Here is a 55,037-nt window from a genome sequence, read left to right on the forward strand (position 1 = left end):
TCGAAGTAGATCATCACGTTGCGGCAGAACAGTGCGACGATGTCGTGGCCGACCTCGTAGCGCGGCTGCAGCAGGTTGAGCGGCCGGAACTCCAGCAGCGCCTGCAGTTGCGGACGGATCCGGCAATGGCCGGCGCGCGGCCCGGTGCCGCGGAGGAAGTATTTGCGCACCAGGGCCGGATCGAGGCCGGCGATGCGCTCGAGCCGGTAGACCCCCGCCGCGGCCGTCGCCAGCACCTGGGTGTCGATGTCGGTGGCGACGATGCGCACCGGCGGCGCCAGGGTGCCGAAGGCCTCGCAGGCGGCGATGGCCATGGAATAGGGCTCTTCGCCGGTCGATGCCGCGCACGACCAGAGGCGCAGGGGCTTCCGGTCGTCGGCGCGCGCGACAAGGTCTTCCTTGAGCCGCTCGAAATGGTGGGGCTCGCGGAAGAACGAGGTGAGATTGGTGGTGAGCGCGTTGACGAAGGACTGCAGCTCGTCGCGCTCGTTGTCCGCGAGGTGGTCGAGATAGGCGCGGAAGCTGTCGATGCGCAGCGCGCGGAGGCGGCGGGACAGGCGGCCGTACACCATGTCGCGCTTCCCCGGCCCCAGGGAGATGCCGGCGTGCCGGTGGATCAGTTCGCAGATCCGCCGGAAGTCGCGTTCGCTGAAGGGAAACTCACGCTCGGTGTCCGGATGCGGGAGCGTGCCGGGCATGTCCATGGCCTTGCCGCACACCGCCCCCGGCGCATTCCGCGCCGGGAGAGATGGCTGGCTCAGAACTCCTGCCAGTCGTCACCGGCGAGCGCCGGTTCGTTGCGCTTCGGCTGCGCGGGGGCACCCCGGCGGGCCGCCGGGGCCGCGGCGGGCGCCTGGGCGCGTGCACGGGAGGCGGAAGCCGCGGCTGGCGCCGGCGTCGCCGCGGCGTTGGAGAGTCCGGGGGTGTCATCGGACAGCCGGAACGCCGATACCGCGTCCGACAGCTGGCCGGCCTGTTCCTCCATGCTGCGCGCGGCGGCGGACGCTTCCTCGACCAGGGCCGCGTTCTGCTGGGTGGTCTCGTCCATCTGCGCGATGGTCTGGTTGACCTGCTCGATGCCCGAGGCCTGCTCCTGCGAGGCCGCCGAGATCTCGGCCATGATCTCGGTCACCCGCTGCACCGAAGCGACCATCTCGCCCATGGTCCGGCCGGCCTGTTCGGCGAGCGTGGAGCCGTTGGACACCTTCTCGACCGAATCGTCGATCAGCGCCTTGATCTCCTTGGCGGCGGTGGCCGAACGCTGGGCCAGCGAGCGCACCTCGGAGGCGACCACGGCGAAGCCGCGGCCCTGTTCGCCGGCGCGCGCGGCCTCGACCGCGGCGTTGAGCGCGAGGATGTTGGTCTGGAACGCGATGCCGTCGATGACCGAGATGATCTCGGCGATCCGGCGCGAGGAGCGCTGGATCTCGTGCATGGTGTCCACGACCTCGCCGACCACCTGGCCGCCACGGGTGGCGACGTCGGCGGCACCGATGACCAGCTGGTTGGCCTGGTGGGCGTGCTCGGCGTTCTGCTTGACCGTCGAGGTGAGCTCCTCCATGGAGGCGGCGGTCTCCTCGAGGTTGGCGGCCTGCTGCTCGGTGCGGCGCGACAGGTCGCTGTTGCCCGAGACGATCTCGCCCGAGGCGGTGTTGATGGCACGGGACGCGCCCTGGATGCTGCCGACGAGCGCGGTCAGCTGTCCCGTGGTGCGGTTGGCGTCGTCGCGCATGCGCGCGAACACGCCCTGGTAGTCGCCGTCCATGCGCACGGTCAGGTCGCCGGCGGCCAGCGCCTGGAGCACGTCCAGCACGCCCTGGAGGCTGGTGGCGTTGACGTCGAGCAGGCTGTTGAGCTGGTCGGCGATCTGCCGGTAGAAGCCCTTCTTGCCTTCCAGGCCGATGCGGCGCGAGAGGTCGCCGGCCACGGCGGCGTCGATGACCTGGGCCAGTTCGGCCTCGACATGCACCTGCGGAGTGCGGTCGCGCCACTCGGCGACGTAGCCGAGCGGACGTCCGGATTCATCGTCGACCCGGGCGACGGTCAGCACGAAGTGCGCGTCGCCCATCCTGATCTCGCCCAGGTGGGTGCCCTGCAGGTTGGCCAGGATGCCGGCCACCATCGTCGGGTTGGCATGGAACATGTCGATGTTCGAGCCGACCAGGCCGTCGAAGTCGAAGTCCGGGCGGTGCCTGCGGATCTCGGGCTCGTACTGCCGCAGCATGTCCGTGACGGCGTCGTTCGCGTAGGTGATCGTGCGCTCGGTGTCCGTGATCATCACGCCCGTCCCCGAGCTGTCCAGCGCGGTGCGGATGCGGTAGTTCTCGCCGGCGATCCGCCGGTCGTGCTCGATGCGCTCGCGCAGGTCGTGCTGCATGCGCTGCAGCGCATGCAGCAGGTCGCCGATCTCGTCCTCGCCGTCGGCAGCGATCTCGTTGTCGAGGGTGCCGGCGGCGACGGCGTTGGCGACTTCCACCGCGCGGTGCAGGCTGCGGGTCAGGAGCGCGGCCACGAACCACGCGATCGCCATGCCGCCGAGCACGCCGGCGACCAGCATGATGAGCACGAGGGTGTTGGAGGCGGTGTTGGTGCTGCGCACGCTGGCCTTGGCGGCATCGGCGGCGGCCCTGTCGTGCGCGGCCAGCGTGCCGACGGCGTCGGTGGTGGCCGCGTGCAGCTGGTGGGTCTCGCCCAGGAAGGTGTCGACGGCGTCGTCGGGCAGGTCGAGGTCGATCATCTCGTTGACGTCGGCGTACGACTGCCGCGCCTTCTGCCAGTTGGCCACCGTCGCCTCGTACAGCGCGCGCCGTTCGGCATCATCGGCCGCAAGCAGGCCCTCGTACTCGGCGAAGGTCGCCTCGATGCGGCCTCCCAGCTCGTCGGCCCGCTCGCGTGCCTGCTGCTTCACCGCGTCGCTGGCCCGGATCAGGCCGCGGTAGGAGGTGTCGCGGTACTCGCCGAGCAGGACCTCGGCCTCGGTGGCGATGGCCAGCGAGCGCATCGTGCCTTCGACCAGGCGGTCGGTCTCGCGCGCGATCGAGGACATCCCGACCCAGGAGACGATGCCCTGGACAAGCATCAGCACCAGCACGAGGCCGAATGCCAGCGAGAGCTTGTGGGCGAGGCGGAGGTTCTTGAGGCGCTGCATCATGGCCTTTCCAGAGTCGAGGGGCAGGAGCGCCGCCCGTGGCGGCGCGGAACGCTCAGCGGATGTTGGCGAGCTTGATGTCGGAGGCGGAATTCACCGCGATCTCGGCACGGGAGGCGTCGCGCTCGATGCTGCCGATGACGCAGATGTCGCGGCCCTGGAGCTCTTCCGGCGAGGGTCGGAAGCTGTCGCGGATGTTGCCCGGAATGCGCGCCGAGAAAGTATGGCGCGGGAAGCTGCCACCCATGTAGAGGAAGGTGGGCTCGCCTTCGGTGTTCTGCGCATGGCGGGTGCGCTCGACCTTGCCGCAGACCATGCCGCTCTTGCCGACGTGGCGTACGGCCTGTTCGGCGGGAATGGCTTCCTGCGCGAAAGCGGTCGAGGTGAGCAGGAGGCAGGCGCCGAGGCTGATGGCTGCCAGGAGGCGGCTGGTGTTCATCTGGAACTCCGGGAACGTGGGTTGGTGAGCTGTGGCCGCAATTGGACTGGCGTGTCCGGCGGCTTTCGGGCTCTCTATCGGCGGCGGCCGGCGGAACTTGAGCCCCGACTCAGGCGGCGTCCTCCGCGGCCTCGCCGATGTCGGCCCAGTCGATCAGGGACTTGATGTCGAGCAGGATCACCATCCGCTCGTCGGTGGCGCCGATGGCGGAGATGAAGCGCGTGTCCACGGCCGCCCCGAGTTCGGGGGTGGCCCGGATCTGGTCGGCCCCGAGGAGCACGACGTCGGACACCGCATCGACCACGATGCCCGCGGAGCGACCGTCGAGATTGAGGACGATCATCACCGTGAACGGGTCGTAGCGGGCCTCCCTGAGGCCGAGCTTCATGCGCAGGTCGAGCACCGGCACGATCGCGCCCCGCAGGTTGACCACGCCGCGGATGTAGTCGGGGGTGTCCGGGATGCGGGTGACCCCGTCATAGCCCCGGATCTCCTGCACCTTGAGGATGTTGAGCGCGTAGTGCTCGTCGGCGAGCGCGAAGCTCAGGTACTCGCCCGGATCGGGGAGGGTGACGGAGGTGTTCAAGTGCCGCTCCTGCATCGGTCGCGGGCGCGCAAGCGCCCTGTGCAGGGAAGATCGGCCGCGGGGCCGGGAACTTGAGGGAGGCGGAGTGCGCGGACCCCAACGAAGCCGCACCGGCCACACTCGAGAGGCCTCAGGCGGCCGTGTGCACCAGGCGCGTGCGTGCCAGTCCGCCGACGTCGACGATCAGCGCCACGCTGCCGTCGCCGAGGATGGTGGCGCCGGAGATGCCGTCCACGCGGCGGTAGTTGTGTTCCAGGCTCTTGACCACGATCTGCTGCTGACCGAGCAGGGCGTCGACCTCGACGGCCAGGCGCTGGTCGTCGCTTTCCACCACCACCGCCACCGGCGCCTCGCCCCCGCCCTCGCCGGCGCCGGCGCCGGCGCCGTAACCGTAGGCGTCGCCGAGCGAGAGCAGGGGAAGGTATTCGTCGCGCACCTTCAGCAGCCGGCCGCGGCCTTTCACCGTGCTGATGTCGGCGGGCGCCGGTCGCAGCGCCTCGCGGACGTTCGCGAGCGGCAGCACCAGCGTCTCGCGGCCGGCGGACACCGTCATGCCGTCCAGGATCGCAAGCGTCAGCGGCAGCCGGATCACCACCCGGGTGCCCTGGCCGGTGCGCGATTCGAGCTGAACGCTGCCCCCGAGCTTGCGGATGTTGCTGCGCACCACGTCCATGCCGACGCCGCGGCCCGAGAGATCGGTGACGGCGCCGGCGGTGGAGAAGCCGGGATGGAAGATGAAATCCCAGACCTGCGCATCGCTCGGCTCGTCCGGGACCGGCAGGCCGCGCTCGCGGGCCTTGGCAAGGATGCGGTCGCGGTCCAGGCCGCGGCCGTCGTCGGAGACCTCGATCACGATGTGGCCGTCCTGGTGGGAGGCGGCGAGGCTGATCGTGCCGGTCGGCTCCTTGCCCGCCGCGGCGCGCGCCGCCGGTTCCTCCAGGCCATGGTCGATGGCGTTGCGGACCAGGTGCACCAGCGGGTCTGCGATCTTCTCGATCAGGCCCTTGTCGAGCTCCGTGGCTTCGCCGCGCACCTGCAGCCGCACCAGTTTTCCGAGCTTCCCGGACAGGTCGCGGACCAGGCGCGGGAAGCGGCGGAAGACCGCGTCCACCGGCAGCAGCCGGATGCCGATGACCGCGTCCTGCAGGTCGCGCGTGTTGCGCTCCAGCTGCTCGAGGGCGGTCGCCATGCGTTCGGCGAGGGCGGCATCCACCCCCTTGCCCAGCTCCTGCAGCATCGAGCGGGTCACCACCAGCTCGCCGACGAGGTTGATCAGCGCGTCGACCTTGTCCACGCCGACGCGGATCGAGCTCTCGGCGCTGTCGCGCGTGCCCGCCGATGCAGCGGCGGCGGTGGCGCCGGCCGTGCCGGTGGCTTTCTGTTCCTGCCGGTGGAGCGGAACCAGCTCCAGGCGGCAGACGTCCTCCACCCAGGCGAACACGCCTTCGACCGCCGCCCGGGAGGCGGGGGCGCCCAGCTCCAGCGTCCAGCCGAGGAACGATTCCAGCGGATCGAGCGCGTCGAAGGCGGGCAGGGCGTCGAACCGCGCCTCGACCTTCAGCGGGCCGAGCTCCTCCAGCTCGCGCAGGATCCGCAGCGGATCGTTGCCGCTCATGAACAGCCCGGGCTCGGGCCGGAAATCGATCTTCCAGCCGATCAGCTCGCCGGCGCCGGGCGCGGCGCGGGCGGCAGCGGCCGGAGCGGCGCCGGCATCCTCGCCGAGCAGCGCCTGCAGGCGACTCTGGACCGCTTGCATCCGCGCGGGGTCGGCGGGCTGCCCGTGCTCGGCTTCGGCAAGCAGGGCGCGCAGCGCGTCCCCCGACTCCAGCATGGCGTCGATCGCTTCGGGCTCGATCCCGCGCTGCCCGGCGCGGATGCGGTCGAGCAGGGTCTCCAGGACGTGGGTCAGCTCCGCCATCGCGGAGAAGCCGAAGGTGGCTGCGCCGCCCTTGATCGAGTGCGCGGCGCGGAAGATGGAGTTGATGAGTTCGTCGCCGCGCTCGCCCGCCTCGAGCGCGAGCAGGCCCGCCTCCATCGCGTCGAGGCCTTCGCGGCTCTCTTCGAAATAGGTGGCGTGGAAGCGCTGCAGATCGATGCTCAAGGAGGGGTTCCTGCCGAACGGCGGCTCAGCTGACCACGCGCCGCACGGTGGCGACGAGCTGGTCGGGGTCGAACGGCTTCACCATCCATCCGGTGGCGCCGGCGGCCCGGCCATCGGCCTTGCGGTCGTTCCCTGATTCGGTAGTCAGCATCAGCAGGGGCGTGAACTTGTAGTCCGGCAGCTGGCGCAGCTCGCGGATCAGGGCGATGCCGTCCATGTTGGGCATGTTGACGTCGGTGATGACGGCGCTGAAGCGGGCGCCGCGCGCGCGTTCGAGCGCGATGCTGCCGTCTTCGGCCTCCTCCACCTCGTATCCCGCGGACGTCAGTGCGAACGAGACCATCTGGCGCATCGAGGTCGAATCGTCCACTACGAGGATGCGTGCGCTCATGTGTGCTCCACGGTGTTGCGTTGTTGCCCGGGTGCCGGGCCGATGCCCAGCGCGTTGTCCAGTCCGAGGGTGCCGGCGGCGGCGCGCAGCGTGTCGCTGCAGGCCGACCAGCCCGTATCCAGCCCGGCCGCTTCCCGCTGCCGCCACCAGGCGGCCAGCAGTTGCAGGGCGGCGGTGTGCACCCGCTCCACGGCAGCGCCGTCCACTTCACGGGGGGACTCCCCCGCGTGGGCGGCCAGCGCTTCCTTCAGTGCGGCGCAACGCTCGATCCCGAGATCGTTGTCCAGTGTCACGACGCCCATGGGGCCTCCGGAGGGGGACGGTTCATGGGCAGTAGCGGCCGCGCCGGCGCGAACTTTAGCGCAAGGTCGCGCCGTCAGTGCAGGGGGTGGCGAGCAGCCGGCTGGCGTCGAGCAGCAGCATGACCCGGCCCCCGAACCGGGCGATGCCGCGGATGCGCTCGTCGCCCACGGGCGCGAGCTGCGAGGCGCGCGCGTTCTCGACCCTGGTCTCGTCGATGAGGACGATATCCTCCACCGCCGAGACCTGCAGGCCCAGGATTTCGTTGCGCTCCTCCAGGACCACGATGCGGGTCGCCGGCGTGACCTCCACCGGGGTGGCGCTGAAGTGCAGGCCCAGATCGATCACCGGAACCACCTGGCCGCGCAGGTTCATGACACCGCGCACCGCCGCGGCCACGCCGCGCAGCGGCAGCAGCGGGGCGGGCAGCACCACTTCGCGGATCTTCAGCAGTTCCAGGGCATAGGTCTGGTCGCCGCAGCGCAGGCGCAGCCAGCGCGCCAGGTGCTCGACCCGCGCCTCCGGCGGCTCGGCGATCGGAGCGCGACCGGAGCGCGCCGGCGCCCTGGCTGCGGCGTGCGGCGGGGATGCGGCGGGAACCGGGGGGGGGGGAGGCGGGGGGTGCGGCGGGGGCGGCGGTGCCGCGGGGACCATCGCCGGTGCCGGCGACAGCAGGAGGTCGACGTAGTCGTCGATGGCGTGCACTGCGTTCATCAGGCTGCCCGCTCCAGCGCGCGCTCGCTGTCGAGCAGCCAGTCCAGCGCGCGGCCGTAGGCGGGCAGGGCCCGGCCCGGCAGGCCGTTCGCGAAGGACTGGCCTGCCACCAGTTCGGCGTTGCTGATCAGGGTGTCGATCGGAATGGCGTCGTCCCAGACCTCTCCGCGGTACTCCTCGCCCAGCAGCGCCAGGGTGTCGCGCCCGGCGCGGGTACGGCGGTCGAACAGGGTCGGCAGGATGGCGGTCGGCAGCGGACGCTTGCGCGAGCGTTCGATCATGGCGCCGGTGCGGCGCATCCCCGCCAGCCCGTGCAGCGCCAGCGGCTCGCACTGGGTGGGGATGACCAGGCGGTCGGCGGCGGCCAGCGCGTTGACCACCAGCAGGCCCAGCATCGGCGGGCAGTCGAGCAGGATGTAGTCGTGCCCGGCATGGCGCGACAGCGCCTGCGAGAGCGCCAGCCCCAGGCCCGGCTGGCTGACGCTGCGGCGTTCCAGCGTCGCCAGGGAGGTCTGGGCGCAGACGAAGTCCATGCCCTCCACCGCCGAGGGACGCATCAGAGCCGCCAGGCTCTGCGGCGGCGCGGCGAACAGCTCCGCGACGCCGGCGGGCGGCGGCTCTGCGGCCACGCCGAAGGCGCGGGTCAGCGACGCATGCGGATCGAGGTCGACCAGCAGCACGCGCAGGCCGCGCTCGGCCAGGATGCGGCCGAGCGCGAGCGTGGTGGTGGTCTTGCCCACGCCGCCCTTCTGGTTCGCGATCGCCCAGACGCGCATCAGCCGTTCCCCTGCTGCAGGGCGCCCGGTCCGGGGCGGCGGATGGCGGTGGCCGCCGGCGCGTGGCGAGCGCCGGCCGGCGATTCCAGCACGTCGGCAGGACGGGCACCGGGCGTGTCCGGTGCGGCGAGCACCATCAGCACGACCCGGCGGTTGGCGTTGCGCGCGGCCTCGGTGGTGCCGCCGGCCTTGGGCCTGTATTCGCCGTAGCCGACCATCACCAGGCGCTCCGGCGCCACGGCTTCGCGGACGAAGAGGTGGACCACGCTGGCCGCGCGCGCCGCCGACAGTTCCCAGTTGGACGGGAAGCGCCAGCTGTTGATCGGGCGGTCGTCGGTGTGGCCTTCGACACGCACGGGATTGGGCTGGTCGCGCAGCAGGGCGGCCAGCCGCGCCAGCAGCGCCTGGGCGCCGGCCTCGAGGGTGTCGGACGCGGTGGCGAACAGGATGTCGCTGTTGATCTCCACCTCGAGCCACAGGTCGGTGCGCTGGATGGTGACGGTGCGGGTGCGGATCTGGTCGGCCATGGCATCCTCCAGCTGCAGCGCGATCTGCTCCAGCTGGTGGCGCGATTCGGCCAGGCTGGCCTCGTCGAGGCCCTCGCCGGTGCGGTCGGCGCGCATCTTGGCGTCGAGCATCGGGCGCAGCGGCGAATCGACCAGGACCGAGGAGTTCTCCATGCCCATGCGTGGCGGCGCCTGGATCGGCAGGGGCTGCTGCAGGCTGACGTCGTTGCGGCGGCTCTCGCCCACCTCCACCGGCACCATCGTGCGCGGCGTCCCGCTGAAGGCGCTGGTCAACGAATCCGCGAGCACGCGGTACTTGCCCTCGTTGAGGGAGGAGATCGCGTACATGACCACGAAGAACGCCAGCAGCAGCGTCATCAGGTCGGCGTAGGGGATCGCCCAGGCCTCGTGGTTGATGTGGTCCTCGTGGCGTTTGCGTCGTGCCATGGGCGCGCCTCAGTGCAGGAAGCCGGCAAGCCGGGCTTCGATGTTGCGCGGGTTCTCGCCCTGGGCGATCGCGATCAGGCCCTCGATGGCCAGTTCGCGCGCGCCGCTGCGGCTCGCGATCACGCTCTTGAGCTTGGCCGACATCGGCAGGAACACCAGGTTGGCCGAGGCGATCCCGTAGATGGTGGCGGTGAACGCAGCGGCGATGCCCGGGCCGAGCTTGCTGGGATCGGCCAGGTTCTGCATCACCGCCATCAGACCCAGCACCGCGCCGACGATGCCGAGCGTGGGGGCATAGATGCCCAGGGCCTCGAACACCTTGGTCGCGGCCAGGTCCTGGGTTTCCTCGCCATGCAGCTCGATCTCCAGCATGTGGCGGATCACCTCGGGCTCGAGGCCGTCGACCAGCATCTGCAGGCCCTTTCGGATGAAGGGGTCGGGCTGCGCCTCCACCTGGTTCTCAAGCCACAGCAGGCCCTGGCGGCGGGAGGCGTTGCTCCACTCCAGCATCTGCGCGACCAGGGCGTGGCGGTCGGCCGCCGGCGGCTGGAAGGTCCAGCGGGCGATGTGCAGCGCACGCTTGAAGGTGGCCAGCGGCGTCTGCAGCAGCACCGAGGCGAGGGTGCCGACGATCACGATCATGAAGGCCGCGGGCGACCACAGCGCTGCGATCCCCGAACCCTTGAGGATGCTGCCGCCGAGGATCGACACCAGGCCGAGCACGATCCCGATGGCGCTGAGGATATCCATGCCCCGGGTATCGGCGCGCGGCGCGCGGACTTGAGTGCCCTCGGCAGGTGACGGGACCGCCGACATGGCCGCGTCCGTCAACCTTCGCGCAACGCGTCGACGTCGAGGATCAGCGCCAGCCGGCCGTCGCCGATCAAGGTCGCGCCGGCATAGCCGGGCAGGCCGCGCAGCGCCTGCGGCAGCGCCTTGATCACCACTTCCTCGCGTCCGCGCACCTCGTCCACGATCAGCCCGAAGCGGCTGTCGCCGCGCTGCAGGACCACGATGGTGAACAGGGCCGGGTTCTGCGCCGGCGCGCCGAGCCACTCGCGCATGTCGAGCAGTGGCAGAGTGTGCGAACGCCGGTCGAGCGTGGCCCGACCGTCGATCCAGGCGAGCGAGGCGGCCGGTGCGTGCAGCACTTCCTGCACCCGCGCCAGGGGCAGGGCGTAGGCATCGCCGGCCGCATGCACCAGCAGCGTCGGCAGGATCGCCAGGGTCAGCGGCAGGCGCAGAGAAAAGCGGCTGCCGCGCCCGAGCTCGGAATGGACCTGGATCTGGCCGCCGAGCTCGCGGATCCGCGACTGCACGACGTCCATGCCGACGCCGCGGCCGGAAATGTCGCTGACTTCGCTGCGGGTCGACAGGCCGGGCAGGAAGATCAGGTTGAGGCACTCCTCCGGGCTGAGGCGCGCGGCGGACTCGACGTCGATCAGGCCCTTCTCGCGGGCCTTGGAGCGCAGCCGCTCGGGGTCGATGCCGGCGCCGTCGTCGCGCACTTCGATGCCGACGTAGTCGCCCTGCTGCTGCGCCACCAGGCTGACACGACCCGCGCGCGGCTTGCGCGCGGCGGCGCGCATGGCGGGGGCCTCGATGCCGTGGTCGATGGCGTTGCGCACCAGGTGCACCAGGGGATCGGCGAGCGCCTCGACGAGGGTGCGGTCGAGTTCGGTGTCGGCACCCTCGACGTCGAGCTCGACTTCCTTTTCCAGAGCGCGGGCGACGTCGCGGGCGACCTTGGGGAAGCGCGAGAACACCTGGCCGACCGGCTGCATGCGGGTCCGCATCACCGCGCCCTGCAGGCGCGCGGTGGCGTTGTCGAGCGTGCTGACCGCGCGGTCCAGCTCTTCGTCGCGCAGGCGCGCACGCAGGGTCTTGAGGCGGTTGCGCGCCAGCACCAGTTCGCCCACCAGGTCGACGATGGTGTCCAGGCGGCGGGTGTTCACGCGGATGTTCTGCTCGCGTTCGGGCGCGCCTGCCGGGCCGGCGCCGTGCGAGGGCGGAGCGGGCGGCGCAGCGGCCGAGCGCGGCGGTGGCGGCGCCGGCGCGGGGGCGGGAACAGGAGGCGACGCCGGCGCTGGCGCGGCCGTCGCCGGCGTGCCCGGCGCGGCGCCACCGTGCAGCTGGTCGAGCAGGGCCTCGAACTCGTCGTCGCTGATCATGTCGCCGGCCGCGGGATCCGCGGCGGTGATCGGAGCCGCCGCCGCCACCACCGGCGCGGATCCCGCGTCTGCCGGATCGACCGCGAACGCGGCGATCAGTTCGGCCGGTGCGTCGGGCAGCGGCCTGCTCTGCTCGACGGCGTCGACCATCGCCTGCAGCCAGTCCAGAGAACGCTGCGCCGCGTCGAAATGGCGTGGGACCAGCTGCGCTGAACCGTTGCGTACGGCGCCCAGCGCTTCTTCGGCGGCATGGCAGAGTTCGACCAGCGGCGTGGCGCCGAGGAATCCGGCCCCGCCCTTGATGGTATGGAAGGCGCGGAACACCGCGTTCAGCAGCTCGCGGTCGCCCGGCGCCTGTTCCAGGTCCACGAGCTGTCCGCCCAACTGGTCGAGCAGTTCGCGGGCCTCCAGGGCGAAGTCGACGGCGATTTCCGGCGAGCAGGATTGCATCGGCTCAGAGCCCCAGGTGCGAGAGGAGGTCGTCGGCGTCGCTCTGGCCGACGCGGTCGCGGTCCAGCCCCGATACACCCGGCCCCTCGCCGGCGGTGGCCGGCGCGGCGGCACGGGTGGAGGGGAGGTCCAGCGCGCCGAGATGCTCGTGCACCTGGCGGACGATGCCCGCCACCCGGCGGATGATCTGGCCGCCCAGATCCTGGTGGCTCTGGGCCAGGGCCATTTCCTTGAGCTGTTCGCGCAGCGCGTCGGCGATCGCGGCCTGCGCAGGCGGCAGACCGCTTTCCTGGAGACGTGCGATCAGCGCGCGGCTGTCCTCGATCAGGTCGAGCGTGCGGTGGGTGGCCTGTTCGGTCATCTCCACCACGTGGTCGAGCCGCGCGCAGGCGTCGTCGAGGCCGCCCCCGACCGGCGTAGGCGGCAGTTCGACCAGCGCCTCCTCGAGTTCCCGCGCCAGGCGCCCGAGGCGCTTGACCATGCTGCGGGTCCGCGAGTCGGACAGCGCCTCGATGTGCTCCCGCCACGCGGGCTCGTCGCCGCGCTCCATCGCCTTGAGCGCTTCGTTCAGCAGCCGGGCGAGACGTTTGCGGTCGCCGGCCTCGGTGTTCATGCGCCGGCCCCGAGGCGTTCGAAGATCTTGCCCAGCTTCTCTTCCAGGGTCTGCGCGGTGAACGGCTTGATGATGTAGCCGTTCACCCCGGTTTGCGCCGCCTCGATGATCTGCTCGCGCTTGGCCTCGGCGGTGACCATCAGCACCGGCAGCGGGCGCAGCTGGGGATCGGCGCGGATCGCACGCAGCAGCTCGATGCCGCTCATTCCCGGCATGTTCCAGTCGGTGACCACCAGCTCGATCGTCTCCCGGCGCAGTACGGCAAGCGCGCTGTGTCCGTCCTCGGCCTCGACGCTGTTGTTGAAGCCCAGGTCGGACAGGAGGTTCTTGATGATCCGGCGCATCGTCGAAAAATCGTCGACGATCAGCACGCGCATGTTCTTGTTCACTGCAAAAGACTCCAGGGGGTAGCGACGTCAATCGTCGTTGGCGATGCCGGTATCGGCGAGTTCGAAAGCGGTCAGGCGGCCGCGCAGCCGCACCACCGCCTGGCCGTGCAACTGGCAGACCCGGGATTCGCTGACCCCGAGCACGGCACCGATCTCCTTCAGGTTCAGCTCCTGCTCGTAGTACAGCGAGAGCACGAGCTTCTCGCGTTCGGGCAGATGGCCGATGGCCGCGCCCAGCTCGCGCCCGAACTCGCCGCGGACCGCGACCTCGTGCGGGGTGGCGAACCCGCTCTCCATCGCGGGTTCGGCCTCGCCGTGGTCCTCCACGTGCGAATCCAGGCTGAGCACGTATCCGCGCGAGGCGTCCTCCAGCAGGCGCATGTAGTCGGCCAGCGGCATCTCGAGGCGCGCGGCCACCTCCTGCGCCGACGCGGCACGGCCGGTGGCCTGCTCGATCTCGCGGATGGCGGCGGCGGCCTCGCGCGCGCGCCGGTGCACCGAGCGCGGCACCCAGTCGCCGCGGCGGATCTCGTCGATCATCGCCCCGCGGATGCGGATGGAGGCATAGGTCTCGAAGGAAGCGCCCTGTTCGGCGTCGTAGCTGCGGGAGGCCTCGATCAGGCCGATCATGCCGGCCTGGATCAGGTCGTCCACCTCCACGCTGGCCGGCAGGCGCGCCGCGAGGTGATGGGCGATGCGGCGCACCAGCTCGGCATGCTGCAGCACCGGATCGGGCGCCGTGGCCCGCTGCACGGCCTGGTACTCGCGGGCCGCCAGGCTCACGCCGGCGCTCCCTGGCGGATCATCCGCTCGACGAAGAACTCGACGTGCCCGCGCGGCGCAGCGGGCGACTGCCAGCGCCCGACCCGCTGCGCGATCTCGACCAGGGCGCGCGCCGACGGGCTGCCGGGAAAGGCCTGCACCACCGCCTGCTGGCGCTGCACAGCGGCGCGCAGCCATTCGCAGTGGGGCACGGCGCCGAGGTAGTTGAGCGAGACGTCGCCGATGAAGCGTTCGCAGACCCGCGACAGCTTGTCGTACAGCGCACGGCCCTCGTGCGCGCTGCGCACCATGTTGGCGATGATCTGCACCCGGTCCACGCCGCGCTCGCGCGCCAGGACCTTGATCAGCGCGTAGGCATCCGTGATCGAGGCCGGCTCGTCGCAGACCACCACCGCCGCGTCCTGCGCGGCCTGGCAGAAGGTCAGGACCGAGTCGGTGATGCCGGCGGCGGTGTCCACCAGCAGCATGTCGAGGTCGTGTTCGAACTCGCTGAAGACGTTGACCAGGCCGGTGTGCTCGGCCGGCTGCAGCTCCGCCATGTGGCGGCGGCCGGAGGCGGCGGGAACGATCAGCAGCCCCGCAGGCCCTTCGATCACCACGTCCGGGAAGCCGCAGCGGCCGGCGACCAGGTCGGCGAGGGTGTGCAGCGGCGACAGGCCCAGGAGCACGTCGGCATTGGCCAGGCCGAGGTCGGCATCGAACAGCATGGTGCGCTTGCCGAGTCCGGCGAGGGCGACGCCGAGGTTGACCGAGACGTTGGTCTTGCCGATGCCACCCTTGCCACCGGTCACCGCCAGGGTCCGTACGGACCCGGGGCGCGGCGCGGCTGGAATGGGGTTGGGCTCAGGCAGTTGCATGCTGGTACTCCGGGACAGACGGCTTATCGGCATCGCGGCGGAGATCTTCAAGGCGAAGCACGAGATGGGCGGCGTTGGCGCGGCGCAGGTCATCGGGAATGCGCTGGCCGTCGGTCACCCAGGTCAGCGGAAGCTGGTGGTCGGAGACCACCGACAGGGCGCTGCCGAGGCGGCCGGTCTCGTCCAGCTTGGTCAGCACGGCGCCCTGCGGACGGGCGCCCTGGAAGCGGCGCACCACCTCGTCCAGGTCGGCGAAGTGGGTGCTGGCCGGGAGGACCAGCAGGGTCCGCACCTGGCGCGCGGCGCGCAGCCAGTGCAGCTGGCTGGCCAGGGCATGGTCGCGGTGGCTGAGGCCGGCGGTGTCGATCAGTACCAGGCGGTAGTCCTCCAGGCGCTGCAGCAGGTGGAACAGGCCCGCTTCGCTGTCCGCCTCGTGCACGGCGATGCCGAGCTGGCGACCATAGCCGTGCAGCTGCTCGCGGCCGCCGATGCGCGTGGTGTCGGTGGTGACCAGGGCCACGTCGCGCGCCTGGTGCTGGGACGCGTACAGCGCGGCCAGCTTGGCGATGGTCGTGGTCTTGCCGGCGCCGGTCGGCCCGACCAGGGCGATCACCCCGGCTTCGTGCAGCGGATCGACGGGGCAGATCGGCAGGCGCTTGGAGATCAGCCCCAGCATCAGGCCGCGGGCCCGGTGTTCCGGGGTGTCGGGCGGGATCTGCAGCACGACGTCGCGGGTGATGCCGGCGTCGAAACCGTAGTCCTCCATCAGGTGCATGGCCTGGGCCCGGACCGGCGAGCCACGCAGGCGCTCGTCGGTGAGGCGGGCCATCTCCCGCTCGATCATCTGCCGCATCTGCGCCAGCTCGTCGCGCATCCGCGCCAGTTCCCCGTCGCTGGCCGGCACCGGCGGGGCCGGAACCGGGCCCGGCACGGGGGCCGGCGCCGGAGTTCCGTCGCGCGGCGTGGCCGCCGGAGCGGGGTCGCGCGCCACTGGGCCGGCGAACGCGGGGCGGACCGGCTCGAAGGGCGCGTGCGCCGGCCTCGCCGGTGCGGAGACGGGCGACGGCACCAGTGCGGCCTTCACCGGCACAGGTTCCACGGCCATGCGCTGGGCCTCGATGGCGCGCTGGACGAAGGCTTCGTCGTAGTTGCTGGCGGCGACGATCTCCACGCCCTCGTCGATGCGGCGGTTGGAGAGGATGACGGCGTCGGGGCCATGCGCCTCGCGCACCAGCTGCATGGCACCGCGCATGTCGGCGGCGACGAAACGGCGGACTTTCATGGGAGGTGCTCGGAAAGGGGGGAGGAGGGAAACGGAAATCAGGGCGGGAGCATCGCCTGCCCCGATCGCGTGGAGTGTCCGTCGTGCTGTGGTCGTACTGCGCATCGTTCTTCTCCGTTCCGGCGTACCACGGCCGTGATTCCCCATTCCCGATTCCCTGTTCCCGGATCCCGGCTCCATCAGCTGATGGTTCCCAGCAGCTTCAGCCGCATGTCTTCGGGGACTTCCGTGTAGGCCAGCACCGACAGGCTGGGGACGCTGTGCCGGACCAGCCGCGCCAGCGCCGCGCGGACCGCGGCCGGCACCAGCACCACGGCGGGTTCGTTCCTGGCGTCCTGGCGGCCGGCGCACTCGGCGAGGCTCTGCTGCAGGCGTTCCGCCAGGCCCGGCTCCAGCGCGGCGGCGGTCCCTTGCGCGGACTCCTGCAAGACGCGTTCCAGCTCCGGCGCCAGCGTGTACACCGGCAGTTCCGGCGCGGAACCGGCGATCTCCTGGACGATGAAGCGGCCGAGCGTCGTGCGGACCGCGGCCGTCAGCTGGCCGGGATCCTGGGTGTGGGCGGCGTGCTCCACCAGGGCCTCGGCGATCCGTCGCAGCTGGCGGATCGGGATGCGCTCCACCAGCAGGTTCTGCAGCACTCGCGCCACCACCGGGAGCGGCAGCGACTTCGGCGTCAGCTCCTCGGCCAGCTTCGGCGCGCTGCGCGCCAGCGTCGACAGCAGTTGCTGCACTTCCTCGTGGCCGAGCAGTTCGGGCGCCTGCTCGCGGAGCAGGTGCGAAAGATGGGTCGCGATGACCGTGGCCGGATCGACCACGGTGTAGCCGGACGCCTCGGCCTGGACCCGCTGCGAGGGCAGGATCCACACCGCGTCCAGGCCGAAAGCCGGGTCCTTGCCGGGCAGGCCGTCGACCTGGCCGAGCGCGCCGCCGGGGTCGAGGGCGAGCAGGCGGTCGGGATGGACCTCGGCCCGGGCCACCGGAACGCCGTGCACCAGCACCGTGTACGCCGTCGGCGGCAGCTCGAGGTTGTCGCGGATGTGCACCGGCGGGATCAGGAAACCGATGCCCTGGGTGAGCTTGCGGCGGACGGCCTTGATCCGCGCCATCAGCTCGCCGCCCTGGTCCTTGTCGACCAGCGGGATCAGACGGTAGCCGACCTCCAGGCCGAGCGGGTCGATCGGGTCCAGCGCATCCCAGCCCAATTCCGCCATCGGCCCCTGCTCGGGCGGCGCCAGCGCGGCCTGCGGTCGCTCGCCGGCCTCTTCGCGCAGCGCGCGCCGGCGGACCGCCCAGGCGGTGTATCCGGTGATCCCGCCCAGGCTCAGGAAGGCGAGGTTCGGCATTCCCGGCACCAGGCCGACCATCAGCAGGATGCTGGCGGCGATCGACAGCGCGCGGTAATGGCCGAACACCTGGCCGGCCACGGCCTGGCCCATGTCCTGCGAGCGCGATGCGCGGGTGATGAGCAGCGCCACCGCCGACGAGATCAGCAGGCCCGGGATCTGCGACACCAGGCCGTCGCCGATGGCGAGCAGCACGTAGGTGGAACCGGCGTCGGACATCGACATGTCGTGCTGCAGGATGCCGATCGCCAGGCCACCGACCAGGGTCACCAGCAGGATCAGGATGCCGGCGATGGCGTCGCCGCGGATGAACTTGCTGGCGCCGTCCATCGCGCCGTAGAAGTCGGCCTCCTGGCGGACCTCGTCGCGACGGGCCTTGGCCTCGTCGCGGGTCAGCAGGCCGGCGTTGAGGTCGGCGTCGATCGCCATCTGCTTGCCGGGCATGGCGTCGAGGATGAAGCGGGCGGTCACCTCGGACACCCGGCCTGCGCCCTTGGTGATGACCACGAAGTTGATGATGGTGAGGATCGCGAACGCGACGATGCCGACCGCGAAGTTGCCGCCGACGACGAACTCGCCGAAGGCCTCGATCACCTGGCCGGCGGCACCGGGGCCGTCCTGGCCGCGCAGCAGGATCACGCGGGTGGAGGCCACGTTGAGCGCCAGGCGCAGCATCGTGGTCATCAGCAGCACGATCGGGAAGATGCTGAAGTCGAGCGGGCGCCTGACCTGGATCACCGCCAGCAGCACCACCAGCGAGAGCGCGATGTTGAAGCTGAAAAGCACGTCCAGCATCAGCGGCGGCAAGGGCACCACCACCATCGCCAGCAGCGCCAGCACGATCAGCGGAGCGCCGAGGCCGTTGCGCAGGGTCTCGAGGATGCGCGGAGCGCCCGCCCGGGGAACCGCACTCACGGCTGTTCACCGGCGGCGGGGGCGTCGCCCTCGTCCACATCCACCCCGGCCAGCCGCGGCTGCGGCGTGCCGGGGCGCCAGCTGCGCAACTGGTAGACGTAGGACAGCACCTGGGCGACAGCGGAATACAGCTTCACGGGGATTTCCTGGCCGATCTCGCCTTCCCGATACAAGACGCGTGCCAGTGGCGGCGCCGAGACCACGGCCAGGCGGTGGGCCTCGCCCACCTCGCGGATGCGCAGGGCCAGTTCGTCCACGCCCTTGGCCACCACCTTCGGGGCGCGCATGCTGCTGTCGTACTTGAGGGCGACGGCGTAGTGGGTCGGGTTGACGACGATCACGTCGGCGCCGGGCACGTCCTCCATCATCCGGCGCTGGGACATCTGCTGCTGCAGTTGCCGGATCCGGCCCTTGACCTCGGGCTTGCCCTCGCTCTCCTTCATTTCCTCGCGCAGTTCCTGGCGGGTCATCTTCAGCTTCCGGCGCCAGTTCCACTTCTGGTACGGCGCGTCCATCAGGGCCAGCAGCCACAGGGCGGCGGCGGTGGCCATCAGCAGCCAGAGCGCGAACTGCAGACCGTTGCGCGCGGCCAGCTCCAGCGGCTGGTTGGGCATGGCGCGCAGGCGGTGCATGCCCGGCACGAGGAACAGGGCCGCCGCGCTCCCGACCAGCACCACCCGCAGCAGGGACTTGAGCAGTTCGGCCAGGCCCTCGGGGCCGTAGATGCGCTTGAGCCCGGCCATCGGATCCAGCCGCTTCGGATCCGGCACCAGGCCCTTTCCGGCGAAGTTCAGCCCGCCCATCAGCGCCGGGGCCACGAAGCAGGCGAGCAGAGTGACCAGCACGAAAGGGGCCAGGATCACCATGAAGCCCAGCACCAGCTCACCGACGTGCCCGAACAGCCGGTCCGGCGATTCGAGCAGGGCGCGGTCCAGGCTCAGCGCGCCGCGCATCCAGTCCAGTGCGCGCGCCGCCAGGCCGCCCCCGAAGGAGAGCAGGGCGGCCACGCCGCCCCCGAACACGGCCGCGGTGGACAGCTCGCGCGAGCGCGGCACATTGCCCTTCTCGCGCGCTTCGCGGATCCGTTTGTCGCTTGGCTGTTCGGTCTTTTCCTGACCGTTCTCGTTCTCCGCCATCGACTGCCGCGCTGCCTACAGGTGCCTGCGGCCTTCCATGCAAGCCGCGTACCGCAGCCGTGTGAACGGCGTACGGTCGCGCGTGGCAGTCCGGGTCAGCGTCCGAGCGGGACCCGCGCGGAGGCGTCGAAGGCGGCGTCGAACAGCCGCTGCACCGGTGGGCCGAGCTCGCCGGACAGGACCGCGATCAGGAACAGGCCCAGCAGCACCGAGACCGGCAGGCCGAGCTGGATCGGGTTGAGCGCCGGCGCCGCCCGCGACAGCACGCCGAAGGCCAGGTTCACCGCGAGCATGGCCACCATCACCGGCAGCGCCAGCGTGACCGCGCCGCGCAGCACCATCCCGAAGAAGGCGTGCGCGACCGACAGCGTGCCCTGCAGGTCCGGCAGCGAGGTGCCGATCGGCAGCGCGTGGTAGCTGTGCACCAGCAGCGCCGCCATCGCCAGGTGGCCGTTCGCGGCGAAGAACAGCAGCCCGAAGACCAGGTAGAACCACTGCGCGACCACGCCCGAGTTCACACCCCGCAAGGGATCGCTCATCTGCGCGAAGGACAGGCCGGTGCCCTGCGAGATCAGTTCGCCGGCCAGCGAGCCGGCCTCGAACACCAGGCGCAGCATGAAGCCCATCGCTGCGCCGACCGCCAGCTCGCGCGCCACCGACAGCACCGTCGCCGCGTCCAGGCCCTGCCACGGCGGCGGCGGAGGCAGCAGCGGCGCCAGCGCCAGGCTCAGCGCCAGGGCGGCCATGACCCGGATGCGCGCGGGAATCGCGCGGGTGCCGATCAACGGCATCGCCATCAGCAGCGCGCCCACGCGCAGTGCGACCCAGAGCAGGGCCGAGATCATGCCGAAGGCCTGCTGGCCATCGATGACCACCCGGGTCGCTGTGTCCATCAGCGTCGGTGCATGGCGGGCCGCATCCTCAGCCGATCAGGTGCGGGATGCGGTGGAACAGCGTGGTCGTGTATTCGACCAGATAGCCCAGCAGGAAGGCGCCCAGGGCGAACAGCGCAGCGGTCAGAGCCGCCGCCTTGGCGACGAAGGCGATGGTGGGTTCGTTGATCTGGGTGGCGGCCTGCAGCACGCCGACCACCACGCCGACCACGAGCACGGTCACCAGCAGCGGGCCGCCGACCCACAGCGCGACCTCGAGGCCGCGGCGCAGTTCGGTCAGGGCGAGTTCGGGAGTCATTCGAGAGCCGGGATCGTCGTGTTCACGAGGCGTTGAAGCTCGCCGCCAGGGTACCGACCGCGAGCACCCAGCCGTCGACCAGCACGAACAGCAGGATCTTGAACGGCGCCGACACCAGCATCGGCGACAGCATCATCATGCCCATCGACATCAGCACGCTGGCCACGACCAGGTCGATGATGATGAAGGGGATGAAGATCAGGAAGCCGATCTCGAACGCGGTCTTGAGTTCGCTGGTGATGAAGGAGGCCACCAGGACCTGGAACGGCACCTCGTCGGGGCTGGCATAGGCGCCGTGTCCGGCGAGCCCGGCGAACGTCATCAGGTCGGTCTCGCGGACCTGCGCCAGCATGAAGCCGCGCAGCGGCGCCGTGCCCAGGTCCCAGGCGCTGCGGAAGTCCAGTTCACCGCTGAGCCACGGGCCGAAGCCGGCGCTCCACGCGGCCTCCCAGACCGGCGTCATCACCAGCGCGGTCAGGAACAGCGCCAGCCCGACCAGCACCTGGTTGGACGGCGTCTGTCCCGTGCCCAGCGCCTGCCGAAGCAGGGCCAGGACCACGATGATACGGGTGAAGGCGGTCAGCACCAGCAGCATCGACGGGATCAGGGTGATCGCCGTCATCAGCAGCAGGGTCTGCAGCGGCAGACTGACCGGCGCATCGCCGATCCGGCCCACCGTGACGTCGGGCAACGACGGCAGCTGCGGCTGCTGGGCGGCCGCCAGGGCCGGCATCAGCAGCAGGAAGACGGCCAGCAGGAGGGCCGGCAGGAGGACGATGCGGCTGCGCATTTCAGGAAGCCTTGCGCAGCCGCTGCGCGAGCAGTTGCCGGAAATCGGGCAGGCGCGGCTGCAGGGAGGTCGTGCCCGCCTGTGGCAGGGGCTCCGGCAGGCGGTGGAGGGTGCGCACGCCGCCGGCGCCGATGCCGAGCAGCAGCTGTTCATTGCCGACCTGGACCACCGCGGCACGCTCCCTCGTGCCCAACGGGATGCTGGCGACCACGCGCAGACCGTCGGCCTGGCGCAGGCCGGCGCCGGGCAGGCGCTTGAGCAGCCAGGCCATGCCCAGGATCAGGCCCAGCACCAGCAGCAAGGCCACGAACGCACCGCCCAGCCCCGGGGTGGTGGGCGCATGCGCGCCGACCTGCACGGCGTCGGCCGTGACGTTCGCCGCCACGGCGGAAGCCTGCATGGCCGCGGGCACGGCTGCGCTGGCGGCGACCGGGATCAACGCAGTCTCCGGATCCGCTCGCTGGGGCTGACCACGTCGGTGAGGCGTACGCCGAAGCGGTCGTTGATCACCACCACCTCGCCGTGCGCGATCAGGGTGCCGTTGACGTAGACGTCCAAGGGCTCGCCGGCGCCGCGCTCGAGCTCGATCACCGAGCCGCGGTTGAGCTGCAGCAGGTTGCGGATCGGCATGCGCGTGCGTCCGACCTCGAGCGAGAGCGAGACCGGCACGTCGAGGATGACGTCGAGGTTGAGGTCGGTGCCGTCGCCGCCGAGCTCGGGCTGCAGCTGGTCGAACTGCGCCGGAGTCGGTTCGGTGGCCGCGGCGGCCTGGGGATCCTGGGTGTTCATGCGGGCGCGTCCTGGGGATCGGGTTGTCGGAGCGGAGGGCTTCCGGGGGGGTGGGTGGCGGTGATCTTCACCACGTTGCCGCCGTTGGCGGTGCCGAAGCGGCCGGTGAAGACCGGGATGCCTTCGATGCAGACCGGGATTTCGGGCGGCAGGTCGATGGGCAGCACGTCGCCGACCTTGAGCCGGGTGAGCTGTCGCAGGTCGATGCTGCGCTTCGCCAGCACGCTCGACACCGTCACCTCGGCGGACATCAGCTGCTCGCGCATCAGCACCTGCCAGCTCTCGTCGCGGTCGATGCGGTCGCTCTGGATGCCGGCGTCGAGCAGCTCGCGGATCGGCTCGAGCATCGAGTAGGGCAGGGTCACGTGGATCTCGCCGCCGCCGCCCTCGAGCTCGACGTGGAAGCGGCTGACCACCACGTACTCGCGCGGCGTGACGATGTTTGCGAAGTGCGGGTTGATCTCGGAGTTCAGGTATTCGCAGTCGATGTCGAGCACCGGCGCCCAGGCCTCGGCGAGGTCGGCGAAGGTCTGCTTCAGCATCAGCTGGATCACCCGCATCTCGGTGGCGGTGAACTCGCGGCCTTCGATGCGCGTGGGATAGCGGCCGTCGCCGCCGAAGAAGTTGTCCACCACCGAGAACACCAGCCTGGGCTCGAACACGATCAGGCCGGTGCCGCGCAGGGGCTTGAAGCGGATCAGGTTCAGATTGGTGGGGACATACAGCGAATGCATGTACTCGCTGAACTTCACCAGTTCGATGCCGCGCACCGAGAGATCGGCCGAACGCCGGATCAGGTTGAACAGGCCGATCCGCCAGAGCCGGATGAAACGTTCGTTGACCATCTCGAGGGTGGGCATGCGCCCGCGGATGATCCGGTCCTGGCTGGCGAGGTCATAGCTGCGCGCCTCGTCCGGGGACGCCAGCGGCTCGGTGTCCACGGCGCCGGAATCGACGCCGTGGAGCAGGGCGTCGATCTCGTCCTGGGAAAGCAGGTCGCTGCCGCTCATCGGGGCTGTCTCACTGGGTCACGAAGCTGGTGAACAACAGCGCGTCGGCCTGCGGCTGCCCGGTTTCGGCGACCATCAGGGCGCGCACTTCCTCCAGGGCCCGCGCCTGCAGCGCCTCCTTGCCTTCGCGGCTGGAGAGGGCCTCGCGGGTCTGCTGCGCGAACAGCATCAACAGGCGTGCGCGCAGGGCCGGGGCATGATGCTGCAGCTGTGCGGTGGCCGCGGGGTCGCGGGTGACCAGCTGCACCTCGACCTGCAGGTAGCGCGGGCCGCCTGACGACTCCTCGAGGTTCACCACGAACGCTGGTGACAGGGCCAGGTAGTCGGCCTTCGGCGGCAGCGACTCCGCCGGGTCCTGCTGGCCCGTGAACATGTACCAGGCCAGGCCACCGCCGCCGACGATGACGAGGGCGAGGACGGCGGCGAGGACGAGGCGGCCGATCTTGCGTTTGCGGGGACGTTCTTCAGCGGGGGCCACATTGCTTACCGGTTGGGATCCTGTCCCCTTCATGCAACCCTCGTGCCGTTCGCGCGCCGGAAATCCGGCGCGGTCAGGCGTAGGCGTCGAGGAGTCCGCGCGAAACCCACACGGGTGCCGCGTCGTGCGCGGATACCGGCGCGATGGAGGCATCGGCGGCGTCGCCGAAGGCATCGCCGCCGGGGCGCCCGGTGTGCTCCTGCGACGCCGGGGCGTCGCCGCCGACGCCGGCGTGCGCCAGCTGGAAGCCGTGCTCGCCCAGCAGGTCGCGCAGGCGCGGCAGGCCCTGCTCCAGCGCCTGCCGGGTTTCGGCGTGGCCACTGATGAAGTCCGCCGAGATGCGGTCGCCGTCCAGGCGCAGGAGCACTTCCACCGGACCGAGTTCCTGCGGCGAGACCCGGATCCGGGCGTGGCCGATGTTCTGGTCCGCCATCCACTGCAGCTGCGCGCCGAACCGCTCGCTGAAGTCCTGTGAGCGCACCTCCGGCGTGGGCCCCGGCGCCGCCAGCAGCGAGGCGGCTTCGCGCAGCGCCGCCGGCGCGGGCAGGGGCGGCAGGCTGAAGGCCGGGGGGCGTGCTCGATGCCGTCCGCGGCCGTGGACGTATCGCCACCGCTGGCGGACGCCAGCGCCTCGGCCGCGGCCATGGCGGGCGGGACAGCGGACTCCGGGGAGACGCCGCCGGAAACGCTGGCGCCAGTGGCAGATACAGACGGCATCCCTGCGGATACGACAGGGGACGGGACCGGCACCGCGCCGCGCGGGCGCAGGGCGGCCGCTGTCGCCTGGCCGTCGTCCACAGGTGGCGCGTGGATGTCGCCGGCGGCGGCGGGCGCGAACAGGCCGGCGAGTCCCGTCGGCGGCCACGGGGCCTCGTCGGCTTCGGAGGTTGCGGCCTCGGCGTCCTTCACGTTGGCGGCGCCGGACGAACCCTGCCCTGCGGCCAGCGCAGCGGCTTCGGCGGACGGAAGGGCGTGCATGTCCTCGAGGGATTCCAGGATTCCGGCGCCCGGCCAGGCAGCGGGCTCCGTGCCGACCCCGGAACCCGGGGCCGGGTCCCCGGCCACGCGCGCGACCTCGCCGAGCGCGAGGGCGAATCCACCGCCTTCGGTCGCATGCGGAGCTCCGCCGGCGCCCGGCGCCGCAGCGTCGGGAGCGCGCGCGGGCAGGGCGCCCGTGAGCGGCGCCATGTTCACAGCTCACCCGCCGCGAGCGCGGCGAGGCGGACGCGGCGCGCGCCCAGGTCGTCCATCTCGCGCTGCGAACGGCGCTCGTCGATCGTGCGCTCCTGGGCCCGGTAGCTGGCGGCCAGCTGCTCCAGCACCTGCTTGTCGCGGCTGGCCAGGAGCAGGCGGCCGCGCTCGATCTCGACCGTCTGGCGGTTGCTGTCGACGGTGCGGCTCTGCTGCTCGACCGCGCTCTGCAGGCGCTCGAGGAAAGCGCGCCGGTTGGCGAGTTGGGCGGGGCTGGTGGCGGCGAGCTGGCTGCCGGCGTACTCCTCGGCGTAGCGCCGCAGTTCGGCCAGCCGGGATTCGTGCTGCTCGAGGGCGCGCTGGCGCTGGGCGAGTTCGCGCGCGGCCTGATCCTCGCGGTCCTGCGCTCGGCTGAGCAAGGGGTCGATGCGGCGGGACTGGTTCATGCGGTGACCTCTTCGGTGTTCAGCAGGCGCAACAGGGCCTGGCGGCTGTGGTCCAGGTCGGCGGCATCGGCGACGTCCTGCCCCAGGAAGGCGACGATCTCCGGCCAGCGCGCCAGGGCCTCGTCCACCACGGCGTCGCTGCCCCGCTGGTAGGCGCCGATGGCGATCAGGTCGCGATTGGCGTTGTAGGCCGAGACCAGGCGCTTGAGCGCGCGGATGCGCGCGCGCCAGTCGGCGTCGGCGATTTCGGTGACCACGCGGCTGACCGAGGATTCGACGTCGATCGCGGGATACAGGCCGGCGTCGGCGATCCGGCGCGAGAGCAGGATGTGGCCGTCCAGGATCGCGCGCGCCGCGTCGGCGATCGGATCCTGCGGGTCGTCGCCCTCGGTCAGCACGGTGTAGAAGGCGGTGATCGAACCGCGGCCGGCGGCGCCGTTGCCGGCGCGCTCGACCAGGGCCGGCAGGCGTGCGAACACCGATGGTGGATAGCCGCGGGTGGTGGGCGGCTCGCCCACCGACAGGCCGATCTCGCGCTGGGCCTGGGCGAAGCGGGTCAGCGAGTCCATCAGCAGCAGCACGTTCAGGCCCTGGTCGCGGAACCACTCGGCGATGGCGGTGGCGCGGTAGGCGCCCTGCAGGCGCGCCAGCGGCGGCCGGTCGGCCGGCGCGGCCACCACCACCGCGCGCCGCAGGCCCTCCTTGCCCAGGGTGCTCTCGACGAAATCGCGCACTTCGCGGCCGCGCTCGCCGATCAGTCCGACCACGATCACGTCGGCCGCGGTGAAGCGGGTCATCATCCCCAGCAGGGTCGACTTGCCGACGCCGGAACCCGCGAACAGGCCGACGCGCTGGCCGCGGCCGATGGGCAGGAGTGCGTTGATCGCGCGCACGCCGACGTCCAGCGGACGGGTGATCGGTTCTCGCGCGAGCGGGTTGATCGAGGCACCAGCCATGCCGACGCTGCCCTCGGCGCGGATCGGACCCTTGCCGTCGAGCGGCACGCCGTCGCTGTCGATCACGCGGCCGAGCAGGCCTTCGCCGACCTCGACCCGGCCGCGCCGGCGCAGCGGCACCACCCGCGCGTTCGGCAGCAGACCGTGCAGTTCGGCGCTGGGCATCAGGTAGGTGCGCTCGCCGGCGAAGCCGACGACTTCGGCGTCCACCCAGCCGCCATCGGCGACCTCGACCTTGCAGGTCGCGCCCAGCGGCGCTTCGCAGCCCACGGCCTCAAGGGTCAGGCCGACCGCGCGCCGCAGCACGCCCTCGCGGATGAGGCCGCGGCCGACGCCCTCGTGCGGGGCGGCGTGACCCAGGCGCGCAGCCAGGCGCAGGTTGCGCGCGGCCAGCCAGTCCGCCGGGTCGGCGCTGCCGGAGGTCGCGGGCCGGGCCGTCGAGGCGCTCACGTCCGGTCTCCGATGCGCTGCAGCAGGCCTTCGAAGGCGCCGCGCAGGCGCGCATCCAGGCTGCCGTCGATGCGTACGGCCTCGGCGTGTACGCGCAGGTCGCCGCGCGCCAGCGCCGGATCGGCCGTCAGCCGGGTCACCGGCATCAGCGACAGCAGCGGGGTGAGTGCGGCGATGTCGTCGGGGTGCAGGCGCACCTCGACGTCGCGGCCCGCACCACCGACCGCGTCCACCGCTTCGGCCACGAGGTCGGCGAGCAGGGTGGGGTCGGCCTGGTAGGCACGTCCGACCAGTCCGCCCGCCACGCGGACGGCCAGGTCGGCCAGCGCCTCCACGACCTCGCTTTCCAGCCGTGCCAGCGGCTGCGAGAAGTTGTCGAGGATGCCCTCGATCTGCGCCACCAGCCGGCGGACTTCGCTCTGGCCGTGGGCGAAGCCCTCGGCGTGGCCTTCGGCCCAGCCTTCGCGCCGGGCCGCGTCGCGGATCTGCTGGATCTCCTCCAGCGAGGGCGGGCGCGGCAAGGTTCCGGCCTCGACGCCGGGGCGTTCCCCGTCCATGTCGAGCGGCGGAGCCTGCCAGCGCACGGCGACGCTCATACCAGCTCCTCGCTGCCGGAGCCCTTGAGGGCGATGCTGCCCTCATCGGCCAGCCTGCGCACGATGGCCAGGATCTCCTTCTGCGCCGCCTCGACGTCGGACAGACGGACCGGGCCGCGGGCCTCCATGTCCTCCACCAGCATTTCGGCCGCGCGCTGCGACATGTTGCGGGTGATCTTCTCGCGCACCCGCGGGTCGGCGCCGCGCAGGGCGACGCCGAGACGATCGTTCGACACCTCGCGCAGCAGCGTCTGCATCTCGCGGTCGTCGAGGTCGATCAGGTCGTCGAAGACGAACATCAGCTCCTGGATGCGCTGGCCGAGCTGGTCGTCGACGCTGCGGATGGCACCGATCAGGCTCTGGTCCTGCCCGGAGTCCATGAAGTTCAGGATGTTCGCGGCCACCTTGACCCCGCCGATCGCGGAGGACTTGAGGTTCTGGTTGCCGGCGAACTGCCGCTCCATGATCTCGTTGAGCTCGTTGAGCGCGTTGGGCGGGATGCCGTCGAGGGTCGCGATCCGCAGCAGGACGTCGGCGCGGGTGCGCTCGGGAAGCAGCTTCAGGGTCTCGGCGGCATGGTCGGAATCGAGGTGGGACAGCACGATGGCGATGATCTGCGGGTGCTCGTTGCGGACCAGGTCGGCGATCGCGCGCGGATCCATCCACTTCAGCGTGTCCAGGCCGCTGGTGTTGCGGCCCAGCAGGATGCGGTCGATCAGGCTGCCGGCCTTGTCCGCGCCCAGCGCCTGCTCGAGCACGGCGCGGATGTAGTCGTCGGCGCCGACGCCGAGCGAGGTCTGCCGCTCGAGGGCCCCCTGGAACTCGCCCATCACGTTGAGCACCTGCTCGCGACTGACGGCGCCCATGGTCGCCATCGCCAGGCCGAGCTTCTGCACTTCCTTGGCGCCCATGTGCTTGAGCACCTCGGCGGCGTCGGCCTCGCCCAGCGACAGCAGCAGGACCGCCGAGCGCTCGACGCCGCTCAGTTCGCGGACCTCAGGCGTTCGCTGCTTCATCGCTCAGCCATCCCTTGACCACCTGGGCCACGCGCTTGGAATCCTCCTTCACCGCCTCGCGGGCCTGGCGCATCTGGTCCTCGTAGTGGTCCGACGCCAGCGCGATCGGCGCCCTGGGCGAGATCCGCGCGCTGTCCTCGGCGAGCGTGGGGCCGTCGCCCTGCACCAGCGTGGCCTCGGCCACTTCCAGGGTCGCGGCCCGGCGCCGCGGCTCGGGCGCGGCGATCTGCCGCACCGCCGGCCGCACCACGCCGAACAGCAGGGCCAGCACGACCAGGGCGCCTGCCAGGAGGCGCGCGACGTCGCGCAGCTGCGGCCGCTCCCACCAGGGCGGCGGAGCGGCCGGTTCGACGGTCTCGCGGATGAAAGGCGCGTTCATGACCGAGACCATGTCGCCGCGGGCCTCGTCGAAGCCGATCGCCTGGCGCACCAGCGCTTCCACCCGCTGGAGTTCGGCCTCGTCCAGGGGCTGCAGTGCGGGTTCGCCGTCGCTACCGGCGCGGGGCACGTGGTCGACCAGCACCGCGGCGGTCACGCGGCGGATCCGGCCGGGCGGCTGGCGAGTGTGCTGCAGGGTCCGGTCGAGCTCGTAGTTGCGGGTGGCGCTGCGGTTGCCTTCCGTCGGCGCGCGGCCGGCGGCGACGGCATCCGCCGCCCCGGCCGCGGCCGCATCACCGGCGGTGTCGGGCAGGTTGCTGGTGACCCCGGGGATGCCCTGCGGGCCGGCGGCGGCCACGCTGTTCTCGCTGGTCTGTTCGCTGCGCAGCTTGGGCGGCTCGGCGTTGTAGAGCTCGCGCGCTTCCTCGCTGACCGAGAAGTCCATGTCGACGGTCACCTCGGCGCTGACCCGGCCGCTGCCGGTCATCGGCTCGAGCAGCTCGCGGATGCGCTGGTTGTACGAGGTTTCCTGGCGCCGCACCTGTTCGAACTGCAGGGTGCTGAGGTTGGCGCCCGGGTCGCGGTTGTCGCTGCTGAGCAGGCGACCGCTCTGGTCGACCACGGTGACCCGCTCCGGCGCCAGGTCGGGGATGCTGGAGGCGACGAGGTGCACGATGGCGTCCACCTGGCCGCGCTCGAGCGTGGCGCCGCCGCGCAGCTCCAGCACCACCGAAGCGCTGGCCGCCTCGCGCTGGCGGGTGAAGGCGCTGGGCTTGGGGATGGCCAGGTGCACGCGCGCGTCGCGCACCGGGCGCAGGGCGCTGATGGTGCGCACCAGCTCGGTTTCCAGCGCGTGCTGGTAGCGCGCGGTCTCGACGAACTGGCTGACGCCGAAGCCGGGGTCGCGCTCCATCAGCTCGAAGCCCAGGCGGCCTGATTCGGTCAGGCCCGAGCCGGCCAGCTTGAGCCGCGCATCGTGGATGTGGTCCTCGGGCACCGAGATCGTGCCGGTGGCCTGGTCGATGGTGAAGGGGATCTGGGCCGTCCGCAGCAGATCGGTGGCCTCGGCGGTGGCCCTGGCATCGAGGCCGGCGTACAGCGGCACATGGCCGGGCTTCTGCGACCAGAAGAAGACGGTCAGGCCGATCGCGATCGCGGCTGCGAGCAGCAGCATCCTGCCCAGGCGCCGGGCGAGCTGCATGTCCTGCAGGCGGGCCAGCACCTCGACGGCCTTCTCGCCGGCCTTGTCGGTCTTGAATGCATCCTTGGACAGCGTGATCGCCATGGCGTCCGATTTCTCCGGGGGCCGTTAGAGCGGCATGTTCATGACGTCCTGGTACGCCTGTACCAGACGGTTGCGTACTTCCACGGTGGCGCGGAACGCCACCTGCGACTGCTGCGCGGCGACCATGACCCGGGCGAGGTCGGCGCCGGGCTCGCCCAGCTCGAAGGCCTTCACCAGTTCGCCGCTGCGCTGCTGGGCGGCGTTCACGCCTTCCAGCGCGCTGCGCAGGGTCGCACCGAAGCCCGGTGAGGTCTCTGCCGCACGGCCCGCGCCGCCGACCGGGATCGCATCGCTGCGCGGCAGGTCCACGGCCACGCCGGGCGCCGGACCGATGCGGGTCTGGTAGCTGCGGATCTGGCTGAGGATGGAGTCGACCGAATGGCTCATGCGGAACGCGGGCGGTTGGGAGTCGCTGGAACCATGCAAGCCCTGTGCCGGAACACGCGCCGGCGTCCCGGCGTCCGGCCTGTTCCGGGGTCAGGTGCCGTGCGCCGCCACCGGTTCGCGGTCGATGCCGTACTTGCGCAGCTTCTCGGCCAGCGTGGTGCGGCGGAGGCCGAGCAGTTGCGCGGCGTGCGCGACCACGCCCTCGCTGCGCTCGAGCGCCTCGCGGATCAGGCGCAGTTCGATCTGTGCCAGATGGTCGCGCAGGTCCAGCCCGTCCTCGGGCAACGATGCCGCGATGTCCGCGATGTCCGCGGCCTCAGCTGCCTCAGCGGTTTCCGGGCAGCCGGCGCCCGTGGGTGCCGGCGCGGAGCCGGCCGCCTCCGCTGACGCATGGGCCCCGGTCGCTCCCTTCCCGGGCGGAGCGGCAACCACGACCAGGTGCTCGCGATAGCGCAGCGGCAGGTCCTGGACCCGCACCAGCCCGCCCGGGTTGAGCACCGCCAGGCGTTCGACCAGGTTGCTCAGCTCGCGCACGTTGCCGGGCCAGGCGTAGCCGGCCAGGGCGTCGAGGGCATCCGCGGCGAAGCGGATCTCGCCGCGGCCGTTGCGCGCCAGCTGGGCGGCGACGGTGCGCACCAGTTCCGGCAGGTCGCTGCGCCGCTCGCGCAGCGGCGGCAGCTCGATCGGGAACACGTTGAGGCGATAGAACAGGTCCTCGCGGAACTGGCCTTCGCCGATGCGCTCCTCGAGGTTGCGGTGGGTGGCGGCGATCACACGCACGTCGCAGGGGAATCGAACGGTTGCCGCCGACGCGCTCGAAGCAGCGTTCCTGCAGCACCCGCAGCAGCTTGACCTGCATCGGCAGGCTCATGTCGCCGATCTCGTCGAGCAGCAGGGTGCCGCCCTCGGCCATCTCGAAGCGACCCTTGCGCGCCGAGAGCGCACCGGTGAACGCGCCCTTCTCATGCCCGAACAGCTCGCTCTCCATCAGCTCGGCCGGGATCGCGCCGCAGTTGATGGCCACGAAGGGCGCATCGCGGCGCGCGGAGCGCTGGTGGATGGCGCGCGCGGCGACCTCCTTGCCGGTGCCGGACTCGCCCAGGATCAGGACCGTGGTCTCGAACGGCGCGACCTGGTCGATCATGCGGTTCAAGCGCTGCACCGGCGCGCTGCTGCCGGTGGGCCCGCCGCCCTGGTCGGCGCCCGCCTGCTGCTCGGCGTCGATGCGCCTGAGGCTGGCGGTGCGCAGCAGGTTCTCCAGTTGGGCGTGGCGCAGCGGCGCGTCCAGCGGCCAGACGCCGGCCTCGTGCAGGCCGTGCGCGGCGGCGAAGGCCCCCGGCTCGCCGTCCAGCAGCAGCACCGGGGGCGCCAGCCCGGCCTGGCCGAGCCAGCCGAAGAACGCGGCGGCGCCGGAGTCCTCGCTGGCCGTGCCGACGATGATCGCCATCCAGTCGCCGGGACGGTGGCGCGCCAGGGGTACGTCCGAGGCCTCGGCCACCCAGCGCGGGCGCAGGTCCATGAACTCGAGCAGTGTGCACAGGCGCTCGGCGCGCTGGCCGTCACCGTCGATGACGAGGATGCGTGGATCGCTCACGACGTCGCCTCTCCTCCGCGGGCGTCGCCCGCATGCAGGGACTCCAGGATCTGCATCACGTCCTGGACGTAGGACAGCTTGCTCACGAAGTTGTCGGCGCCGGCGCGGGTGGCGTGCTCGCGGTGCTCGGCGTCGTCGAAATGGCTGGCGATGACGACATAGGGCGGATCGTCCTGGGCCTTGATCAGGCGGGCGGCCTGCAGGCCGCCCATCTCGGGCATCGCCAGGTCCATCAGCACGACCTGCGGACGCAGCGCCTCGGAGCGTTCGATCGCCTCCAGGCCATTGGCCGCGGTTCCAACCACCCGCAGCCAGTCGACCCGGCGGAAGTGGCGCAGCGCGGCGTTGATGAAGCCTTCGTGGTCGTCGACCAGCAGCACGGTGATGGTGTCCATGGCGTCCATTGCGGAAGGTCCTCAGCCCGCGCGGGCCAGCAGGGTGGGCAACGTCTTCACCCGGCGCGCGCGCGCCGGAGCGATATCGAGCTGTTCCCGGTACTTGGCCACGGTGCGCCGCGCGATGTGCACACCCTGGCGCGCCAGCAGCGCGGCAATGGCTTCGTCGGCGAGTGGACGCTGCGGCGGCTCGGCGTCGATCAGGCGGCGGACCATGGCCCGGACCGCGGTCGCCGAGACGCTGGCGCCTTCCAGGCGCACGTCGAAGAAACGCTTCATCTCGATGGTGCCGCGGGGCGTCTGCAGGTACTTGCCGGTGGTGATGCGCGACACCGAGGACTCGTGCATGCCGATGGCCTCGGCCACTTCCTTCAGGGTCAGCGGGGCCATTGCTTCCTCGCCGCGCTCGAGGAAGGCGGCCTGGCGTTCGACGATGACGCGGGCGGTGCGCAGCAGGGTGTCGTAGCGCATCGACAGCCCGCGGCTGAACCAGCGCGCCTCCTGCAGGAGTTCACGCAGGGGGCCCGCATCGGCGCCGCCGGCCCCGGCCAGCGCCCGCTCGTAGCCGGCGTTGATGCCGACCCGCGGCGCGGTGACGGGATTGAGCGCGACCCGCCAGCGGCCGTCGGCATGCCAGACCACCACATCGGGGACCACTGCGACCGGGACCTGGGGCGCGTCCGCCTCGGCGGGACGCGGATCCAGGCACAGGACCAGGCCGATGGCCTCGCGGACGTCGGCCTCGTCGCGCTCCAGCCGGCGCGCGATGGCGGCGACGTCGTGGGCGGCCAGCAGGTCCAGCGCATGCTCGAGGATGCGCGCGGCCAGCGGCCGGGCGGCGACACGGCCGGGCAGGGCGGTCAGCTGGGCCTGCAGGCACTCGCGCAGATCGACGGCGGCGACGCCGGCCGGATCGCCGGCCAGCAGGCGCTGGCGGACGCTTTCGACCTGCGCGGCCGTGCGACCGAAGCGCTCGCTCGCGCGCAGGGCCAGCGCTTCCAGCGGCGCAGTGAGATAGCCGGCGTCGTCGCAGTGTTCGAGCCAGAACGCGGCGACCTCGAGTTCGTCCGCCGGCAGCTCCAGCGCGGCACGCTGCAGGATGCGCAGCTGCGGATCGCTGGAGGCGGTGGCGGCGATGCGCTGCGCGCCGTCGTCCATGCCGATCTGCCAGCCGCCGCCGGGCACATCCCACATCGCCGGCTCGGGCAGTTCGTCGAAGGCCGCGGTCTCGACCGCCGCATCGGCCTCTTCGCCAGGCGCCGGCTCCTCCTCCTGCTCCAGCTCCAACAGCGGGTTGTGCTCGAGGACGCGGCGGATCTCCTGTTCAAGCTGCAGGCCGTCGAACTGCAGCAGGCGGATCGACTGCAGCAGCTGGGGCGTGAGGTTGAGCTGTTGCCCGAGCCGCATCGAGGTGCCGAGGGTGGCCTTCATCCTGTCCCGTCCTGTCCGCGCCGGAGGAATGGCGCACGGGAGGTATCGTGGAATCGGCGCGACGGAAGGGCTATCGGGAAGTTCCCGGTTGCATGAGGGATCGCCCCGACGCCTGTCGGGGATTCACCGATCACGATTCCGTCGCGGGACGCCGGAAAGACGTCGCATTGGCGGATTTCAGGCCGGCCGGCTTCCGAGGCGTGCGGCCAAGAGCAGAAGTTCGTTGGCGCGACGGCAGCCCAGCACTTCCATCATCCGGGCACGGTGGGTTTCCACGGTCTTCACGCTGATGCCCAGTTCGGCGCCGATCTCCTTGTTGCCCAGACCATTGCCGATCAGGGCCAGCACCTCGCGCTGGCGCGGCGACAGCGCGTCCACGCCCTGTGCCTTTCCGCGCCCCAGCAGCGGAGCCATCATGCGCGACGACAGGCGCGGGCTGATGAAGACTTCGCCGGCGGCGACGGTGCGGAGCGCGAGCTCGAGCTCCAGCGGGGCGGCGTCCTTGACGATGAATCCGGCCGCGCCGCGCTCCAGCGCCGCGCGCACGTGCAGGGGGTCGTCGTGCATCGACATCATCAGCACCCGGGTGGCCGGCAGTTCGGCCAGGATCCCGACCATGGCGTCCAGGCCACTGCGACCGGGCAGGGACAGGTCCATCAGCACGACCCCGGGGCGATGGATCAGGGTCATCGCCAGCGCCTCGTCGGCGTTGCTGGCGTCGCCGCAGACGTGCACGTCGTCGAAGCCCTGCAGCAGCCGGACCAGCCCGGCACGCACGAAAGTATGGTCGTCGACGATCAGTACTCGCACCCTGCAGCAGCTCCGGCGTTGATTTCCCCGACCCGAGAATACGCGAAAGCGCTGCTCAGAGCCGGCGCTGCCCGGCGATCTGGCGGCGGTGCAGCCGGAACAGGTGGCGGTCGATCGCCTCGCTCAGGTCAGGGCGCAGGTCCGAGAAACCCAGCCAGACGCGCGCACCGCCCGGCCGCCCGGCCAGGTCGAGGACCCTGGCAGGCAGTTCGAGATGGTCGGGCAGCCACTCCGTGGGCTGCAGCCGCAGCACCACTCCGGCACCCACGGCGAACGCCGGTGCCGGATCGAGATCGACGCGCAGGCCGTGCCGCGACCAGCGCAGATGGCGGACCGGCATGGTCTCGTCGCGGGTGAGCAGCCGGCCGAGCAGGGCGAGGACCAGGTCGAGCTTGGCATCCATGCGCTGGGCGAGCAGGGGCAGATCCCCGTGTTCCTCGGCGTCGTCCTTGCGCAGGTCTTCGAGCTGGGCGAGGCTGGCGAGCAGGGAGGCCGCCTGCGGCTGGCGGCCGCGGCCGTCGGAGGCGTCGATCGCCAGCGGCAGGTCCAGTTCGCAGCTCAGTGCGTCGCCGAACAGGCGCTCTTCGGCCGCGACCCCGATACCGTCGGCCGCGCTCATCCTTCCGCCCCCGCAGCGGCATAGGCGCGCGAGGCTTCCCCGGCCCTGCGCACGCGCTCCAGTTCGCCCGCGATCCCTTGGCGCCGGGAGGCCATGCGCAGCAACAGGTCGTTCTGCATCCGCAGCAGCTCGCGGATGGCGTCGATCGGCGCTTCCCGGCCGCGCTGCTCGAGGTAATGGCGCAGGCTTCGGTCGTAGGCCGCCATCACCTCACCCGCCGCCGCAAGATCATCGTCATCGAGCGCGGAGCCGAGCGCGCCCAGCTCGGCGTGCAGGCCGGGCAGGCCGGCGTCGCCGCTCATGCCCGCGTGTCCGCGAGGGCGGCCGTACCCTGCTGCGGCGCGATCGCGTCCCAGGCCGAGACCACTTCGCCCAGCAGGCCCAGGACCTCGCGCAGCGCGTCGCCGCTGTTGGTGAGGTTGGCCTCGGTCAGGCGCCGCGAGACGTAGTCGTACAGGGCCGACAGGTTGCGGGCGACCTCGCCGCCTGCCTCGTGGTCGAGCGAGCCGTTGAGGTGGCCGACGATGGCGCAGGCTTCGCCGATGGCCTTGCCCTTGCGGGCGTGGTCGCCGCGCTCGATGCAGGCCTCCGCCAGGCGGATGCGCGCGCAGGCACCGGACAGCAGCAGCGCGACCAGCTTGTGCGGGTCGGCGTCCATCACCGCGCCCTCGAGCTGGTTCTGGCGGTACTGATCGGCATGGGGTCGGGACATCATGGCGGTTCCTCGCGCTTACTTGGCCTTGGCCTGCGCGCTCAGCATGCTGAGCTGCTGGCCGAGGTAGTTGCTGGTGGTGGACATCTGCGCCATCAGGGAGTCGAGGGCCACGAACTGCGCCTGGTAGCGCCGGGCGACGGCGTCCATGCGGGCCTCGAGCGCTTCGCGCCGCTTGGCAACGTCCTTGACCTGGTCGTCGAGGCTGCCCTTGCGCGCCGTGAAGGCGCCGTCGCTGCCGACGTAGCCGCCGACCACGGTCTTGAGACGCGCGGCAAGACCGTTCTCGCCGGTGAAGGCGGCGGCGATGCCGGCGGCGTTGTCGGCCATGGCGGCGTCGAACTTCGCCGCGTCCAGCACCAGGCTGCCGTCGGCGTTCGGGAAGCCGCGGGTCTGCAGGCCCAGGGTCCTGCCGTCGAAGCCCTGTCCGGCGAGCTCGGCGAGCATGCCGCCCATGGCGTCGCGCAGCTGGGCGGCCGCGCCGCGCACCTGCGCGTCGCCGGTGAGCGCCGACGGCGTCCGCGTCTCGGCGTTGTAGCCGGTGACGTCCTTGATGGCCTTGAGTGCGGCGTTGTAGGCCTTGACGAAGCCCTCGACCGCGGCCCGGCTGCCGGCGGGATCGGCGTTGACCTCGATGGTGGCGGTGCCGGACTTCTGCAGCTTCAGGGTCAGGCCCGGCACCGCGTCGGCGATGCTGTTGCCGTCCGCGGTGGTCCGTAGACCGTCGATCAGGACCTCGGCATCGGCGGCCGGCGCGCGCTCCTCCAGACCGCTGATCAGCGAATGCAGTTCGCCGTCGCCTTCGGCCACGGTGATCGAAATGGCATTGGCCGCACCCGTCTTCGAGCCGGCGATGGACAGGTGCTGGCCTTCGTCGGAGGTGAGCAGGGCGGCCTGCACGCCGTGGCTGGCAGCCGCGGCGTTGATCGCGCTGCGGATGTCGGCGAGGGTGGCGCCGGCCTTGACCTCGATGTCGACAAAGTCCGCGCCGATTCCCAGGCGCAGCTGGCCCGCACCGAAGGTGGTGCCGACCGCGACGCCGCCCCCGACCAGCTTGTGGGCGCTGGCAAGCGAGAGCACCTCGATCTCGTAGCGACCGACCGGCGTGCCCTTGCCGACCGTGGCGGTCACCGCCTGCGCGTCGGCGCCGGCGCCGGAACCCGTGCCGGACCCGACGGTCCTGACCGAGCGCGCACCCAGGGCATCGGCCTTCTGCAGCGCATCGAGCGCGGTCTTCAGGCCGTCGAAGGCCGATGTGATGCTGCCGAGGCCCGACAGCTTGAACTTCGCGGCGGCCTCGAGCTTGTTGAGGCGTGCGTCCTGGGGTGCACGATCGGCAGCGACCAGCTGGCTCACGATGCTGCTGATGTCCAGCCCCGAGCCGATGCCGCCGTAACCGAAGGAGTAGTCCGCCATGCCTCTGTCTCCGTATCGCGCCCGCGTCGCGGCGGGGCGCGGCCGCGCGCCGCGACCGTGCTGGTTTAGCGGCCGTCGGCCGCGGTTCTTGAATCCTCGCGATGCTGCAAGAAGCGTGCCCCCGCACGGCGCGGTGCCGGCGGCACGGCGGGCGGACCGGAATACATGCGCTCCGGAACCTCAAGAACGCCCCGTGCCGCGCCGCTAAGCCTTCACGGCTACCATGGCTGAGACATGACCGTGCATGAAACGACGCAAGCGCCGCCGTCCGGGGACGGGCTCCATGCCGACGAGCGCTATGTGGTCCGCGACCCGCGGCAGGTCCGCGCCTTGCTGCAGGCGCTGATCGATCAGCGCGCCACCATCACCGCCCTCCCGGACGGGTGCGGGCAATCATTCCCCAGCGCGGTGCTGGAGCTGGGCGAGGACAGCCTGGTGCTCGACGGCAGTCCCGTGGCCGCGTTCAACCGGCGCGCCGCCGGGGCCGGGTTCCTGCTCTGCTTCGCACAGGTGGACCGGGTGCAGCTGCGCTTCCGCGTCGAGCGGCCGCGGCAGCAGGAACGGGGCGGCTACGTCGCCTTCATGGCGTCGCTGCCAGGCGAAGTCCACCACCTGCAGCGTCGCGAGCTGTACCGGTTGACCACCTCGCTCGACGACGCCCCGTGGGTCCGCGTTCCCGATCCGGCAGGTGGGGAGCCCCTGCGCTGGCGCGCGGCCGACGTCAGCGCGGGGGGTATCGCCCTGCTGCTGCCGACCGAGCAGACGGTCTTCGCGCTGGAGCAGCTGTACACCGGCTGCGCGCTGGAGCTGCCCGACACCCCTGCGATCACGCTCAGCCTGCGGGTCCGCAGCCTGGTCGCGATCCGGCGTGCCGATGGCACCGGGCAGCTGCGCGCGGGCCTGCGCTTCGAAGACCTGCCGCGCGGCGCCGACGCCACCATCCAGCGTCACATCTTCAACGTCGAGCGCAGGCGGAACGCGAAGATGAGCGGCAACGGCTGAGCGCCGCACCGTCGCGCCTTGAAGTCGCCTCGTTGGGGGCCGCGCTGCCCGTCCCGCGCTCAGGAGCGGCTCCGTTGGGGTCCGCGCTGCCCGTTCCGCGCTCAGGAGCGGCTCCGCTGGGGTCCGCGCTGCCCGTTCCGCGCTCAGGAGCGGCTCCGTTGGGGCCCGCGCCGCCCGTCCCGCGCACAGGGGGTGTGCTCCCCCGGCAGTCTCCGCGTCCTGCTCCCACTGCCGGCCGCCGGCCATCCATGGCCGGCTGTCCGCACACCCCCTGTGCGCGGGACGGGCTCCGACGTTCTTGGCTTCGGGACGGAAGATCAAGAGCGGCGGAGCCGGGCTCCTGGTCATGACACCCCGTTTCGACGCGGACGTCGACGTGGCCCTCGTCCCGAACGCGACCAAAGGTCGTGCCCGCCGCGGATGCAGGGGGGATGCCCAGAGCCGGCCATGGATGGCCGGCGGCCGGATCTGGGAGCAGGACGCGGAGAATCCGGCGGGGCATCCCCTCCTGCGTCCGTGGCGGGCGGCCAGCACTCGAACGGAGCGCCCGTGGCGGGCGGCCCGGACTTCACCGGAGCGCCCCTGGCGGCCGGCCCGGACTCGAACGGAGCGTCCCCTCGATCGGGAGAAGAACCCAAAAAAGACCTCCGGCGCGAGCCGGAGGTCTTTCGGTGTTGCGCGCCCGGGACTCGCGTCCCGGGCGTGTTCCGCAGGACTCAGCGCAGGAGGCTGAGGACGTTCTGCGGGATCTGGTTGGCCTGCGCCAGCATCGCGGTACCGGCCTGCTGCAGGATCTGCGTGCGCGACAGCTCAGCGGTCTCCTTGGCGAAGTCGGTGTCCATGATCCGGCTGCGCGACGCCGTCAGGTTCTCCGAGGTGGTCTGGAGGTTGGCCACGACCGAGCTGAAGCGGTTCTGGATCGCACCCAGGTCGGCGCGCGAGGAGTTCACCGCGTCCAGGGCCGCGTCCATCGCCAGGATGGCGTTGTCGGCACCCTCGGTGCTGGTGATGTCCAGGGCCGCGAAACCGACCTGGGCGCTGCCCACGGCGTACGCCGTGCTGCCGGCCAGCGCACCGCCCGCCGTGGTGCCGGCGGTCAGGCCGGTCAGCGCGGTGAGGTCGCTGGAGCTGCCGGCGATGACGATGTCGCCACTGCTCGACTCCAGGCGGAGGTTGCCATTGACCAGCGAGGCCGTGACCTTGGTGGTTCCGCTCTGGTTGTTGATCGCGGTCACCAGTGCGCTGGCACGCTCGGAGGCGCTGCCGGAAGCCGCGACTTCGATGTTCGTGCCGTTGATGGTCAGTGCGTCACCGACCAGGGCGCCAAAGGTACCGGGGGTACCGGGGGTGGCGGGAACTGCCGGCGTGCCGGTCGGCGGGACGGCCGGGGTGCCGCTGTGGCTGGCGACGAACGTGGCAGCGTTCGCGAAGCTGCCAGCGGTACCGAAGTCGCCAGTCTGGTCGATCACGAGCGCAGTGCCGTCGGCCTTCGAGAAGGTCAGCGTGCCGGCGTCCGCCGTCCCCGTGAAGGTGATTCCAGCGGCAGTGAGCGCGGCACTGCTGGTGCCGAGTGCGGCGTCGATGCGAGCGGCATCGATCGTCTCCGTCGTACCGCTGGCCTGCGTGACGTTCAGGATCTCGACGCCACCAACGGTCAATGTGAAGTTCTGGCCATCCGCGCCGGACACCGCATCGGTCCAGGCACCCGACGCGCCGGAGGTGGTGGCAACCGCGGCGCTGCCCGGATCGTAGTCGGAGGAGGCGGGCGTCCCCGGGGTACCCGGCGTGGCACCGGTACCGGTAGCGGCCACACCGCTGGCCGCGGCCGAGGTCGCCACGCTGGTCCAGCTCCCCAGCTCGCTCATGTTGGCGTTGGCGATCTGGGCGATGTTGATGACCTGGCCCTGGTTGGCGCCGACCTGGAAGGCCTGGTTCATGAAGCTGCCGTCGAGGAGCTGGCGACCGTTGAACGAGGTCTGCTCGGCCACGCGCTGGATCTCGGACTTCAGCTGGCCGACTTCGGCGTTGAGCGCGGCGCGGTCGGAGTCGGAGTTGGTGGCGTTGCGCGACTGCACGGCCAGCTCGCGGATACGCTGCAGGTTGTTGCCGATCTCGCCCAGCGCGCCTTCCGCGGTCTGCGCCAGCGAGATGCCGTCGTTGGCGTTGCGGGCGGCCTGGTCCATGCCGCGGATCTGGGTGGTGAAGCGCTGCGAGATCGCGAGGCCGGCGGCGTCGTCCTTCGCGCTGTTGATGCGCAGGCCCGAGGACAGGCGCTGGATGGTGGTGGACAGGCTGGCGCTGTTGGTGGCCAGGTTGCGCTGCGCGTTCAGTGCAATCGTGTTGGTATTGATGACGGACATGATGCTGGTCTCCTGGAATTGGGAACCGGCACGGGCGCGTTACCTGGCCGGTGGTTCCGCAGGGGCTTGCCGTTTCATGCGGACCTGTCCTCTGCTGATGCCATTAACGGCAGCGGGCCGAGCGGCTTTAGGGACAGGGCTTGAATTCCGGCGATCCAGTGATCCGCCGCCGCGCCTTGCGCGCGGCGCGGGAGACTCAGCGGATCAGGTTGAACAGCGACATCCGCTGCATCTGCATGAAGCTCAGCTGCGCGGCCTCGAGCGCGACCTTCTCCAGGTCGAAGCGGGCGATGGCCTCGGCGTAGTCCAGGTCGCGCAGCCCGGACAGCGTGCTTTCGATGGTCAGGCCGTGCGCTGCGCGCAGGTCGTCGGCCTGGTCCAGCGCGGCCAGGCGGGAGCCACCGTCGGCGCGCGCGTCGATGAAGTGCTGCTGCGCGGTGGCGATGTCGCGCAGGGCGCCCTGCAGCGCGTTCTGCTGCACGGTGCGCTGCGCATCGGTGGTCGGATCCATGCCCAGCGCATCGAGCAGACCGTCGATGGTGGCGAACACGTCCCGGGTGCCGGCGGGCGCGATCGAGAACGTGTCGCCGTCGGCGGGCGTGCCGCTGAGCACCAGGCGCGTTCCGCCGAAGTCGATCGCTTCGCCCGGTGCATGGAGGCCGCCGCCCAGCACGGTACCGGCCGCGTCCTCGATGGAGTACGCGCCGCCGGCGGCGAACACGATGCGGTGGCCGACGCCGCTCCAGGCGGTGGAGTCGGTCACGCTGGCGCCGGTCACCACGCCGCTGCCGGCGTTGGCGGGGTCGGCGGCGGCGTCGATCCGGCCGTCGCCCACGCGCACGCGCATGAAGATCTCGCTGCCGGGCAGGGCGTCGTCGACGAACATCTCCGGCCCGATCTCGACGCTGCGTCGCGTCTGGTCGCCGGCGTAGGCCACGCCGCCGGCGCCCGCAGCGAACGGCGGGTTGCCGTCGCGGGTGCCGCCGAACAGATAGCGGCCGGTGCCGTCGGGGGTGTTGGCGAGGTCGAGCAGGGTGTCGCGCAAGCGAGCGACTTCGATCGCGATGTCGCGGCGGTCGCTGTCCGACAGCGTGCCGCCGTTGGCCTGCACGGTGAGGGTGTTGATCCGCCGCAGGACGTCGCCGGCCTGGGTCAGGGCATTCTCCTGCAGGCCAAGGCGATGGCGGACTACGTCCCCATTGGCACCGAACTGCTCGAGTTCGGCCAGCGCCCGGTCGAGTGCCACCGCGGCGCCGGCGCCCACGGGATCGTCCTTGGCGGTGAGCAGCTTGCTGCCCGTCGTCAGTTGCTGCTGCAGCCGTGCCAGCGAGGCCTGCTTCGACTGCAGGGTGGTGATGGACTGCTGGTACAGCGCGGGCGTGGAGATGCGGTGGTTCATCGGCGGATGCTTCCCAGCAGGGTCTGGAACAGGGTATCGGCCGTGGAAATGATCTGCGCAGCCGCCTGGTAGGCCTGCTGCAGGCGGAGCATGTCGGCGGCCTCCTCGTCGAGGTTGACACCGGACACCGCGTCGCGCGCGGCCTGGGCCTGGCCGTGCAGCACGCCCTGCGCTTCGGCGGCGTAGCCCGACTGGCGCGCCGCCGAACCGACCGAGGTGGTCAGGCCGGAGATCGCGCCGTTCAGGCTCAGGCTGCCGCCGTCCAGGGTGCGCAGGTCGTCGAAGTCGGCCAGGAGCCTGGCGTTGCCGTTGTCGCTGGACCCCGCGCCCACCGGGCCCACGGTGAAGCGGTCGCCGGCCGCCGGCACGCCGTCGAGCGTGAACGACCAGCCGCTGCCGCTGACGGGAGTGCCGGGTGTCCACGCATACGGGCCGTTGCCGTCGATCGTGTACTGGTCGCCATCCAGGAACTCGATGGTGGCCGGGACCAGCAGGCCGGCATCGGCGGCATCATCGATGCGGACCGGAGAAGGCCGCGCGGTGCCGAGATTGTCGAGCGGCGCCTCGACCTTGAGCGGCGAGGCCGCGGCGATCCGCGCCGGGTCGGTGATGGCCACCGACAGGCCGCCGGCCACCTGCGCGGTCGGCTGCAGCAGGAAGCGATCGTTCTGGGCTGGAGTTCCGGCCAGCACCAGTGCGATGCCGGCGACCTGCAGCGGGTCGGCGCTGTCGCCGGTCCCGGTGACGGTCACGGCAGCACCAGTGGCGGCGTCGTGCGCGGTCCAGGCGCCGTCGCGCCACTGCAGGACCAGGTTGCGGCCGTCCACCGCCCCGATATCGGCCACGGACGCCGAAAGCTGCCCGTCGCCGGCGTTGCCGGCGTGTGCGTTCGCCGCGGGTGCGGGCAGGTTGAAGAACGCCCCGCCCATGGCGCCGTACTGGTCCATGCCCTGTGCGTGTCCGGCGTTGAAGCCCTGGCCCAGCGCGAGCGCGATGCGTCCCAGTTCACCCTGCGCCGGGTCGAGCACCTGGCTGCGGAACTCGAGCAGGCCGCCGATGCGTCCGCCAAGCGCGCGCTCGTCGATGCGCACGGCCTGTCCCTGCGCCTGCAGTGCGAGCTGCAGGCGCTCGGGTCGGTAGGGGTCGGCCACGACGGTGAGCGTGGAGGCGTTGCTGCCCACGACCAGCGCCTGGCCGCCGGCGGTGAAGACGTTGATCGCGGCGCCGTCCTGCTGGACCGTGCTGCCACCGGCGTAGGACACCAGCTCGCCGACCAGCCGGTCGCGGCGGTCGAGCAGGTCCGGGGCGGCCTGCGCGGCCCTGCCGATCTCGGCGTTGAGTCGCGCGATCCCGTCGGCGAGACGGTTGACTTCATCGGCGCCGGCGACCAGGCCGCCGTCGACCTCGCGCGAGAGCCGGTCGAACTGGCCCTGCATCTGCTGGAAGCGCGAGGCGAGGGCATTGGCCTGGCCGAGCATGTTCTGGCGCTGGGCAGGGGCCGCGGCATTGGCCGAGAGCGCGCTGACCGAATCGAAGAAGCCCGACCACAGCCCGGCGATGCCGGTGGCCGGATCCGACATCAGGCCGTCGAGGCGGCCGGAGAGCGATGACAGCTGCTGCAGGCGGGCGAGTTCGCCGCCGCTGTCGACCAGGCGGGCATTGGCCAGGTCGTCGACCACGCGCCGGATGTCGACGATCTGCGTCCCGCGCCCGATGTAGCCGACGCCGACGTCGGCCGGCGAGCGGGCCTCGAAGTCGATCCGCTGCCGGCTGTAGCCCGCGGTATTCACGTTGGCCACGTTGTGCCCGACCGTGGTCAGGGCGCGCTGGAAGGCGATCAGCGCGCTGGTGCCGGTGGAAAGGACGTCGGCCATGGACTATCTCCGGAGGATGGCCGACAGGGCACGGCCCAAAGTCGGTCCGTTGCTGATCGCCGCGATCTTGTCGGCGTAGGCGGGATCGGTGGCATAGCCGGCGCGCTGCAGGCCCTGGGCGAAGCTGCGCACGTCGGCTCCGGCTTCCAGCGCCTGCCGGTAGCGCGGGTTCCGCTTCAGCAGGCGCACGTAGTCGGCGAAGCTCTCGGCCGGGCTTGCGTAGGCGCGGAATTCCGCACGCTCGTTGCGGCGTACGCCATCGCGGTATTCATGGGTGACGGCGGAGACGCGCTCGCCGCTCCAGCCGGCGGCCTTGATCCCGAACAGGTTGTTCGCGCTGGCGCCGTCGCCGCGCTGGATCCCGCGCCGGCCCCAGCCGGTCTCCAGCGCGGCCTGGGCGACCAGGGCGCGGGGATCCACGCCCAGTTCGTCCGCGGCACGCTGCGCATGCGGCCAGACCGAGGCCACGAAGCCTTCCGGGCTGCGCGGATCGAAGCCCGCTGCGCCGCTGGCGGCGGCCGCGCCGGCCTTCGCCGCTGCGGACACCACCGCGGCGCCGGGCAGGTGCGACAGGGCCGCGCCAGCGGCTTCGGCGACCGGGCGGGCGCGGGCGATCAGGCGTTCGACCAGGGTGTCCATCGGCGAGCGCTCCGGCGTCTCCGTGGCGTTGGACGCCGTGCGCGCATCCTCGGCCGCGAAAGAGGGCGACGGAGACCCGCGGCCGTCGGTATCCGCGGACGAAAGCCGCGCATCCAGCGTGGGTGGTGTCGCGCTGTCGCCGCCGAGCTGGCGCGCGATCATCGCGGCCAGACCGAGGCCCGGTCCGGCGGTCAGCGACTTCGCGAGCTGCTGATCGTAGAGGTCGCGATAGAGCTGGTTCTCGCCCGGGAACAGCGAGTCGCCGAAGCTGGCGTCGCGCATGCTCCTGATCATCATCTGCGCGAACACGCCCTCGAGTTCACGCGCGGCGCGGTCGATGCCCGCGGCGTCGGGGCGCTGCCCGGCGTGCAGCGGCAGGGGCTCGGCCGCGATCCGCATCAGATCACCTCGAGCTCCGCGCGCAGGGCGCCGGCCTGTTTCAGCGCCTCGAGGATTGCGACCAGGTCGCCGGGAGCGGCGCCGACGGCGTTCACCGCGCGCACGATCTCGTCGAGCGAAGTGCCGCCGGCGAACATGAACATGCGGCTCGCTTCCTGGCCGGCGGAGACGTCGGAACGCGGTGTGACCGTGGTGGTGCCGCCGCGGCTGAACGCATCCGGCTGGCTGACGTCGAGGCTTTCGGTGATGGTGACGGTGAGGGAGCCGTGCGCGATCGCCGCGGGCATCACCCGGACCTCGGCGCCGATCACCACGGTCCCGGTGCGCGAATTGACGATGACCCTCGCGGGCGCCGACCCGGGCGTGAGCTGCACGTTCTCGACCTCGGCCAGCAAGCCGATGCGTGCGCCGGGGTCGTAGGGCGCCCGCACGGCCACGGTGACGCCGTCCACGGCCCGCGCGGTACCCGGTCCGAAGCGCGCGTCCAGCGCGGCGACCATGCGCGAGACGGTGGTGAAGTCGGCCCGGTGCAGGTTGAGCGTCAGCTCGCCGCTGCCGCCGAAGCCGCCGTCGACCTCGCGCTCGACCATGGCGCCGTTGGGGATGCGGCCCACGCTGGGCACGTTGACCGAGACCCGCGAGCCGTCGCGACCCTGGGCGCCGAAGCCGCCGACGATCAGGCTGCCCTGTGCCATCGCGTACACCTGCCCGTCGGCGCCCTTGAGCGGCGCCATCAGCAGGGTGCCGCCGCGGAGCGACACCGCGTTGGCGACGGAGGAGACGGTCACGTCGATGGTCTGGCCGGGCTTGGCGAAAGGAGGCAGTTCCGCATGTATCGCCACCGCGGCCACATTCTTGAGCTGCGGATTGACGTTGTCGGGGATGGCCACGCCAAGCTCGTTGAGCATGTTGCGCAGGCTCTGCACGGTGAAGGGCGCCTGGCTGGTGCGGTCGCCGCTGCCGTCCAGGCCGACCACCAGGCCGTAGCCCACCAGCGCGTTGCCGCGTACGCCGCCGACGCTGGCGAGGTCCTTGATGCGTTCCTGCGCATGGACGGGCGCGACGATCAGCAGCACCGCCAGGGCGGCAGCGATCAGGGCGCGGAGCGGGGAGGGCGACAGGGTAGGCATGGCGGCCATCTCAGTAGGGGAACAGCCGCGAGTTGAAGAACCGGGCCAGCCAGCCCATGGAATTGGACTGCGCCAGGGCGCCGCGGCCGCCGTACACGATGCGCGCTTCGGCGACGCGGCTGGACGGCACGGTGTTGGTGGGACCGATGTCCGACGGACGGACGATACCCTGCACCTGCACCAGCTCGTTGCCCTGGTTCAGCCGCAGGTTCTTGCTGCCTTCCACCAGAAGGTTGCCGTTGGGCAGGCGCTGCACCACGGTCACGGTGATGCTGCCCTGCAGGCGGTTGCTCTGCGCGCTGCGCCCGCTGCCATCGAAGTCGCGGGCGCCCTCGGCCGAGGCGCCGAGCACCTCGCGGCCGTTCACCGTGACCGGCGCACCGAACAGGTCCGGCGCGCCGATGTCGATCGAGCCTTCCTTGCCGACGCTGGTGCTGGCGTTGGTCTGCGCGGTGGTGTTCTCCACCAGCTGGATGGTCAGCAGGTCGCCGACGTCGCGCGCGCGCCTGTCCGAGTACAGCGACAGTCCGCCGCCTCCGCCGGCCCGGTAGATCGCGCCCTGCGTCGGCCCGGCGGCCTCCATCGTCGTCGCGGCATGGAGCGGCGCCAGCGGCGGGTAGGGCCGCACGTCGCCGGCGGCGACGCAGCCCGACAGCAGGGCGGCCGCGGCCACGCCGGCGATGCCGGCGGCGTGCTGGAGCCTCGGGAAGCGGTTCATCGCGACGTCTCCGTCGATCAGACGTTGTTGTTGAGGTAGCCGAGCATCGCGTCGGTCGTGGAGATCGCCTTGGCGTTCATCTCGTAGGCGCGCTGGGTCTCGATCATTCCCACCAGTTCCTCGACCACGTTGACGTTGCTGCCCTCGAGCGCGCCCTGTTCGAGCAGGCCGAGGCCGCCCAGGCCCGGCGTGCCGTTCTGTGCAGGACCGGAAGCCGCGGTCTCCATGTAGAGGTTCTGGCCCCGCGCCTGCAGGCCCGCCGGGTTGATGAAGTCGCTGATGGCCAGCAGGCCGATCTCGAGCGCCTGGGCCTCTCCTGCCATCTGCACGCTGATCGTGCCGTCCTTGCCGATGGTCACCGACTGCGCGCCCTCGGGCACCTGGATGCCGGGTTGCACCGGGAAGCCGCTGGAGGTGACGAGCTCGCCCTCGGCGTTGACCTGGAAGCTGCCGTCCCGGGTGTAGGCCGGCGTGCCGTCGGGCAGCTGGACCTCGAAGAAGCCTCGGCCGTTGATCATCACGTCGAGCGCGCGACCGGTCTGCTGCGGGTTGCCCTGCTCGAAGTCCTTGGCGGTGGACACCACGCGCACGCCGGTGCCCAACTGCAGACCGGACGGCAGCTGCGTCTGCGCCGAGGTCGCCCCGCCGGGCTGGCGCAGCTGCTGGTAGAGCAGGTCTTCGAAGTTGGCGCGGTCGCGCTTGAAGCCCGTGGTGTTGGTGTTGGCCAGGTTGTTGGCCACGACCGACATGCGCGTCTGCTGCGCGTCGAGTCCGGTCTTCGCGACCCAGAGGGCCTGGTTCATGGTCGGTTCCTCGGTGCGGGCGCGGTGGCGCCGTCAGGTCGGGAGATGCAATGCGCGTGCCAGGGCATCCGCGTCAGCCGCCCAGGCGCAGCAGGCTGTTGGCGGCCTGGGCGTTGTCGTCGCCGCGCTGGATCAGCTTCACCTGCATCTCGAACTGGCGCTGCAGCTGGATCATCTGCACCAGGGTCCCCGTGGCGTCGACGTTGCTGCCCTCCAGCACGCCGGTGGTCATCACGTCGCCGGCGGCGGGTGCCGGTGGCTGCCGGGGGTCGATGCCGCGCATCAGGCCGTCGAGGCCGCGGGCCAGGACGGCGGGCGCCGCGTCCACCGCGCGGATGCGGCCGACCACGGCCAGCGTGGCCGGGCCCTCGCCCAGCGGCACGATGGACACCGTGCCGTCATGGCCGATGTCCATGGCCTGGTGCGGCGGGATCGCCAGCGGCTGTCCGGTGTTGGCGTCGAGCAAGGGCTGGCCGCTGCCGGCCAGCAGCTGGCCGTTGGGGGTCAGCATCAGGTTGCCGGCGCGGGTATAGGCCTCGCCGCCGTCTGGCGCCTGCACGGCAAGCCAGCGGTCCGCACGCAGGGAAACGTCCAGTGGATTCCCGGTGACGCGCTGCGCACCGGTCCGGTTGTCGAAGCCGGCGTCGGTGTGCAGGGCACCGACGCGCGAGGCATGCCCCGCGCCCGGGATGCGATAGGCCTCGGTATTGGCCAGCGCCGCGCGGAAGCCCGCGGTATCGGCGTTGGCCAGGTTGTGGGAGACCGTGCCCTGTGCCTGCAGCGTGGCGCGGGCACCGGTGGCGGCGACGTAGAGGGCCTTGTCCATCAGCGGATGTTGATGACCGTCTGTGTGGTCTGGTCCTGGGTCGAGATCATCTGCGCATTGGCCTGGAAGTTGCGCTGGGCGACGATCATGTTGACCAGCTGCTCGGTCAGGTCGACGGTGGACGACTCCAGCGAGCCCCCGTGGATCTGCCCGAAGTCCGAGGTGTCGGGCGCGCCGGTGCGCGGGACGCCGGAGGAGTGGGTCTCCGCCCAGACGTTGTTGCCCTGCGACTGCAGGCCCTGCGGGTTGACGAAGGTGGACAGCGCGATCAGGCCCAGCGGGCGGTCGGCGCCGTTGGAATAGCGCGCGAACACCACGCCGTCGGCGGCGATGCTGATCTCGTTGAGCTTGCCGGCGGCATAGCCGTCCTGGCGCGCGTCGCGGAACTGGAAGCGTTCGCCGTACTGGGTGGAGCCGGTCACGTCCACGGTCAGGTTCACCGGCGCGGCGCCGTTGCCGGGATCGAACGGGTCCAGCACGATGCGGCCGTTGGTCGGGGTGACCAAAGCGCCGGTGTCGGAGAACTGCAGCGTCGCCGGCGCGCCGGCCGGCTGGCCGTCGATGAAGTTGTGGACCTCCCACTCGTTCGGGTTGGCGGTCTTCACGAAGTACGAAGTCTGGACGTGGGCCACGCCCAGCGAGTCGAACACCGTGGTGCCGCCGCTCGAGGCGTTGTAGCTGCCGGGCTCGCCGGGATCGAAGGGCGAGATGGGCATCTGCAGGGCGTTGCCGGGCAGGGTGAACATGAGGTTGAGCAGGTTGGTCTGCCGCGGCGGGCTGTCGGAAGTCAGCAGCTGCAGGTCGGTCATGCGGCCGATGTCGAAGCCGTCGCCGTCGGCGCGCGGCGGATAGACCTGCAGCCGTGCGCCCTCGGGGGTGCCGACGAAACCCTGGGGGTCGGTCTGGAAGTTGCCGGCGCGCGAGTACAGCACCGCGCCGTTCTTGTTGAGGGTGAAGAAGCCGTCGCCGTCGATCGCCATGTCGAGGCTGCGCCCGGTCGGCGTGATGTTGCCCTGCGAGAACTGCTGGGCGACGTTGCCGAGCTTGACGCCCGAGCCGATCGCGTTGCGCGACAGGCCGTAGGAGCTGTACGAGAACAGGTCCGCGAACTCCGCGCGCGATTCCTTGAAGCCGGTGGTGTTGACGTTGGCGATGTTGTTGGCGGTCACGTTCAGGTCGGCGTTGGCCGCGTTGATGCCGGACAGTGCGGTGTTGAAGCTCATGACGGACTCCGTGGAATGGCGTGCTGGCGGTAGGAAGAGGTCAGATGACCCGCAGGACGTAACCGATCGGGGCGGTGCCGATGCCGTGCAGGTCGAGGTAGAGGCCGTCGTTGCCGACCGAAACGCTCTGGACCCGGCTGCGCGCATAGGTGGCGAGGGCGGTCCCTTCGCCACCTGCGTCGACGTGGCGCGCCGCGATGCTGTAGTTGCCTGGTGGCAGGCGGGCGCCGGAGGCATCGTTGCCGTCCCAGGAGAAGGCGAGTTCGCCGGCCGCGGCGGCCGGGATGTTCAGCTCGCGGACCTTCTGCCCGTTGGCGTCGCTGATCTCGAACGTGACCATGCCCGGGCCCGGCGCCGCGACGACGCCGCGCGCTTCGCCTTCGGCGTCGAGTGGCAGCGCGCCGGAGGGGACCAGCACCTCGCGGCCGATCAGGTGGGTGCCGCGCAGGATCTGGTCGGACTGCATCAGGCCGGCAAAGCCGTTGACCGTCTTGTTGAGGTCCTGCAGCCCCTGGACCGAGGAGAACTGGGCCAGCTGCCCCAGGAAGGCGCTGTTCTCCATCGGCTTCAGCGGGTCCTGGTGCTTGAGCTGCTCGGTCATCAGGCGCAGGAAATCGGCCTGGCCGAGCGCGTCCTCCTTCTTGCCGGCGATGGCCGCGTCGGCGGCGCCACCCAGGCCCAGGCTGCTGTACACGTCGTTGGCGATGCTGGTCATGGCGGGAACTCCTGCGGCCGCGCTCAGCGACCCATGCTCAGGGTGGCCACCGCCAGTTCCTTGGCGGTGTTGAGGACTTCGACGCCGGCCTGGTAGCTGCGCGAGGCCGAGATCAGGTTGACCATCTGCGAGACCGGGTCGACGTTGGGCGCGTACACATAGCCCTGCTCGTCGGCCAGCGGGTGACCGGGTTCGTAGCGCTGCACCGGCGGCGCGGAACTCTCGACGATGCCGCTCACCTGGACGCCGGTCAGGGACGGATCGCCGGTGTTGTTCACCGCGCGGAACACCGGCTCCAGCGGCCTGTAGACCTGGTCCGGCGATCCGGCCACCGAATCGGCATTGGCGAGATTGCTGGCGAGGGTGCTCAGGCGCACGGACTGCGCCTGCAGCGCGGATCCGGCGACGTCGAAGATCGGCAGGTTGCTCATCGTTACTGTCCGGTGATGGCGGTCAGGAGAGTGCGCACCTTCGACTCGAGGAAGTTCAGCGAGGCGCGGTACTCGAGCGCGGCGCGGCCGTAGGCGGCGCGTTCGGCGTCGGGGTCGACGGTGTTGCCGTCGAGGCTGGGCTGGGCCGCGAGGCGCACCGTCTCGAAGGCATGCAGGCCGTCGATGTCTCCCAGCGCCAGGTGGTCGGGGTGGGGTTCCGCATGCGACGAGCGGCCGCCCTGGCGCGCCTGTCCCGCGGCCTGGAGCGCGGCGTTGAAGTCGAGGTCGCGCGCCCGGTAGCCCGGGGTGTCGGCGTTGGCGAGGTTGCTGGCGATCAGCTTCAGCCGCTGCTCGCGCAGCGGCAGCGCATCGGCCTGGAAGCCCAGATAGGACGAGATCGGATTGGACATGGCACCCTCCGGCGGAGCAGTGCCGGAAGCAGTGCAAGCGGCGTGCCACGAGGGCGTCGCGCGGCCGGAGCGCGCGATCCGGGCCGTCAGCGCGGCGGCCGGGCCCTCAGCCGGGAAGCGCGGCCCCGGCGAACGCGCCGCCGGCCTCGTCCGCGACCTCGCGCAGGCGGGCCAGGATGTGGTCGGCCAGGTCGTGCGGGTTGTACTTGGCGACGAAGGCGTCGGCGCCCACGCTCTGGACCATCGAAGTGTTGAACACCCCGGACAGCGAGGTGTGCAGGAGCACGAACAGATCGGCCAGTTCCGGGTGGCGACGGATTTCCGTCGTCAGGGTGTAGCCGTCCATGGCCGGCATCTCGATGTCCGAGACCACCAGGGCATAGCGCTGCGCGGGCGACTCGCCGGCCGCGTGCACCTGCAGGAGGTGGTCCAGCGCCTGGCGACCGTCGGAGAGCAGGGTGACGCCCACGCCGAGCTGGTCGAGCACGCGGCGGATCTGCTGCCGCGCCACGCGCGAGTCGTCCACCACCAGCACCTGCATCGGCGGCGCGCCGGGGGGCAGGGCGTACTCCCCGGACAGCTCGGCGTCCATCCGCGCCTGCGAGATCTCGGCCAGCACGCTTTCGACGTCGATCACCTGGATCAGTTCGCCGCCGTGACGGGTGACCGCGGTCAGGTAGCTGCTGCCTGCGCCGGAGTCCGGCGGCGGCAGGATGTCCTCGACCGCGATGTTGACGATCCGCTCCACCTCGCTCACGAGGTAGCCCTGGACCGAACGGTTGAATTCGGTGACGACGAGGTAGCCGGGCGCGTCGGCGCGATCGCGCTCGGGGTGGCCGATCGCCCGCCCGAGGTCGAGCACCGGCACGCTGCGGCCGCGCACGTCGGCAACCCCGGCGAAGTCCGCCGGCACGCCAGGCACCTGGAACAGCCCCGGGCGGCGCAGGACTTCTCGCACCTTGAACACGTTGACGCCAAAAAGCTGGCGGCCCCCAAGACGGAACAGCAACAGCGCCAGGCGGTTGTGTCCCGCCAGGCGCGTGCGCTGGTCGATGCGATCGATGAGGTTGTGCGACATGCCGCCGGTATCGGCCCGGCCGGTTCCGAACTTGAGCCCGGACCTCCGGCGGGGCGGCGGCATGCCGCTTGCATCCCGCAGCGGGCATCGTCCGCCGGAGTCCGCAATGACGCCCGTTCCGCGCCTGTCCGCCCTGCTGGCCACACTCTTCCTCCTGTCCGGTGCCGGAATTCCGGCCGCGGCGACGGGATTCGAGCCGGTGCAGTCGATCCGCGACGCCGCACTGTCCGCGCTCGCCGACCGCGGCGGGGCCGAAGCCACCCTCGACCCGGCGCTGCGCATGCCGCGCTGCGGCGAACCGCTCCAGGCGCGGCGCATCGCTGCTGGCACGGTGGAGGTCGGCTGTGCGTCGGGCTGGCGCCTGTTCGTGCCGGTGCGCCTGAACCGGAGCCAGCAGGTGCTGGTGCTCGCGCGCGGGGTGGCCGGCGGCGAAACCATCGCCGCGGACATGTTCGAGGTGCAGGAGCGCGATCCGGGCCGGATCGCCGGCGCGGCGGTCGCCGACCCGGCCCATGCGGTCGGCCGCGTGGCGCGGCGCGGCCTCGCCGCCGGCGGCGTGCTGACTGCCGGCGACCTGGCCTCTCCCCGTCTGGTCCGGCGGGGTGACAGCGTCGCCCTGGTTTCGAGGCTCCACGGGGTCGAGGTCCGGATGGCCGGCCGTGCGCTGGGCGATGCCGGCGAGCATGAGCGCGTGAGCGCCGAGAACCTGTCCTCGCGGCGCGTGGTCCAGGGCGTGGTCGACGCCTCGGGCGACGTGATCGTGGGCCACTGAGACGTAGCGCACATTCCCCTAAAGCTTCCCCGGCCGTGGCCGATACCGGTCACGACCCCATTCGGCGCCGCTGGCGCCTGGACTCCGACATGAGCCAGAAGATCGAAGGAACACCGCCCTCCGCCCCTGTCCGCGTGACGCAGCTGGCCGGCCAGGTGTCCCGGGCCGGCGACGCGCGCGACAGGGCGATCGAGGCCCCGGCGGCCGGCGACAGCCTGCGCCTGACCAGCGAGGCCGCCGGCCTGCAGGCCCTGCGCCAGGAGCTGGCCACTCGGCCGGCGGTGGACGAGGGGCGCGTGCAGGCGGTGCGGGAGGCCCTGGCCTCCGGCAGCTATCGCATCGACCCCGAAGCGATCGCCACCGCGATGCTCGAGCTCGACGCGCAGCTGGGCGGCTGATGTCGGACTCCGGCTCCAGCGTCGAACGCCTGGCCCTGGCCCTGGCCGACGAGCGCGACGCGCTGATCGGCGGCGATGCCGACAGTCTGCTGCGCGCGACCCGGGAGAAGCTGGCGGCGCTGCACGCCCTGGAAACGGACATCGATCCCGGCCTGGCCGGACGCATCGCCGAGCTGGCCGAGCTCAATCGCGCCAACGGCGCACTGCTCGCGCGGCGGCGACGCGAGGTGAACTGGGCGCTGCGTCACCTGGGCCGGACCGAGAGCGCGCCCGCCTATGACGCCTCCGGTGGCGTCGAGCAGGCCCTCAACACGCGTCAGCTCGCCGTCGCCTGATCGCGCGCGCGGCGGGCATCCGGGCAAGGCCGTAGAATGCGGCGGCTGGATCCGTCGTCCCTGCAGGCTGCATGAGTCCGTCCCCCTCCTTCCCGCTTCCCTCCATCGACCTCCTGGATTCGGCGCTGTCCCACCTGCAGGAAGGCGTGCTGATCTACCGCGAGGGGCAGCTTCTCTACGCGAATCCCGCGGGGCAGGCCATGTGCCGCTGGCATCCGTTCTGGAGCGAGGACGAACAACGGCTGGAGGACCTGCTGCCCGGGCATGCGCTGCCGCAGGCGCGCGACCAGGGGCGCTGGAGCGACTTCGTCCCGTTCGGCGAGGGCCGCATGCTGGCCGCCCGGCTGTATTCGCTCGACGGCCCCGAGGGGCATGCGCTCCTGTTGCTGCAGGCCCCGAGCCTGGTGCGCGACGGCGACAAGGAGCTGCTGCGCAGGCACGAGGAGCTCAACGTGCGCCTGACCGCGGCGCAGAAGAAGCTGCTCGAGTCGGAGAAGCTGGCATCGATCGGCCAACTCGCCGCCGGCGTGGCCCACGAGATCAACAATCCGATCGGCTACGTGCATTCCAACCTGGGCAGCCTGCAGGAGTACCTGAGCAGCCTGTTCGCGCTGATCGAGGTCTACGAGCGCGCGCTGCGCTCCCCCGACCCGTGCGCCATGCGGCCCGAGATCGAGGCCACCCGCGAGCGCCTGGACATCGACTTCATCAGCCGCGACCTGCCCCAGCTGATGACCGAGTCCCGGGAAGGCATCGAGCGCGTGACCCGCATCGTGCGCGACCTCAAGGACTTTTCCCGCTCCGACCGCGAACTGGGCTGGAAGCTCGCCGATCTGCATGCCAGCCTCGACTCGACCCTGAACATCGTCTGGAACCAGCTGCGCTACAAGGCGACCCTGGTGAAACGCTACAGCGTCCTGCCGATGGTCGAGTGCCTGCAGTCGGAGCTCGGCCAGGTGTTCATGAACCTGCTGCTCAACGCCGGCCAGGCGATCGAGGAGCAGGGCACCATCACCGTGAGCACCGGCCAGGCCGGGGACACCGTCTGGGTCGAGATCGCCGATACCGGCAGCGGCATTCCCGTCGAGCTGCAGCAACGCATCTTCGATCCATTCTACACCACCAAGCCGGTGGGCACCGGCACCGGCCTCGGGCTGTCGATCTCCTACGGGATCATGGCCAAGCACGGCGGCCGCGTGGAGGTGGACAGCGCGCCCGGCGAGGGCAGCAGGTTCCGC

General features: G+C 71.4%; 58 protein-coding genes and 2 pseudogenes (2 of these 60 cut by a window edge). 5 read left to right on the plus strand and 55 right to left on the minus strand.

Annotated features, from left to right (window positions below; all coding sequences use genetic code 11):
- From FPZ22_RS00250 to fliD, 41 genes and pseudogenes are all read right to left on the minus strand, one after another.
- Positions 1-704: the 5' portion of a CheR family methyltransferase gene (locus FPZ22_RS00250; protein ID WP_144889216.1), read on the minus strand. Its footprint begins 160 nt before the window's first position; only the first 704 of its 864 coding nucleotides appear in the window; the start codon lies at positions 702-704; its stop codon lies off the left edge, out of view.
- Between the two features lie 53 nt (positions 705-757).
- Positions 758-3,148, minus strand: coding sequence for a methyl-accepting chemotaxis protein (locus tag FPZ22_RS00255; protein WP_144893786.1), 2,391 nt, complete (start codon positions 3,146-3,148; stop codon positions 758-760).
- A 55-nt stretch (positions 3,149-3,203) separates the two neighbouring features.
- Positions 3,204-3,587: a hypothetical protein gene (locus tag FPZ22_RS00260; RefSeq protein ID WP_144889218.1), complete on the minus strand. Its 384-nt coding sequence runs from the start codon at positions 3,585-3,587 to the stop codon at positions 3,204-3,206.
- A gap of 109 nt (positions 3,588-3,696) precedes the next feature.
- Positions 3,697-4,173 (minus strand): chemotaxis protein CheW, encoded by a 477-nt coding sequence (locus tag FPZ22_RS00265; RefSeq protein WP_425463007.1) that lies wholly within the window; start codon positions 4,171-4,173, stop codon positions 3,697-3,699.
- A gap of 130 nt (positions 4,174-4,303) precedes the next feature.
- Positions 4,304-6,274, minus strand: coding sequence for a chemotaxis protein CheA (locus FPZ22_RS00270; protein ID WP_144889222.1), 1,971 nt, complete (start codon positions 6,272-6,274; stop codon positions 4,304-4,306).
- A 25-nt stretch (positions 6,275-6,299) separates the two neighbouring features.
- Positions 6,300-6,665 carry a response regulator gene (locus FPZ22_RS00275; protein WP_144889224.1) on the minus strand — a complete coding sequence of 122 codons (366 nt, stop codon included), beginning with the start codon at positions 6,663-6,665 and terminating at the stop codon, positions 6,300-6,302.
- On the minus strand, positions 6,662-6,967 hold the full coding sequence (locus tag FPZ22_RS00280) for an STAS domain-containing protein (protein ID WP_144889226.1): 306 nt from the start codon (positions 6,965-6,967) through the stop codon (positions 6,662-6,664). Before FPZ22_RS00280 ends, FPZ22_RS00275 begins: the two co-directional genes overlap by 4 nt.
- A 55-nt stretch (positions 6,968-7,022) precedes the next feature.
- Entirely contained in the window at positions 7,023-7,679 is a 657-nt protein-coding gene (locus tag FPZ22_RS00285) for a chemotaxis protein CheW (protein ID WP_144889228.1), read from the minus strand.
- Positions 7,679-8,455 (minus strand): ParA family protein, encoded by a 777-nt coding sequence (locus tag FPZ22_RS00290; protein WP_144889231.1) that lies wholly within the window; start codon positions 8,453-8,455, stop codon positions 7,679-7,681. The genes FPZ22_RS00285 and FPZ22_RS00290 overlap by 1 nt, the downstream gene beginning before the upstream one ends.
- Entirely contained in the window at positions 8,455-9,408 is a 954-nt protein-coding gene (gene motD / locus FPZ22_RS00295; RefSeq protein WP_144889233.1) for a flagellar motor protein MotD, read from the minus strand. The genes FPZ22_RS00290 and motD overlap by 1 nt, the downstream gene beginning before the upstream one ends.
- A gap of 9 nt (positions 9,409-9,417) precedes the next feature.
- Complete coding sequence (locus FPZ22_RS00300; protein WP_144889235.1) at positions 9,418-10,158, minus strand: flagellar motor protein; 741 nt, start codon at positions 10,156-10,158, stop codon at positions 9,418-9,420.
- Positions 10,159-10,235: 77 nt separating this feature from the next.
- Positions 10,236-12,029, minus strand: a complete 1,794-nt coding sequence (locus tag FPZ22_RS00305; protein ID WP_144889237.1) for a chemotaxis protein CheA — start codon at positions 12,027-12,029, stop codon at positions 10,236-10,238.
- Between the two features lie 4 nt (positions 12,030-12,033).
- Positions 12,034-12,642 (minus strand): protein phosphatase CheZ, encoded by a 609-nt coding sequence (locus FPZ22_RS00310; RefSeq protein WP_144889239.1) that lies wholly within the window; start codon positions 12,640-12,642, stop codon positions 12,034-12,036.
- Positions 12,639-13,031: a chemotaxis response regulator CheY gene (locus tag FPZ22_RS00315; RefSeq protein ID WP_168198882.1), complete on the minus strand. Its 393-nt coding sequence runs from the start codon at positions 13,029-13,031 to the stop codon at positions 12,639-12,641. The genes FPZ22_RS00310 and FPZ22_RS00315 overlap by 4 nt, the downstream gene beginning before the upstream one ends.
- Positions 13,032-13,058: 27 nt before the next feature.
- Entirely contained in the window at positions 13,059-13,814 is a 756-nt protein-coding gene (locus FPZ22_RS00320; protein WP_168198883.1) for an RNA polymerase sigma factor FliA, read from the minus strand.
- On the minus strand, positions 13,811-14,671 hold the full coding sequence (locus FPZ22_RS00325) for a MinD/ParA family protein (protein WP_246120775.1): 861 nt from the start codon (positions 14,669-14,671) through the stop codon (positions 13,811-13,813). The genes FPZ22_RS00320 and FPZ22_RS00325 overlap by 4 nt, the downstream gene beginning before the upstream one ends.
- Positions 14,658-15,953 (minus strand): flagellar biosynthesis GTPase FlhF, encoded by a 1,296-nt coding sequence (flhF, locus tag FPZ22_RS00330; RefSeq protein ID WP_144889244.1) that lies wholly within the window; start codon positions 15,951-15,953, stop codon positions 14,658-14,660. The genes FPZ22_RS00325 and flhF overlap by 14 nt, the downstream gene beginning before the upstream one ends.
- A 179-nt stretch (positions 15,954-16,132) precedes the next feature.
- Positions 16,133-18,211, minus strand: a complete 2,079-nt coding sequence (gene flhA, locus FPZ22_RS00335; protein ID WP_168198884.1) for a flagellar biosynthesis protein FlhA — start codon at positions 18,209-18,211, stop codon at positions 16,133-16,135.
- Positions 18,208-19,347: a flagellar biosynthesis protein FlhB gene (gene flhB / locus FPZ22_RS00340; protein WP_144889246.1), complete on the minus strand. Its 1,140-nt coding sequence runs from the start codon at positions 19,345-19,347 to the stop codon at positions 18,208-18,210. Before flhB ends, flhA begins: the two co-directional genes overlap by 4 nt.
- Before the next feature lie 95 nt (positions 19,348-19,442).
- The gene (gene fliR, locus FPZ22_RS00345) at positions 19,443-20,240 is read right to left on the minus strand and encodes a flagellar biosynthetic protein FliR (protein ID WP_144889248.1); all 798 of its coding nucleotides are present in this window, start codon (positions 20,238-20,240) and stop codon (positions 19,443-19,445) included.
- Between the two features lie 28 nt (positions 20,241-20,268).
- Positions 20,269-20,538: a flagellar biosynthetic protein FliQ gene (locus FPZ22_RS00350; protein ID WP_144889250.1), complete on the minus strand. Its 270-nt coding sequence runs from the start codon at positions 20,536-20,538 to the stop codon at positions 20,269-20,271.
- A gap of 22 nt (positions 20,539-20,560) precedes the next feature.
- Entirely contained in the window at positions 20,561-21,328 is a 768-nt protein-coding gene (gene fliP, locus FPZ22_RS00355; protein ID WP_144889252.1) for a flagellar type III secretion system pore protein FliP, read from the minus strand.
- A 1-nt stretch (position 21,329) separates the two neighbouring features.
- Complete coding sequence (gene fliO, locus FPZ22_RS00360) at positions 21,330-21,728, minus strand: flagellar biosynthetic protein FliO (protein ID WP_144893792.1); 399 nt, start codon at positions 21,726-21,728, stop codon at positions 21,330-21,332.
- A 35-nt stretch (positions 21,729-21,763) separates the two neighbouring features.
- Positions 21,764-22,117 carry a flagellar motor switch protein FliN gene (fliN, locus tag FPZ22_RS00365; RefSeq protein WP_144889254.1) on the minus strand — a complete coding sequence of 118 codons (354 nt, stop codon included), beginning with the start codon at positions 22,115-22,117 and terminating at the stop codon, positions 21,764-21,766.
- Positions 22,114-23,127 (minus strand): flagellar motor switch protein FliM, encoded by a 1,014-nt coding sequence (fliM, locus tag FPZ22_RS00370; RefSeq protein ID WP_144889256.1) that lies wholly within the window; start codon positions 23,125-23,127, stop codon positions 22,114-22,116. The genes fliN and fliM overlap by 4 nt, the downstream gene beginning before the upstream one ends.
- A 10-nt stretch (positions 23,128-23,137) precedes the next feature.
- Complete coding sequence (locus FPZ22_RS00375) at positions 23,138-23,605, minus strand: flagellar basal body-associated FliL family protein (protein ID WP_246120778.1); 468 nt, start codon at positions 23,603-23,605, stop codon at positions 23,138-23,140.
- A gap of 73 nt (positions 23,606-23,678) precedes the next feature.
- Complete coding sequence (locus FPZ22_RS00380; protein WP_144889260.1) at positions 23,679-24,086, minus strand: flagellar hook-length control protein FliK; 408 nt, start codon at positions 24,084-24,086, stop codon at positions 23,679-23,681.
- Positions 24,087-24,795: 709 nt separating this feature from the next.
- Positions 24,796-25,242: a flagellar export protein FliJ gene (fliJ, locus tag FPZ22_RS00385; protein ID WP_144889262.1), complete on the minus strand. Its 447-nt coding sequence runs from the start codon at positions 25,240-25,242 to the stop codon at positions 24,796-24,798.
- Positions 25,239-26,648, minus strand: coding sequence for a flagellar protein export ATPase FliI (gene fliI / locus FPZ22_RS00390; RefSeq protein WP_144889264.1), 1,410 nt, complete (start codon positions 26,646-26,648; stop codon positions 25,239-25,241). Before fliI ends, fliJ begins: the two co-directional genes overlap by 4 nt.
- On the minus strand, positions 26,645-27,205 hold the full coding sequence (locus FPZ22_RS00395) for a FliH/SctL family protein (protein WP_246120959.1): 561 nt from the start codon (positions 27,203-27,205) through the stop codon (positions 26,645-26,647). The genes fliI and FPZ22_RS00395 overlap by 4 nt, the downstream gene beginning before the upstream one ends.
- A gap of 35 nt (positions 27,206-27,240) precedes the next feature.
- A complete protein-coding gene (fliG, locus tag FPZ22_RS00400; protein ID WP_246120960.1) occupies positions 27,241-28,230 on the minus strand; it encodes a flagellar motor switch protein FliG in 990 nt (329 codons plus the stop codon).
- A gap of 10 nt (positions 28,231-28,240) precedes the next feature.
- Entirely contained in the window at positions 28,241-29,923 is a 1,683-nt protein-coding gene (fliF, locus tag FPZ22_RS00405) for a flagellar basal-body MS-ring/collar protein FliF (RefSeq protein WP_144889270.1), read from the minus strand.
- 24 nt (positions 29,924-29,947) lie between these two features.
- On the minus strand, positions 29,948-30,310 hold the full coding sequence (gene fliE, locus FPZ22_RS00410) for a flagellar hook-basal body complex protein FliE (RefSeq protein WP_144889272.1): 363 nt from the start codon (positions 30,308-30,310) through the stop codon (positions 29,948-29,950).
- Positions 30,311-30,400: 90 nt separating this feature from the next.
- Positions 30,401-31,904, minus strand: a pseudogene (locus FPZ22_RS00415) (sigma-54 dependent transcriptional regulator).
- Positions 31,901-32,299, minus strand: a complete 399-nt coding sequence (locus FPZ22_RS00420) for a response regulator (protein ID WP_144889274.1) — start codon at positions 32,297-32,299, stop codon at positions 31,901-31,903. The pseudogene FPZ22_RS00415 and the gene FPZ22_RS00420 overlap by 4 nt, the downstream one beginning before the upstream one ends.
- 21 nt (positions 32,300-32,320) lie before the next feature.
- Entirely contained in the window at positions 32,321-33,730 is a 1,410-nt protein-coding gene (gene rpoN, locus FPZ22_RS00425; protein WP_144889276.1) for an RNA polymerase factor sigma-54, read from the minus strand.
- Positions 33,731-33,907: 177 nt separating this feature from the next.
- Positions 33,908-34,540, minus strand: a complete 633-nt coding sequence (locus tag FPZ22_RS00430; protein ID WP_144889278.1) for a response regulator — start codon at positions 34,538-34,540, stop codon at positions 33,908-33,910.
- 55 nt (positions 34,541-34,595) lie between these two features.
- Positions 34,596-35,159, minus strand: a complete 564-nt coding sequence (locus tag FPZ22_RS00435) for a PilZ domain-containing protein (protein WP_144889280.1) — start codon at positions 35,157-35,159, stop codon at positions 34,596-34,598.
- Positions 35,156-35,461, minus strand: coding sequence for a hypothetical protein (locus tag FPZ22_RS00440; protein WP_144889282.1), 306 nt, complete (start codon positions 35,459-35,461; stop codon positions 35,156-35,158). Before FPZ22_RS00440 ends, FPZ22_RS00435 begins: the two co-directional genes overlap by 4 nt.
- Entirely contained in the window at positions 35,458-35,874 is a 417-nt protein-coding gene (gene fliS, locus FPZ22_RS00445) for a flagellar export chaperone FliS (protein WP_144889284.1), read from the minus strand. Before fliS ends, FPZ22_RS00440 begins: the two co-directional genes overlap by 4 nt.
- Before the next feature lie 15 nt (positions 35,875-35,889).
- Entirely contained in the window at positions 35,890-37,287 is a 1,398-nt protein-coding gene (gene fliD / locus FPZ22_RS00450; protein WP_144889286.1) for a flagellar filament capping protein FliD, read from the minus strand.
- 234 nt (positions 37,288-37,521) lie between these two features.
- On the opposite strand from fliD, the gene FPZ22_RS00455 reads away from it, so the two are divergent.
- Positions 37,522-38,289, plus strand: coding sequence for a flagellar brake protein (locus tag FPZ22_RS00455; RefSeq protein ID WP_144889288.1), 768 nt, complete (start codon positions 37,522-37,524; stop codon positions 38,287-38,289).
- A 716-nt stretch (positions 38,290-39,005) separates the two neighbouring features.
- Here the strand turns inward: FPZ22_RS00455 and FPZ22_RS00460 are convergent.
- The 14 genes and pseudogenes from FPZ22_RS00460 to FPZ22_RS00520 form a co-directional block, all read right to left on the minus strand.
- Positions 39,006-40,154, minus strand: a complete 1,149-nt coding sequence (locus FPZ22_RS00460; RefSeq protein WP_425463024.1) for a flagellin — start codon at positions 40,152-40,154, stop codon at positions 39,006-39,008.
- A pseudogene (locus tag FPZ22_RS14290) lies at positions 40,131-40,649 on the minus strand (flagellin N-terminal helical domain-containing protein); the annotation flags it as partial. The gene FPZ22_RS00460 and the pseudogene FPZ22_RS14290, both read right to left, overlap by 24 nt.
- Positions 40,650-40,845: 196 nt before the next feature.
- Positions 40,846-42,048: a flagellar hook-associated protein FlgL gene (gene flgL / locus FPZ22_RS00465; protein WP_144889292.1), complete on the minus strand. Its 1,203-nt coding sequence runs from the start codon at positions 42,046-42,048 to the stop codon at positions 40,846-40,848.
- Positions 42,045-43,922 carry a flagellar hook-associated protein FlgK gene (gene flgK / locus FPZ22_RS00470; RefSeq protein WP_144889294.1) on the minus strand — a complete coding sequence of 626 codons (1,878 nt, stop codon included), beginning with the start codon at positions 43,920-43,922 and terminating at the stop codon, positions 42,045-42,047. Before flgK ends, flgL begins: the two co-directional genes overlap by 4 nt.
- Before the next feature lie 3 nt (positions 43,923-43,925).
- The gene (gene flgJ, locus FPZ22_RS00475; protein WP_144889296.1) at positions 43,926-44,960 is read right to left on the minus strand and encodes a flagellar assembly peptidoglycan hydrolase FlgJ; all 1,035 of its coding nucleotides are present in this window, start codon (positions 44,958-44,960) and stop codon (positions 43,926-43,928) included.
- A complete protein-coding gene (locus tag FPZ22_RS00480) occupies positions 44,960-46,090 on the minus strand; it encodes a flagellar basal body P-ring protein FlgI (protein WP_144893794.1) in 1,131 nt (376 codons plus the stop codon). Before FPZ22_RS00480 ends, flgJ begins: the two co-directional genes overlap by 1 nt.
- Before the next feature lie 10 nt (positions 46,091-46,100).
- Positions 46,101-46,808 (minus strand): flagellar basal body L-ring protein FlgH, encoded by a 708-nt coding sequence (flgH, locus tag FPZ22_RS00485; protein ID WP_144889298.1) that lies wholly within the window; start codon positions 46,806-46,808, stop codon positions 46,101-46,103.
- A gap of 17 nt (positions 46,809-46,825) precedes the next feature.
- Entirely contained in the window at positions 46,826-47,611 is a 786-nt protein-coding gene (gene flgG / locus FPZ22_RS00490) for a flagellar basal-body rod protein FlgG (protein WP_144889299.1), read from the minus strand.
- Between the two features lie 73 nt (positions 47,612-47,684).
- A complete protein-coding gene (locus tag FPZ22_RS00495; protein ID WP_144889301.1) occupies positions 47,685-48,437 on the minus strand; it encodes a flagellar basal body rod protein FlgF in 753 nt (250 codons plus the stop codon).
- Positions 48,437-49,660, minus strand: a complete 1,224-nt coding sequence (gene flgE, locus FPZ22_RS00500; RefSeq protein ID WP_144889304.1) for a flagellar hook protein FlgE — start codon at positions 49,658-49,660, stop codon at positions 48,437-48,439. Before flgE ends, FPZ22_RS00495 begins: the two co-directional genes overlap by 1 nt.
- Positions 49,661-49,700: 40 nt before the next feature.
- Positions 49,701-50,375, minus strand: coding sequence for a flagellar hook capping FlgD N-terminal domain-containing protein (locus tag FPZ22_RS00505; RefSeq protein WP_144889306.1), 675 nt, complete (start codon positions 50,373-50,375; stop codon positions 49,701-49,703).
- A gap of 23 nt (positions 50,376-50,398) precedes the next feature.
- Entirely contained in the window at positions 50,399-50,806 is a 408-nt protein-coding gene (gene flgC / locus FPZ22_RS00510; RefSeq protein WP_144889308.1) for a flagellar basal body rod protein FlgC, read from the minus strand.
- A 2-nt stretch (positions 50,807-50,808) separates the two neighbouring features.
- The gene (gene flgB / locus FPZ22_RS00515) at positions 50,809-51,216 is read right to left on the minus strand and encodes a flagellar basal body rod protein FlgB (RefSeq protein ID WP_144889309.1); all 408 of its coding nucleotides are present in this window, start codon (positions 51,214-51,216) and stop codon (positions 50,809-50,811) included.
- Between the two features lie 106 nt (positions 51,217-51,322).
- Positions 51,323-52,294, minus strand: a complete 972-nt coding sequence (locus tag FPZ22_RS00520; protein WP_144889311.1) for a chemotaxis protein — start codon at positions 52,292-52,294, stop codon at positions 51,323-51,325.
- A gap of 106 nt (positions 52,295-52,400) precedes the next feature.
- Here FPZ22_RS00520 and flgA point away from each other — a divergent pair, with 106 nt between their 5' ends.
- The 4 genes from flgA to FPZ22_RS00540 form a co-directional block, all read left to right on the plus strand.
- Positions 52,401-53,066, plus strand: coding sequence for a flagellar basal body P-ring formation chaperone FlgA (gene flgA / locus FPZ22_RS00525; RefSeq protein WP_144889313.1), 666 nt, complete (start codon positions 52,401-52,403; stop codon positions 53,064-53,066).
- A gap of 89 nt (positions 53,067-53,155) precedes the next feature.
- On the plus strand, positions 53,156-53,464 hold the full coding sequence (flgM, locus tag FPZ22_RS00530; RefSeq protein WP_144889315.1) for a flagellar biosynthesis anti-sigma factor FlgM: 309 nt from the start codon (positions 53,156-53,158) through the stop codon (positions 53,462-53,464).
- Positions 53,464-53,799, plus strand: a complete 336-nt coding sequence (locus FPZ22_RS00535) for a flagellar protein FlgN (RefSeq protein ID WP_144889317.1) — start codon at positions 53,464-53,466, stop codon at positions 53,797-53,799. The genes flgM and FPZ22_RS00535 overlap by 1 nt, the downstream gene beginning before the upstream one ends.
- Positions 53,800-53,870: 71 nt before the next feature.
- On the plus strand, positions 53,871-55,037 hold the 5' portion of the coding sequence (locus FPZ22_RS00540) for an ATP-binding protein (RefSeq protein WP_144889319.1). It continues 39 nt past the right edge of the window; 1,167 of the gene's 1,206 nt are visible here — the first part of the coding sequence; its start codon is at positions 53,871-53,873; the stop codon falls past the right edge of the window.

This window comes from Luteimonas granuli (assembly GCF_007795095.1).
Taxonomy (GTDB): domain Bacteria; phylum Pseudomonadota; class Gammaproteobacteria; order Xanthomonadales; family Xanthomonadaceae; genus Luteimonas; species Luteimonas granuli.

Bases quoted from the DNA above. Each gene is read 5' to 3' on its own strand.
- flgA (WP_144889313.1), top strand. From the start codon at position 52,401: ATGACGCCCGTTCCGCGCCTGTCCGCCCTGCTGGCCACACTCTTCCTC.
- FPZ22_RS00285 (WP_144889228.1), bottom strand. From the start codon at position 7,679: ATGAACGCAGTGCACGCCATCGACGACTACGTCGACCTCCTGCTGTCG.
- flgJ (WP_144889296.1), bottom strand. From the start codon at position 44,960: ATGCGGATCGCGGCCGAGCCCCTGCCGCTGCACGCCGGGCAGCGCCCC.
- flhF (WP_144889244.1), bottom strand. From the start codon at position 15,953: ATGAAAGTCCGCCGTTTCGTCGCCGCCGACATGCGCGGTGCCATGCAG.
- flgB (WP_144889309.1), bottom strand. From the start codon at position 51,216: ATGTCCAATCCGATCTCGTCCTATCTGGGCTTCCAGGCCGATGCGCTG.
- FPZ22_RS00260 (WP_144889218.1), bottom strand. From the start codon at position 3,587: ATGAACACCAGCCGCCTCCTGGCAGCCATCAGCCTCGGCGCCTGCCTC.
- flhB (WP_144889246.1), bottom strand. From the start codon at position 19,347: ATGGCGGAGAACGAGAACGGTCAGGAAAAGACCGAACAGCCAAGCGAC.
- FPZ22_RS00290 (WP_144889231.1), bottom strand. From the start codon at position 8,455: ATGCGCGTCTGGGCGATCGCGAACCAGAAGGGCGGCGTGGGCAAGACC.
- FPZ22_RS00435 (WP_144889280.1), bottom strand. From the start codon at position 35,159: ATGAGCGCGGCCGACGGTATCGGGGTCGCGGCCGAAGAGCGCCTGTTC.
- fliE (WP_144889272.1), bottom strand. From the start codon at position 30,310: ATGAGCCATTCGGTCGACTCCATCCTCAGCCAGATCCGCAGCTACCAG.
- FPZ22_RS00480 (WP_144893794.1), bottom strand. From the start codon at position 46,090: ATGCCTACCCTGTCGCCCTCCCCGCTCCGCGCCCTGATCGCTGCCGCC.
- fliO (WP_144893792.1), bottom strand. From the start codon at position 21,728: ATGCAGGCTTCCGCCGTGGCGGCGAACGTCACGGCCGACGCCGTGCAG.
- fliS (WP_144889284.1), bottom strand. From the start codon at position 35,874: ATGATGTCCCGACCCCATGCCGATCAGTACCGCCAGAACCAGCTCGAG.
- FPZ22_RS00300 (WP_144889235.1), bottom strand. From the start codon at position 10,158: ATGGATATCCTCAGCGCCATCGGGATCGTGCTCGGCCTGGTGTCGATC.
- FPZ22_RS00255 (WP_144893786.1), bottom strand. From the start codon at position 3,148: ATGCAGCGCCTCAAGAACCTCCGCCTCGCCCACAAGCTCTCGCTGGCA.
- FPZ22_RS00350 (WP_144889250.1), bottom strand. From the start codon at position 20,538: ATGACTCCCGAACTCGCCCTGACCGAACTGCGCCGCGGCCTCGAGGTC.
- flgG (WP_144889299.1), bottom strand. From the start codon at position 47,611: ATGAACCAGGCCCTCTGGGTCGCGAAGACCGGACTCGACGCGCAGCAG.
- rpoN (WP_144889276.1), bottom strand. From the start codon at position 33,730: ATGAAGGCCACCCTCGGCACCTCGATGCGGCTCGGGCAACAGCTCAAC.
- FPZ22_RS00305 (WP_144889237.1), bottom strand. From the start codon at position 12,029: ATGCAATCCTGCTCGCCGGAAATCGCCGTCGACTTCGCCCTGGAGGCC.
- FPZ22_RS00520 (WP_144889311.1), bottom strand. From the start codon at position 52,294: ATGTCGCACAACCTCATCGATCGCATCGACCAGCGCACGCGCCTGGCG.
- FPZ22_RS00460 (WP_425463024.1), bottom strand. From the start codon at position 40,154: ATGAGCGAGCTGGGGAGCTGGACCAGCGTGGCGACCTCGGCCGCGGCC.
- FPZ22_RS00420 (WP_144889274.1), bottom strand. From the start codon at position 32,299: ATGGACACCATCACCGTGCTGCTGGTCGACGACCACGAAGGCTTCATC.
- FPZ22_RS00505 (WP_144889306.1), bottom strand. From the start codon at position 50,375: ATGACCAGCATCGCCAACGACGTGTACAGCAGCCTGGGCCTGGGTGGC.
- fliM (WP_144889256.1), bottom strand. From the start codon at position 23,127: ATGAGCGGCAGCGACCTGCTTTCCCAGGACGAGATCGACGCCCTGCTC.
- FPZ22_RS00310 (WP_144889239.1), bottom strand. From the start codon at position 12,642: ATGAACACCGAGGCCGGCGACCGCAAACGTCTCGCCCGGCTGCTGAAC.
- FPZ22_RS00325 (WP_246120775.1), bottom strand. From the start codon at position 14,671: ATGCAACTGCCTGAGCCCAACCCCATTCCAGCCGCGCCGCGCCCCGGG.
- FPZ22_RS00495 (WP_144889301.1), bottom strand. From the start codon at position 48,437: ATGGACAAGGCCCTCTACGTCGCCGCCACCGGTGCCCGCGCCACGCTG.
- fliN (WP_144889254.1), bottom strand. From the start codon at position 22,117: ATGAACACCCAGGATCCCCAGGCCGCCGCGGCCACCGAACCGACTCCG.
- motD (WP_144889233.1), bottom strand. From the start codon at position 9,408: ATGGCACGACGCAAACGCCACGAGGACCACATCAACCACGAGGCCTGG.
- flgM (WP_144889315.1), top strand. From the start codon at position 53,156: ATGAGCCAGAAGATCGAAGGAACACCGCCCTCCGCCCCTGTCCGCGTG.
- flgC (WP_144889308.1), bottom strand. From the start codon at position 50,806: ATGAGCAACCTGCCGATCTTCGACGTCGCCGGATCCGCGCTGCAGGCG.
- flgE (WP_144889304.1), bottom strand. From the start codon at position 49,660: ATGAGCTTCAACACCGCACTGTCCGGCATCAACGCGGCCAACGCCGAC.
- flgK (WP_144889294.1), bottom strand. From the start codon at position 43,922: ATGGCCGACGTCCTTTCCACCGGCACCAGCGCGCTGATCGCCTTCCAG.
- FPZ22_RS00440 (WP_144889282.1), bottom strand. From the start codon at position 35,461: ATGAGCGGCGACGCCGGCCTGCCCGGCCTGCACGCCGAGCTGGGCGCG.
- flgH (WP_144889298.1), bottom strand. From the start codon at position 46,808: ATGAACCGCTTCCCGAGGCTCCAGCACGCCGCCGGCATCGCCGGCGTG.
- FPZ22_RS00275 (WP_144889224.1), bottom strand. From the start codon at position 6,665: ATGAGCGCACGCATCCTCGTAGTGGACGATTCGACCTCGATGCGCCAG.
- fliD (WP_144889286.1), bottom strand. From the start codon at position 37,287: ATGGCGGACTACTCCTTCGGTTACGGCGGCATCGGCTCGGGGCTGGAC.
- FPZ22_RS00535 (WP_144889317.1), top strand. From the start codon at position 53,464: ATGTCGGACTCCGGCTCCAGCGTCGAACGCCTGGCCCTGGCCCTGGCC.
- FPZ22_RS00395 (WP_246120959.1), bottom strand. From the start codon at position 27,205: ATGGACGGGGAACGCCCCGGCGTCGAGGCCGGAACCTTGCCGCGCCCG.
- FPZ22_RS00455 (WP_144889288.1), top strand. From the start codon at position 37,522: ATGACCGTGCATGAAACGACGCAAGCGCCGCCGTCCGGGGACGGGCTC.
- fliR (WP_144889248.1), bottom strand. From the start codon at position 20,240: ATGGACACAGCGACCCGGGTGGTCATCGATGGCCAGCAGGCCTTCGGC.
- fliF (WP_144889270.1), bottom strand. From the start codon at position 29,923: ATGGCGATCACGCTGTCCAAGGATGCATTCAAGACCGACAAGGCCGGC.
- fliP (WP_144889252.1), bottom strand. From the start codon at position 21,328: ATGCGCAGCCGCATCGTCCTCCTGCCGGCCCTCCTGCTGGCCGTCTTC.
- flgL (WP_144889292.1), bottom strand. From the start codon at position 42,048: ATGAACCACCGCATCTCCACGCCCGCGCTGTACCAGCAGTCCATCACC.
- fliJ (WP_144889262.1), bottom strand. From the start codon at position 25,242: ATGAACCAGTCCCGCCGCATCGACCCCTTGCTCAGCCGAGCGCAGGAC.
- FPZ22_RS00280 (WP_144889226.1), bottom strand. From the start codon at position 6,967: ATGGGCGTCGTGACACTGGACAACGATCTCGGGATCGAGCGTTGCGCC.